58 protein-coding genes (1 of these 58 running past the window's edge) are annotated in these 57,671 nt (G+C 32.2%); 1 reads left to right on the top strand and 57 read right to left on the bottom strand.

What is annotated here, in order from left to right:
- The 17 genes from KTF99_RS11705 to nagA all read right to left on the bottom strand — a co-directional run.
- A protein-coding gene (locus KTF99_RS11705; protein ID WP_003538278.1) for a peptidoglycan D,D-transpeptidase FtsI family protein crosses the window boundary here: on the bottom strand, positions 1-1,387 show its 5' portion. 725 nt of this gene lie to the left of the window's left edge; only the first 1,387 of its 2,112 coding nucleotides appear in the window; its start codon is at positions 1,385-1,387; the stop codon falls past the left edge of the window.
- Between the two features lie 306 nt (positions 1,388-1,693).
- On the bottom strand, positions 1,694-3,094 hold the full coding sequence (locus tag KTF99_RS11700; protein ID WP_008791746.1) for a glycoside hydrolase family 1 protein: 1,401 nt from the start codon (positions 3,092-3,094) through the stop codon (positions 1,694-1,696).
- 89 nt (positions 3,095-3,183) lie between these two features.
- On the bottom strand, positions 3,184-4,992 hold the full coding sequence (gene lepA / locus KTF99_RS11695; protein WP_008791747.1) for a translation elongation factor 4: 1,809 nt from the start codon (positions 4,990-4,992) through the stop codon (positions 3,184-3,186).
- Between the two features lie 60 nt (positions 4,993-5,052).
- On the bottom strand, positions 5,053-5,388 hold the full coding sequence (locus KTF99_RS11690; RefSeq protein WP_003538275.1) for a single-stranded DNA-binding protein: 336 nt from the start codon (positions 5,386-5,388) through the stop codon (positions 5,053-5,055).
- A gap of 562 nt (positions 5,389-5,950) precedes the next feature.
- Positions 5,951-8,032, bottom strand: coding sequence for a sensor domain-containing diguanylate cyclase (locus KTF99_RS11685; RefSeq protein WP_003538274.1), 2,082 nt, complete (start codon positions 8,030-8,032; stop codon positions 5,951-5,953).
- 20 nt (positions 8,033-8,052) lie between these two features.
- On the bottom strand, positions 8,053-10,317 hold the full coding sequence (locus KTF99_RS11680) for a bifunctional diguanylate cyclase/phosphodiesterase (protein WP_009009123.1): 2,265 nt from the start codon (positions 10,315-10,317) through the stop codon (positions 8,053-8,055).
- A 289-nt stretch (positions 10,318-10,606) separates the two neighbouring features.
- Positions 10,607-10,942 carry a holo-ACP synthase gene (acpS, locus tag KTF99_RS11675; RefSeq protein ID WP_003538269.1) on the bottom strand — a complete coding sequence of 112 codons (336 nt, stop codon included), beginning with the start codon at positions 10,940-10,942 and terminating at the stop codon, positions 10,607-10,609.
- A 2-nt stretch (positions 10,943-10,944) separates the two neighbouring features.
- Positions 10,945-11,613, bottom strand: coding sequence for a hypothetical protein (locus KTF99_RS11670; protein ID WP_217215572.1), 669 nt, complete (start codon positions 11,611-11,613; stop codon positions 10,945-10,947).
- A 17-nt stretch (positions 11,614-11,630) separates the two neighbouring features.
- Positions 11,631-12,230 (bottom strand): YtpR family tRNA-binding protein, encoded by a 600-nt coding sequence (gene ytpR / locus KTF99_RS11665; protein WP_003538266.1) that lies wholly within the window; start codon positions 12,228-12,230, stop codon positions 11,631-11,633.
- A gap of 11 nt (positions 12,231-12,241) precedes the next feature.
- Entirely contained in the window at positions 12,242-12,562 is a 321-nt protein-coding gene (locus KTF99_RS11660; RefSeq protein ID WP_009009120.1) for a thioredoxin family protein, read from the bottom strand.
- Positions 12,555-13,208, bottom strand: a complete 654-nt coding sequence (gene trmB, locus KTF99_RS11655) for a tRNA (guanosine(46)-N7)-methyltransferase TrmB (protein WP_003538263.1) — start codon at positions 13,206-13,208, stop codon at positions 12,555-12,557. The genes KTF99_RS11660 and trmB overlap by 8 nt, the downstream gene beginning before the upstream one ends.
- 32 nt (positions 13,209-13,240) lie before the next feature.
- Positions 13,241-13,954, bottom strand: coding sequence for a pseudouridine synthase (locus KTF99_RS11650; RefSeq protein WP_034558591.1), 714 nt, complete (start codon positions 13,952-13,954; stop codon positions 13,241-13,243).
- Complete coding sequence (locus KTF99_RS11645) at positions 13,944-14,435, bottom strand: hypothetical protein (protein ID WP_003538258.1); 492 nt, start codon at positions 14,433-14,435, stop codon at positions 13,944-13,946. Before KTF99_RS11645 ends, KTF99_RS11650 begins: the two co-directional genes overlap by 11 nt.
- A gap of 143 nt (positions 14,436-14,578) precedes the next feature.
- A complete protein-coding gene (locus tag KTF99_RS11640; protein ID WP_003538256.1) occupies positions 14,579-14,728 on the bottom strand; it encodes a DUF1540 domain-containing protein in 150 nt (49 codons plus the stop codon).
- 68 nt (positions 14,729-14,796) lie between these two features.
- Positions 14,797-14,970, bottom strand: a complete 174-nt coding sequence (locus tag KTF99_RS11635) for a sporulation protein Cse60 (protein ID WP_003538253.1) — start codon at positions 14,968-14,970, stop codon at positions 14,797-14,799.
- A gap of 38 nt (positions 14,971-15,008) precedes the next feature.
- Positions 15,009-15,887, bottom strand: coding sequence for an aldose 1-epimerase family protein (locus KTF99_RS11630; RefSeq protein ID WP_003538252.1), 879 nt, complete (start codon positions 15,885-15,887; stop codon positions 15,009-15,011).
- Position 15,888: 1 nt separating this feature from the next.
- Positions 15,889-17,028, bottom strand: a complete 1,140-nt coding sequence (gene nagA / locus KTF99_RS11625; RefSeq protein WP_003538250.1) for an N-acetylglucosamine-6-phosphate deacetylase — start codon at positions 17,026-17,028, stop codon at positions 15,889-15,891.
- A gap of 271 nt (positions 17,029-17,299) precedes the next feature.
- Here nagA and KTF99_RS17655 point away from each other — a divergent pair, with 271 nt between their 5' ends.
- Complete coding sequence (locus KTF99_RS17655) at positions 17,300-17,446, top strand: IS3 family transposase (RefSeq protein ID WP_081723939.1); 147 nt, start codon at positions 17,300-17,302, stop codon at positions 17,444-17,446.
- 60 nt (positions 17,447-17,506) lie between these two features.
- On the opposite strand, the gene rbfA is transcribed toward KTF99_RS17655, so the two are convergent.
- The 40 genes from rbfA to KTF99_RS11420 all read right to left on the bottom strand — a co-directional run.
- Positions 17,507-17,854: a 30S ribosome-binding factor RbfA gene (gene rbfA, locus KTF99_RS11615; RefSeq protein WP_029479994.1), complete on the bottom strand. Its 348-nt coding sequence runs from the start codon at positions 17,852-17,854 to the stop codon at positions 17,507-17,509.
- Positions 17,855-17,863: 9 nt separating this feature from the next.
- The gene (infB, locus tag KTF99_RS11610) at positions 17,864-19,717 is read right to left on the bottom strand and encodes a translation initiation factor IF-2 (protein WP_008791750.1); all 1,854 of its coding nucleotides are present in this window, start codon (positions 19,715-19,717) and stop codon (positions 17,864-17,866) included.
- Between the two features lie 4 nt (positions 19,718-19,721).
- Positions 19,722-20,018: a L7Ae/L30e/S12e/Gadd45 family ribosomal protein gene (locus tag KTF99_RS11605; RefSeq protein WP_008791751.1), complete on the bottom strand. Its 297-nt coding sequence runs from the start codon at positions 20,016-20,018 to the stop codon at positions 19,722-19,724.
- Positions 20,011-20,268 (bottom strand): RNase P modulator RnpM, encoded by a 258-nt coding sequence (gene rnpM, locus KTF99_RS11600; protein ID WP_008791752.1) that lies wholly within the window; start codon positions 20,266-20,268, stop codon positions 20,011-20,013. Before rnpM ends, KTF99_RS11605 begins: the two co-directional genes overlap by 8 nt.
- Before the next feature lie 12 nt (positions 20,269-20,280).
- Positions 20,281-21,627 carry a transcription termination factor NusA gene (gene nusA / locus KTF99_RS11595; protein WP_029479992.1) on the bottom strand — a complete coding sequence of 449 codons (1,347 nt, stop codon included), beginning with the start codon at positions 21,625-21,627 and terminating at the stop codon, positions 20,281-20,283.
- Between the two features lie 12 nt (positions 21,628-21,639).
- Complete coding sequence (gene rimP, locus KTF99_RS11590) at positions 21,640-22,107, bottom strand: ribosome maturation factor RimP (RefSeq protein ID WP_003538242.1); 468 nt, start codon at positions 22,105-22,107, stop codon at positions 21,640-21,642.
- Positions 22,108-22,205: 98 nt separating this feature from the next.
- Entirely contained in the window at positions 22,206-26,528 is a 4,323-nt protein-coding gene (locus KTF99_RS11585; RefSeq protein WP_008791753.1) for a PolC-type DNA polymerase III, read from the bottom strand.
- A gap of 75 nt (positions 26,529-26,603) precedes the next feature.
- Positions 26,604-27,683 carry a M50 family metallopeptidase gene (locus KTF99_RS11580; RefSeq protein WP_008791754.1) on the bottom strand — a complete coding sequence of 360 codons (1,080 nt, stop codon included), beginning with the start codon at positions 27,681-27,683 and terminating at the stop codon, positions 26,604-26,606.
- Positions 27,683-28,834 (bottom strand): 1-deoxy-D-xylulose-5-phosphate reductoisomerase, encoded by a 1,152-nt coding sequence (locus KTF99_RS11575; RefSeq protein WP_003538239.1) that lies wholly within the window; start codon positions 28,832-28,834, stop codon positions 27,683-27,685. The genes KTF99_RS11580 and KTF99_RS11575 overlap by 1 nt, the downstream gene beginning before the upstream one ends.
- A 1-nt stretch (position 28,835) precedes the next feature.
- On the bottom strand, positions 28,836-29,618 hold the full coding sequence (locus tag KTF99_RS11570; RefSeq protein WP_003538238.1) for a phosphatidate cytidylyltransferase: 783 nt from the start codon (positions 29,616-29,618) through the stop codon (positions 28,836-28,838).
- On the bottom strand, positions 29,618-30,373 hold the full coding sequence (locus KTF99_RS11565) for an isoprenyl transferase (protein ID WP_029479989.1): 756 nt from the start codon (positions 30,371-30,373) through the stop codon (positions 29,618-29,620). Before KTF99_RS11565 ends, KTF99_RS11570 begins: the two co-directional genes overlap by 1 nt.
- Before the next feature lie 376 nt (positions 30,374-30,749).
- Complete coding sequence (locus tag KTF99_RS11560; RefSeq protein ID WP_229101831.1) at positions 30,750-30,998, bottom strand: SAP domain-containing protein; 249 nt, start codon at positions 30,996-30,998, stop codon at positions 30,750-30,752.
- 120 nt (positions 30,999-31,118) lie between these two features.
- Positions 31,119-31,664, bottom strand: coding sequence for a ribosome recycling factor (gene frr / locus KTF99_RS11555; RefSeq protein ID WP_008791757.1), 546 nt, complete (start codon positions 31,662-31,664; stop codon positions 31,119-31,121).
- 1 nt (position 31,665) lies between these two features.
- Complete coding sequence (gene pyrH, locus KTF99_RS11550; RefSeq protein ID WP_003538233.1) at positions 31,666-32,382, bottom strand: UMP kinase; 717 nt, start codon at positions 32,380-32,382, stop codon at positions 31,666-31,668.
- 191 nt (positions 32,383-32,573) lie between these two features.
- Positions 32,574-33,464 (bottom strand): translation elongation factor Ts, encoded by an 891-nt coding sequence (tsf, locus tag KTF99_RS11545; protein ID WP_003538232.1) that lies wholly within the window; start codon positions 33,462-33,464, stop codon positions 32,574-32,576.
- A gap of 69 nt (positions 33,465-33,533) precedes the next feature.
- The gene (gene rpsB / locus KTF99_RS11540) at positions 33,534-34,397 is read right to left on the bottom strand and encodes a 30S ribosomal protein S2 (RefSeq protein WP_009300653.1); all 864 of its coding nucleotides are present in this window, start codon (positions 34,395-34,397) and stop codon (positions 33,534-33,536) included.
- 160 nt (positions 34,398-34,557) lie between these two features.
- Positions 34,558-35,466, bottom strand: a complete 909-nt coding sequence (gene xerC, locus KTF99_RS11535; protein ID WP_008791759.1) for a tyrosine recombinase XerC — start codon at positions 35,464-35,466, stop codon at positions 34,558-34,560.
- Positions 35,447-36,751 carry a methylenetetrahydrofolate--tRNA-(uracil(54)-C(5))-methyltransferase (FADH(2)-oxidizing) TrmFO gene (gene trmFO / locus KTF99_RS11530; protein WP_029479987.1) on the bottom strand — a complete coding sequence of 435 codons (1,305 nt, stop codon included), beginning with the start codon at positions 36,749-36,751 and terminating at the stop codon, positions 35,447-35,449. The genes xerC and trmFO overlap by 20 nt, the downstream gene beginning before the upstream one ends.
- Positions 36,752-36,810: 59 nt before the next feature.
- Positions 36,811-38,883 carry a type I DNA topoisomerase gene (gene topA, locus KTF99_RS11525; RefSeq protein ID WP_008791761.1) on the bottom strand — a complete coding sequence of 691 codons (2,073 nt, stop codon included), beginning with the start codon at positions 38,881-38,883 and terminating at the stop codon, positions 36,811-36,813.
- A 76-nt stretch (positions 38,884-38,959) separates the two neighbouring features.
- Complete coding sequence (gene dprA / locus KTF99_RS11520) at positions 38,960-39,712, bottom strand: DNA-processing protein DprA (RefSeq protein WP_003538226.1); 753 nt, start codon at positions 39,710-39,712, stop codon at positions 38,960-38,962.
- Between the two features lie 69 nt (positions 39,713-39,781).
- Entirely contained in the window at positions 39,782-40,402 is a 621-nt protein-coding gene (locus KTF99_RS11515) for a ribonuclease HII (protein WP_003538225.1), read from the bottom strand.
- Positions 40,389-41,255: a ribosome biogenesis GTPase YlqF gene (gene ylqF, locus KTF99_RS11510; protein WP_003538224.1), complete on the bottom strand. Its 867-nt coding sequence runs from the start codon at positions 41,253-41,255 to the stop codon at positions 40,389-40,391. The genes KTF99_RS11515 and ylqF overlap by 14 nt, the downstream gene beginning before the upstream one ends.
- A 10-nt stretch (positions 41,256-41,265) precedes the next feature.
- The gene (gene lepB / locus KTF99_RS11505) at positions 41,266-41,811 is read right to left on the bottom strand and encodes a signal peptidase I (RefSeq protein WP_003538223.1); all 546 of its coding nucleotides are present in this window, start codon (positions 41,809-41,811) and stop codon (positions 41,266-41,268) included.
- A 67-nt stretch (positions 41,812-41,878) separates the two neighbouring features.
- Positions 41,879-42,229: a 50S ribosomal protein L19 gene (gene rplS, locus KTF99_RS11500; protein ID WP_003538222.1), complete on the bottom strand. Its 351-nt coding sequence runs from the start codon at positions 42,227-42,229 to the stop codon at positions 41,879-41,881.
- A 106-nt stretch (positions 42,230-42,335) separates the two neighbouring features.
- Entirely contained in the window at positions 42,336-43,055 is a 720-nt protein-coding gene (gene trmD / locus KTF99_RS11495) for a tRNA (guanosine(37)-N1)-methyltransferase TrmD (protein ID WP_003538221.1), read from the bottom strand.
- Positions 43,045-43,554, bottom strand: coding sequence for a ribosome maturation factor RimM (gene rimM, locus KTF99_RS11490; protein ID WP_008791762.1), 510 nt, complete (start codon positions 43,552-43,554; stop codon positions 43,045-43,047). Before rimM ends, trmD begins: the two co-directional genes overlap by 11 nt.
- A 39-nt stretch (positions 43,555-43,593) precedes the next feature.
- Complete coding sequence (locus KTF99_RS11485; RefSeq protein WP_003538219.1) at positions 43,594-43,845, bottom strand: KH domain-containing protein; 252 nt, start codon at positions 43,843-43,845, stop codon at positions 43,594-43,596.
- A gap of 2 nt (positions 43,846-43,847) precedes the next feature.
- On the bottom strand, positions 43,848-44,120 hold the full coding sequence (gene rpsP, locus KTF99_RS11480; protein ID WP_003538218.1) for a 30S ribosomal protein S16: 273 nt from the start codon (positions 44,118-44,120) through the stop codon (positions 43,848-43,850).
- An 80-nt stretch (positions 44,121-44,200) separates the two neighbouring features.
- A complete protein-coding gene (locus KTF99_RS11475; protein ID WP_003538217.1) occupies positions 44,201-44,935 on the bottom strand; it encodes a class I SAM-dependent methyltransferase in 735 nt (244 codons plus the stop codon).
- 41 nt (positions 44,936-44,976) lie between these two features.
- On the bottom strand, positions 44,977-46,371 hold the full coding sequence (gene ffh / locus KTF99_RS11470; protein WP_003538215.1) for a signal recognition particle protein: 1,395 nt from the start codon (positions 46,369-46,371) through the stop codon (positions 44,977-44,979).
- 12 nt (positions 46,372-46,383) lie between these two features.
- Positions 46,384-46,713 carry a YlxM family DNA-binding protein gene (gene ylxM / locus KTF99_RS11465; RefSeq protein WP_003538214.1) on the bottom strand — a complete coding sequence of 110 codons (330 nt, stop codon included), beginning with the start codon at positions 46,711-46,713 and terminating at the stop codon, positions 46,384-46,386.
- A 1-nt stretch (position 46,714) separates the two neighbouring features.
- Positions 46,715-47,698, bottom strand: coding sequence for a signal recognition particle-docking protein FtsY (gene ftsY, locus KTF99_RS11460; RefSeq protein ID WP_003538213.1), 984 nt, complete (start codon positions 47,696-47,698; stop codon positions 46,715-46,717).
- Positions 47,699-47,708: 10 nt separating this feature from the next.
- Positions 47,709-50,654 (bottom strand): chromosome segregation protein SMC, encoded by a 2,946-nt coding sequence (locus KTF99_RS11455; protein WP_029479984.1) that lies wholly within the window; start codon positions 50,652-50,654, stop codon positions 47,709-47,711.
- A gap of 16 nt (positions 50,655-50,670) precedes the next feature.
- Positions 50,671-51,243 (bottom strand): xanthine phosphoribosyltransferase, encoded by a 573-nt coding sequence (locus tag KTF99_RS11450; RefSeq protein ID WP_008791764.1) that lies wholly within the window; start codon positions 51,241-51,243, stop codon positions 50,671-50,673.
- Between the two features lie 12 nt (positions 51,244-51,255).
- Complete coding sequence (locus tag KTF99_RS11445; protein ID WP_009300649.1) at positions 51,256-52,647, bottom strand: HAMP domain-containing sensor histidine kinase; 1,392 nt, start codon at positions 52,645-52,647, stop codon at positions 51,256-51,258.
- A complete protein-coding gene (locus KTF99_RS11440; RefSeq protein ID WP_003538209.1) occupies positions 52,644-53,315 on the bottom strand; it encodes a response regulator transcription factor in 672 nt (223 codons plus the stop codon). Before KTF99_RS11440 ends, KTF99_RS11445 begins: the two co-directional genes overlap by 4 nt.
- 152 nt (positions 53,316-53,467) lie before the next feature.
- The gene (locus tag KTF99_RS11435) at positions 53,468-55,132 is read right to left on the bottom strand and encodes a hypothetical protein (RefSeq protein WP_003538208.1); all 1,665 of its coding nucleotides are present in this window, start codon (positions 55,130-55,132) and stop codon (positions 53,468-53,470) included.
- A complete protein-coding gene (locus tag KTF99_RS11430; RefSeq protein ID WP_003538207.1) occupies positions 55,125-56,060 on the bottom strand; it encodes a DHH family phosphoesterase in 936 nt (311 codons plus the stop codon). Before KTF99_RS11430 ends, KTF99_RS11435 begins: the two co-directional genes overlap by 8 nt.
- Before the next feature lie 84 nt (positions 56,061-56,144).
- Positions 56,145-57,341, bottom strand: a complete 1,197-nt coding sequence (locus KTF99_RS11425) for an acetate/propionate family kinase (protein ID WP_003538206.1) — start codon at positions 57,339-57,341, stop codon at positions 56,145-56,147.
- Between the two features lie 180 nt (positions 57,342-57,521).
- A partial coding sequence (locus tag KTF99_RS11420; RefSeq protein ID WP_217215574.1) for an alpha/beta-type small acid-soluble spore protein occupies positions 57,522-57,671 on the bottom strand: 150 nt, incomplete at its 5' end.

The following is a 57,671-nucleotide window of genomic DNA, read 5'->3' as shown; positions in this document are numbered from 1 at the left end:
TTGATGAATAAGCCAGAGCATCAACTTCATTAATAGTTCCAAAAGATTTCCAAGACTTTTTAGCTTTTGTTCCTTTAATTTTGATTGGCTCATCAACAAAATAAGTGTTTGGTCCAATTACTCCTTCTTTGAAACCAGTATAAATTGAACCTCCCTTAATTGTTGAACCGATTTTATTTGCATCTAGGTAATTCCCTGAAGCATAATCACTAACTTCACCAGTTGCTTTATCGATTGTTTTGCCGGCCATTACAATAATTTCACCCGTATATGGATCCATTAGAATAAAAAACATTTTATTAAAATATTTATTACTGCTATTACAAGCTTTTAATTCCTCTTCGATTTTTTGATTAGCTAATTGTTGAAGTTCCCAATCAATTGAAATACGAATATTTGAACCTGCAGTTCCTGCTTTAGTACTTGTTATTATTGGGTTTCCTGAGCTATCATAATTTAAGGTATAGGTACTATCATTCCCTCGTAAAATATCTTCATACTGCTCCTCTAAGCCCGAAGTTCCTACTCTAGAATCATTTTGGTATCCCAATGCTAATAATTCATTTTTTAATTCTACAGGTAACCCTTGTTTTTTAGTCGTCACTTTGCCTAAAACTGAAGCAAACTCTGTTGAATTTGAATATTGACGTGCCCAATCTGTTGTAACTGTCACCCCGGGTAAGATATCTGCATTTTCACCAATAATACTAGCCTCCTCATCAGTTAAACCTTCAGCCAAAATTGACGAACCACTCGTACAATTTTGCATCAAGTATAAAAAGTGAGTATATTTTAATGTTGCTTCATCCATATATTGACTAATTAATTCATCAGTAATTCTCTCTAATTTAAGACTATATAATCTTTTGTCTGCATTTTCTTGAGCTTTGATTTCTTCTTTTTCTTTATCGCTAATCAATCCGTCAGCAACATCTTTAAAAGCTAAAATAAAATAATCCTTTTTTGCTCGATCAGAAATGATTTTTTTATCATTTACATCAATATTGATATTTTTTGCTAAAAAAGCAGCTGATTCTTTTAAAACATCATTATCAATTTTTTTAGGTGCATAATATGTTGCACAAATTACACTTGTATTTTCCACTAATTTTACATATTCACGGTCAACAATTTCTCCTCTAGGAGCATCACTCGTATATGTAGTAGTACCATATTGTTCCAGCTTTACTGCCAATTCATCAGCCTGTTTAAATTGTATAATTCCTAAACGTATTGCCATTACGGAAGTAACAGCAATAACAAAACAAAGTAGTCCGATTAATCGCCGACTAACAATGTTATCTTGTAAATTTTTTTGTTCACGTTCTTGTTCTGACGCCCCATAAAAACGTACCTTAGGTATTTTATTTCGAAAATTAAATGCCATTTCTACGCCTCCTTATCATTTGTTCATTATAAAACAAATTTACTTGTAAGTAAATTAAAAACAAAATTTACCACAAAGTAAAAATAACTGCCATAATTTTATTAAAATATTTTATGACAAAATAGGTTTTAAAAATTAAAATATCATTGATTAAAGACAAAACATGTTACTAATTTCCTAATAATAAAAAATATTAATACAACAATTAGAGATATCATCCTATTCGTTATTAATTATAAACTATAATAATTAGATAGTACATTAAAATATTATTAATAAAAAATAAAGGAAGTGATTACTCACTTCCTACTCGAATTCATTATTCTTCGCTACTTCTCTTATCCAGTTAGCACTCTTCTTTTCAATTCTCTTGTATCCCTGATCTAATGCTACACGAATGAATCCGTAACGATTTTTAAAAGCATTTGCCCATGACCAGTTGTCTATTACTCCCCAGTAATGATATCCTAAACAGTTTGATCCATCTTCTATTGCTTTTGCAATCCATTCCAGATGATCCCTTACAAATTCTATTCGATAATCATCCTGTACCGATCCATTTTCATCCATATATTTTTCTTCTCCTTCTACCCCCATTCCATTTTCTGATATGAAATAAGGCAGATCCGGACATTCATTTTTAATCTTCATCCCAAAATCATAGATTCCTTTCGGATAAATCTCCCAGCCACGGTGTTCGTTCATTCTTCTCTCTGGCCAGATATATGGTTTCGCTATACATGGCAATCCATTTTCATCAAATTTCTGATCTGGTGCCTGAATTCTTGTCGGCTGGTAATAATTAAATCCCAACCAATCTACTTTTCCTCCAGCTAAGATTGCTTCATCTCCAGGGCGACGATTCATTTTGATCTTCCATTCATTTTCTACTGTATCAATTACATCCTTTGGCAGATGTCCGTGTGCTACTACATCTAACCACCAGCGGTTATGCAACCCGTCTGTCATTCTTACTGCTTCCAGATCCTCTGGACTTGGATCTTCTTTTGTATATGGTGGTGCAAAGCAGTTGATCATCCCTATCTTCGCTCCTTCAACCATTTTCCCTCTAGCCTGCAGTTCTCTAAAGTTCATTACTGCTAGACAGTGTGCTAATGTGATATTATATTGGACATCCAATGAACGTTTAATGTTCTTTTCATAGGGAAACCAAACCCCATGCAAATATTGCTGTTCTGGTTCAACGATTGGCTCATTGAATGTAAACCAATATTTAACTTTGCCACCAAATTCCTCCATTGCCTTTTTAACAAAATTTGCATAAGCTTCAACAACTTCACGATTAGCCCAACCACCACGTTTATATAAATATTCAGGCATATCGAAATGATACATGTTCATAAAGATATCGATTCCGTTTTCATTGGCACAATCGATCAGTTTATGATACCATGCAGCTCCTTCTGGATTAATATTTCCATCCTGATCAAGCAGTCTAGTCCACTGCATTGATGTTCTAAAAGATTTAAAGTTCATTGATTTGAACAGTTTTATGTCTTCTTCATAACGGTGATACATATCATTTCCGACATATGAGCCAACATTGTTATGAAAAGCATTGATTTCCTGGTCAGACCACATGTCCCAGTATGATCTTAGGCGACCACCAACGTTATAAGCACCTTCAGTTTGCGGACCAGATAAAGCCGCCCCAAAGAAAAAATTGTCTGGTAATTTGATTGTCATTTTCATTCTCCTTTATTCGTATATATTTATATTGTAATGGCTATCAAGACTATTTACAACAAAAAAATAAGTAGGATAGATAATTTATCCTACTCATCGTCAACAGATAATATCGCCATGAATGCCTCTTGTGGAATTTCAACATTTCCAACTGCCTTCATTCGTTTTTTACCTTCTTTTTGTTTCTCTAGTAATTTCTTTTTACGAGAAATATCGCCGCCATAACATTTTGCCAATACATTTTTACGCATCGCCTTAATTGTAGTACGGGCAATTATTTTCCCTTGTAGTGCTGCTTGAATTGGCACTTCAAACATTTGTTTTGGAATAATTTCTTTTAATTTTTCACAGATAATTTTTCCTCGTCCATATGCAAAATCCTTATGCACAATTGTTGAAAGTGCATCAACGACTTCTCCGTTCAATAAAATATCCATTTTTTGAAGTTTGCTAGTACGATAGCCAATCAATTCATAATCAAGAGATGCATAGCCTTTAGTACCTGATTTTAATTTGTCAAAAAAATCATATACAATTTCAGATAAAGGAATTTCATAAATTACATTACGTCGAGTATCATCAATATATTCAATATCCTGATATTCTCCACGTTTAGATTGACATAATTCCATGATAACCCCTACGTATTCGTTTGGAGTCATAATAGAAGCTTTAACATAAGGTTCTTCAATATGATCAATTACTTGCGGCTCAGGCATCATCGCTGGATTATCAACGATTACTTCACTACGATCTGTCAAATAGCAATGATAAATAACTGATGGTGCCGTTGCAATTAAATCAAGATCAAATTCTCTTTCTAAACGTTCTTGAATAACATCCATATGCAACAAGCCTAAAAAACCACATCTAAATCCAAATCCTAATGCTTGTGAGGTTTCTGGATCAAACATTAATGATGAATCACTTAATTTCATTTTTTCTAACGCTTCCCGTAAATCTTTATAACGAGCGTTATCAACAGGATATAAACCACAATATACCATCGGATTTAATTGGCGGTATCCGGGTAATTGAATATTAGACTCATTTTCAACTGTAGTTACAGTATCCCCCACATGAATATCCTGGATGGATTTTATTGAAGCGGCAAACCAGCCTACTTCACCTACCACTAACTGTTCTTTTTTTACTTCACGAGGAGTTCTTACACCTAATTCAGTTACTTCATATGTTGCTCCTGTTGCCATAAACTTCACATGATCTCCAACGTTAATAGTTCCTTCTTTAACCCTAACAAATACAATTACTCCGCGATAACTATCATAATAAGAATCAAAAATCAAAGCTTGTGTTGGATTATTCACATCTCCACTAGGAGCAGGAAATTCCTGTACAACTTTTTCAAGAACTTCTTCAACATTTAAACCGCTCTTTGCTGAAATCAACGGTGCATGATCTGCCGGCAAACCAATAACTTCTTCAACTTCACGTATAACTCGTTGCGGGTCAGCACTTGGCAAATCGATTTTATTAATAACTGGCAATATTTCTAAATTATTATCTAGAGCCAAATACACATTTGCCAACGTTTGTGCTTCAACTCCCTGCACTGAATCAACAACTAATATTGCACCTTCACAAGCAGCCAACGATCTCGATACCTCATAAGTAAAGTCGACATGGCCTGGTGTATCAATTAAATGTAACAAATATGTTTGACCATCTTTAGCAGTATAATTCAGTTGAACTGCGTTTAATTTGATGGTAATTCCTCTTTCTCGCTCTAAATCCATACTATCGAGTAACTGTGCCTTCATTTCACGATCTGCGACAGCTCCAGTTATTTGCAAAATTCGATCTGCTAGGGTGCTTTTACCATGATCGATATGTGCGATAATTGAAAAATTTCTAATTTTACTTTGATCAATAGTCATTTTTTCACCCACTTTCGTTAAATCATTATAACAAATAAGCCGGTTAAACTCAAATGATATTTAATCATAGTTTTTGAAATATTTATCTAATAAAGAAACTCGTTCTGCAATTACTTCAATTGAAGTAATTTGTTTTGACTCGGCACATTCTAATGTTCTCGAATGCAGTCTTCCTTTAACTGCAATCATGCATCCTGGTCTTGCACAATCAATAATCATTTCAGCGATACCGCGCCATAAACTTACAACAATGTAATCATTTTCAAATGCACCAAGACTATTTTTAAAACCTTGTTCGATTTGAATAGTTGCATTTGCTACTTTTACACCTCCAATCGTTGTTTTCATTTCCGGGATATCTACTAATCTCCCTACTAATGCTACAGTATTTAACATTATTTACCCCTCCTTTATGACAAAATTATAGGCATAATTATAAAAAGATTACAACACTGTAAAATTAACCATAATTAACGACATTGTCAAAATGGGTCACTGGTGAAACTTTTTCTTTCAGATGTGTAGCAAAAGTTAACAGATATGCTTAAATAGACTATATCAGTCTATAAAAAATTGTCGAAAAAAATATACATATTTTGCAAAAAAAGTCCATCTTATCCCTGTTTCGCCCAAAATAACTACTATATTTATTTTTATATAATATTTTTCAATACCTCCAATAACAAAAAAAACTCTATAAAAATAGAGTTTAATATTCCCAAATTAAGATTCATTTTTTATTATTCCCACCCCATCATAATGAGGACAATATAAAAAAGATATTTTCTTATACTTTCTTAAACACAGAAATAAATATATTTTTGATTATGCTCCATTATAGTACCTTAACTCATCTTGCTTGTACATACTTTATCTTTAGAATTCCAATTTATTTTGCTAGAGTTCAATTAATATTAAATTGGGCTAAATATTTAGTTAACATCTTATCTAAACAAAACTAATTATTGTAATACTTGTATCTATTTTTTCCGCCTTCTTTTGCTTGATACAACGCTTTATCTGCTTTTAAATATAAAGTATTCATATCTCTACCATCAATAGGTGCTAGTGCTATTCCAATAGAAGCTTGGATGTTTATCTGATCCTTTTCACTTTGATAATACAAATCTAATTGTTGAAGAAGTCTGGATATTAAACGATTAAAAAGCTTGATGTCTTGAATATTTTTTACAAAAACCACAAATTCATCTCCTCCAAAACGTGAAATAATAGCATCATCACAAAATGAATTTTTCAAAACATTTGCTACATCAACTAATGCTTGATCACCAGCTAAATGTCCTAAAGAATCGTTAAGATTTTTAAAATTATCTAGATCAATTAATAAAAAAACCGCCTGCTGTCCTTGAGGTACTTCTTGTAAATATTCATTAATATGTGTTTTACAATAATATCGATTATATAGTCCAGTTAACTCATCTGTATTTGCTTTTAGCTTTAATCTTTCTATTTGCTCTTTTTCACTTTGATTTAATAAATATTGTTCTGTGGTATCTGCAACCATCATTAATATGATTTTTGTATCTTCATCATAAATATAATAGTGTATTGTTTTTTGGTGAAATTCTCCACAACTATCCAAAATTCGTATATTACAAAAATAGTCGCCATCTTTTTGCAAAGTTAAAAAAATATAATCGAGATTCATTTTAGTTTGAGCTACTTTGCGATCTTCTATAACCACCTGACTTTCAATAAATGTATCTAAGGCATCTTTATAATCAAATTCATTTTCATTAAAAATTAGTTCCTTCATTCCTTCAGTAACAAATTGTAAATATTTGCCACTATCGCAATCAATATAACAGAGCGATTCAAAATTCTTTTGTACATATTTTGTAATTACCGTTTGAAATACATCGTCTTTATCGATTTTTTTAATTAGAATTAAAATACGGTCTTCTAATGCTTTAGGAACCATTAAATGGATCCGATACCAGCCATAAAGAAAATGCTCTGTTTTTTCACGGATATCGATATGTGCATTCTTTTTTTGAAAAACAAGTTCTTTTAAATGGTTAAATGATAAAAAACTATTAAGATATTCTAATTCAGAAATGTCACTGCATCTCTGCATAAATAAAGATAAAAATTTGTTATAAGACATATCATGAATTGATAAATTTTCACCTTTAATAGCAGATATGTTTTGTGTCATTATATCTATATCAAAAATATAAGCATTTTCCTCGATAATCGTTGAGAGTATTGCATCACTATCAATAAAAAACTCCATATTTCGTTTTTGTTCTTGAATGTCCATAATTCCCATTAAAACTTTAGGACTATAGTTCATTTGTGCTAGTACAAAAACAAGTCGTATCCATGAATACCCATCATTACTATTATGAATACGAACATCAATCGTCACTTTTTGTTTTTTTGCTGAAGATAATTCATTATAAGTTTCACAAATGATAAGATGATCCATAGAATAAATATATTTTTTTATAAATTCAAAAAAATTAATTCCCGAAAATATGGATAAATATTTATCTTTTCGTTGAAAAACAATCTCCATCGTATTCGTAACCGGATCAATTTCACATAATTCATCGTATATATCCATATAATAGCGTGAATATTCTTTAAATAAAAGTTGATCTTGAATTTGATAATCAAATGAGAATGGTTCGAAACGGAAAATTAAATTACTAATATCTTGATGATACCCTTCCAATCGATAACATTGTGTAAAATTAGTATTGAGATACCCGCCACATCGTATATACATCCAGCCATTTTCAGGATGTTTCCAAGGATATTCGACTTCTGCCTTATTCCCACTTATTAAACGTTCAACTGCTTCCTCTACATAAGAAACATAAGCTGGATGTATTCGTTCTACCCAAAATTGATAAACTTCCTCCGGCGAATAAGAATCCGCTACTCCTAACAGTAATTTCATATGAGTATTACCAAACATTTTAGGGTCATTCTTTTTATTATGAGACAATTCAATAACCCAAATTCCAATTTTAGCATTTTCCAGCATATTATCTATTAATAAATTTTCCATTAAAATTCTCCCAATTAAAATTATTTATTAAACTTATTTAGCATCTTGCTTGTAAAATCATTTGAATCAATAGGACGACTATAATAGTATCCCTGTCCATAATCACAACCAATTTCTTTAACCAATAAATCATCTTCACTTGTTTCTACTCCTTCAATAACAGAAAAGATAGAAAGTTTCTTAGATAGTTGAACAATTTCCTCCATTATTAAACGTGCATTTTGATTTCTAGTATCCTTTATCTCAACTAAAAAGCTACGATCCAGTTTTAATTCATCAATATTTAATTTTCCTAAAGTATTTAATGAAGAATATCCTGTTCCAAAGTCATCCATAGATATTTTAAAACCAATATCTCTTAATTCTGTTAATTTTTTATTTAAGTCATCTACATTTTCGATTGCAATTTCTTCCAGAATTTCTAAAGTAATTAATGATGCTGGAATATTATATCTATCTAATATTCCACAAAGATTCTTTACGTATCCAATTTCATAAAGTACTAATTTTGATTGATTAATTGCAATCGGAATAGCTTGATATCCTTCGTCAATCCATTGGCGAAGCAATTGGCAAACCTTTTCAACCATATACATATCTAAATTAACACAAAATCCATTCTGTTCAAAAATTGGGATAAATTGTGAGGGAAAAATTGTAGTCCCATCGTTTCTTATCCAACGTACCAAGGCTTCAGCACTAGCAAGAGAATTAGTTTTTAAATCTATTTTTGGCTGTAAATACAATTTAAACTCACCGTTTTCTATGGCTTCGTACATATGCCTTTCGATATAGTCATTCATTTTTTCTTGCTCATGTAAAGCCGCATCGAAAAACCACAGCGGTATTTTAAAATTATTTTTCGATATTTCTAAGGCAAACATTGCATGTGTCATTGACACTTGTAGTTCCTGCTTGTCTGTAGCTGTTGCAATACCACAACTCATAGTAATTCTATAATTACTATTAGAATCATTCGATGACGTTCTGATTTTTTCTAAAATTTCTTTAAGACGAACTTCAAGAATGTTTTTTTCAGTCTCTAATAAAAACATATAAAAAACATCAGCACTATCACGACAGACAAGTTCACCATCTTTGATATTATCATTTAAAATTCTTCCAATGTAGCACAGTAACCTATCTGCTTGTTCTTTTCCAAAAATCTCATTTATAAATTTAAATTTACGTACATTTAGTGCAGCAATTGCATATTCAGAATGTTCTTCAATATGCTGGTGTGCCAATTCCCCAAAACGATTTAAATTATAAATTCCTGTTAGACGATCTAAATATGCAAAATCCATTAATTGCTGGTTATTCTTTTTCATTGTCCGATAACCATAAATTAAAAGATAACCTACTAGTAACACTATAATGACAAAGAAACAAGCTACTGCATAAGCAACCGAGTAAATCCCACTATTACTATTTTGAACAGAGTTAATACAAAACAAATACCATTCATTAACATCAAGCGGTTCTAAAATTGAATGATACTCTTTTCCTTCATAGGTAAATGTAAAACGGACTATTTCAGAATTTTTCATACTTTTTTTAATTTTTGTTAATTCATCTCCAGACAAATACGGTTCTTTAAATATATCAGTCTTTTTTTCTTTAACAACTGCATGTGAGGAACGAATCAAAAATTTCCCATTCACATCCAATAAATGGATATAAGCACTCCCATTTAAGACCTTTTCGCCATCTATAATTTCTGAAAATATATCAACAACACTACTAGCAATCATAGCTCCAACAATTTGTTTATTTCGATATACTGGAACGCCAAAAGTAAAAACCTCTTCTTCGGAAAAATCACCATAGAATGGTTCTGAAACATTTTCCTTTCCCCGCAAAGCTTTACGAACAACTTCTTGTACTTCAGGCTGTAGCGACGATAAATGAATATCACTAGAAATAATATGATCACCTGTAGATAGTGTTCCCATTTCATCATTGTAAAAAAAAGCAACTGTCAAGAAATCATTTTCAATATATGCCCTTTCCAAAATGGAATCAAAATCAGCAGACTCATCCAAATTAGAATTTCCAATAATGCTTGCGACGGTATTTAACATTTGAAAATTATTATTAATTTGTTTATCTAATCTCTTTTTATAATTATCTGTTTCTTCAATCATTCTTTCATCGGTTGAACGATCAAAAGCTGTTCTTATCACATAGAAAAATCCAGCTCCAATTGATGCTAAAAATATCCCAATAATGACTGCAAAAATAATTATTTTTCTAAGACTTTTCTTAACTTTATCTTCATACATGATTTTCGCTTCCTATCACAAACTTGAAATTTTACGTATGTTATTATACCAAAAAATGAAATTATAACAACTGTTGAAAATAAAAATATACCTCATTTAATATTGCAATATTTTTATTGTATCTTGTATATAATTATTGCCCAATTACAAGTAACTCATAAAAGAATCATATACCAACTATATAATAATTTTATAAAATCTTCAAAACTAATTTTACAAATATCTTATTATTGCTCTAATCTATAATTATCTAATAAATTTACCAATATATACTGAAAAAGAAGGCAATTTAGCCTTCTTCTACAACAACATATGCAATTGCATAATCATTTTCATGAGCGATTGAAATAAAAGTATTAGGATAATTAATTTTTGGCTTGCCGTTTTTATCATTTAATATCTCAATATCATGAAAAGACAGCATGCCATGTTCAATCCCATGAGCCTTAAAAAAAGCTTCTTTGGCAGCAAAACGTCCACCCAAAAATTCTTTTTTTTGTTTTAAAGAATTTTTATTTTTAAAAATTAAAAATTCATTTTTTGTTAATAGTTTTAAAACAAAACATTCATTATCTAAATTCAGCCGATTTAGATCAACAATATCACAACCAATACCACTTATCATTGTTAGTCTTTAAACTTCTTTTCATACAAACTCATTAATTCATCCAATGACATATCATCATCAATTTCATCAATCAAAGAGTTTTGTTTTTCAACATCGTTAGTACCAAAATCTAATTTGAACTCACCAGTTCGCTCCTCAATAATTTTAAGCTGATCCTGTTCTTCTTCCACAATTTTAGCTATATTACGTAAATTATCTTCTACTGTAGACAAATCTTCAATAACTTTTTTTTCTTTAGGTTCATCATTAATAGTTGTCAGTTTTGCTTCTGATTCAACTTGTTCCTTTTCCTCATAATTTCCAAAAAAAGGACTAATTACAGGAACTAATTGATCAACATTTTTACGTTTTTTAGGTTTTGAAGAAGTTGTTGGCTTTACAGCTTTTTTATCATTTTTTCCTTTTGTAATTCCCATCATTGGTGAAATAACTTCACTCATTTGGTAAATTTGACGAGGTTTTTCTTCTACCTTAGGCTTTGCCTCAACAACCTTAGTTTTTTCTTTAGTCTTTGGGGTAGGCGTTACAGTCACTTCTGGCTCCTCTTTAAATTCTTCATCATATATTAATGGCGTGCTAAATTTTTCCTTACGTCGCTGTTCAACGACAGGATCCACTTCAAAAATATCTTCATCTTCTTCATGCTTTTTAAATAAGCCTCTAAACATCACTGTTTCCCCCTTTTCTAGAAAAATGAATCTCCAATACTATATTTATCTTTATCTAAAACTAATATACCTCTAATTTGGGGAGCATTAGGCAGTCCTAACTCTCTTGCTGAACAAATCATCCCGTTAGAATCAATTTTACGTAGTTTTGAAGGTTTAATAACCAATCCACTAGGCATAACTGCGCCAATAGTAGCTACTACCACTCTTTGCCCAACTTCAACATTAGGGGCACCACATACAATTTGTGTAGTAGTATTCTTTAAATCAACCTGACAAATATGTAAGTGGTCAGAATCTGGATGTTCTTCCATTGCAGTTACTTCACCAACAATAAAACGAGGTTCTTTGTCTAAGACAACCGGATCAAGTCCGTGAGTTGTTAAAAGTTCATTAAATTTTTCAATTTGATTATCTGAAAAATTAACTAGTCCAGTATTTAATTCTCCCAAATAATTACTAGCATTCAACAAATTAAAACCAAGTATCCTATTTTTACTATCTTTCAATACGACTAAATCATCATATTTATCATAATCAAAGGTCCTACCTTCTCCACATCGTGCTAATAAAATATCACCAACATGTTTTAAATTATAAAATCCATGAAATATCATTCCTACACCTCTTATTTTAACGTATCAATAAACGCCTGTATTTCTTCTTTAGTCTTACGTAACTTACTTACAAAGCGTCCACTTTCTTCTTTATCGTTATAAGCTACAAAAGAAGGAATACCTAAAATATCCTGATCCTTACACAAATCAATCATATTGTCACGATTAATCATATAAAACTTGTATTCAGGATTGGCATCAACAATATCGCCAATGAACGGTTTTACAAACATACAGTCAGGACACCAGTCTGCTGTAAACATTATAATCGTTTTACCTACACGAATATTGTCAAATTCTTCGATTGTTTTAATTTCTACTAATTTATCCATTTTTACGATACCTTGCTACCAATTTATAAATTGGCCCTTTCTCACAAAATTTCCGCTCATACTCAGTCATAATATTGATTTCACTTTCAGGACTGTTATGCAAATCTAAACTAATGTACTCTATATCCATTGGATATTGGTTTAAAGAAATAATCGAATATTCGAACAGTCCACGATTATCACTTTTAAATTCAATATTTCCTTCATCTATTAAAATATCCTTGTATACATCTAAAAATTTACTTGATGTAAGTCGTCTTTTAGCATGCTTACTTTTAGGCCAAGGATCACTAAAATTCAAGAATATTTTATCAACTTCATCTTTTTCAAATACTTGATGCAATTCAATTGCATCGTAATGCATTAAACGCAAATTATTTACTTTTTCTTCACGAGCATTTATCTTATTTATTGCTGCTGCTAAAACACTTGGGTATTTTTCAATACCAACAAAATTTATTTCTGGAAATTGACGAGCATTTTCATAAATAAAATCACCTTTACCCATCCCGATTTCAATATATATTGGATGATTATTTCCAAAAATATCTTTCCATTTATTTTTACAATTTTCCGGCTCCAATATTACAAAAGATTTATTTTCTTTCATAATATCATATGCTTTTGGATTATTTCTTAAACGCATTATTACTCCCCTTTACATATAAAAATATTCTATCATAAATCCTCCATCAAGTCGACTAATTCCTCATTAGATAATTCTCGAAAATCACCCAATGCTAAACTCCTATCCAGTTCAAGATTGCGGATCGATAAGCGTTTTAAATATATTACCTCTTTACCACAAACCTCAACCATCTTTTTTACTTGATGAAACTTTCCTTCAAATATTTCAATTCTAACATCACAACTATCATTGTTTTTATTAATAATTTCTAGGTTGGCAGGTTTACAGTGATAGCCAGTATTTAAAATAATCCCATCTTTAAATGCCTGAATATCTTGTTCATCCATAACTCCCGCAATATTTGCAAAATATATTTTTGAATGATTTCGACTAGGGGCTAATAATTTATGACTAAAATCACCATCATTAGTAATTAACAATAGTCCTTCTGTATCTAAATCCAAGCGGCCGACAGGAAATAAATCATAATTTTCATAGCCCTCAATCAGTTCTAATACTGTAGGATGAAGATTGTCTTTAGTTGCACTAATATATCCCGCTGGCTTATTCAGCATTATATAGACATATGGCCGGTATTCAATCAACTCATCATCAAATACTATTTCATCAATTTCATGATCAACTTTAAAATCATCTTTCTTTATAATCATTCCATTTACTTTTACAAAACCTTTTCGAATCAGTGATTTTACTTCTTTTCTAGTACCAATCCCATAGTTTGCAAGCAATTTATCAAGTCGCATTACCATATAGTTTAATATACCTTTCTTCTTTGTTATTAGATTGTTTATCTGTTGAAAAAGTCAAATAAACCAATACACTAAATTCACTTTTACTAGTAATACCAGATAGATTTACACCCTTATAAATTCCATTGGCTTTATCTACTACTTCAGGAACTAATGAAAAAATATCTTCCTCAAGAATTCCTAAGGTTGGTAGACTTTCATTATCATCACCAGCAACTTTTGCTATTGCTTGTAAATGATACATATTTATTGTCGGTGTGTCAATAATAACATCATACCGATATTTTTTATCTTCAACTTTATTGACTACTAAACGTATATTAAATTCATTTGTAGCATTCAAAAATTCATTATGATTATCTATTTTATTTTCATATTCTTTATATTGTCGATAAAATTTATTATCGTTATTGTCTTTATTTTTGCACCCTATTAAAACTAGGCAACAAATTAGAATCAAAGCTATTTTTTTCATTTTTATCACCTTTTTTATTATATCACGTTTTTATATGTATACAAAAAATAAAACATATAAATGTCTTTTTGTAAAGCTCATACTTATAACAAAAGACATCACAAAAGTTACTTCTTACCTTTTGTGATGTCATATTAAACTTTCTATTTACATTTAAAAGTTTCACAAGCTGTTTCTTGAATATCTTTCGCTTCGTGACATTTACAATTACAAACTGTAATTTCTTTTGCCTCACAATTACAATCATGATTGTAAACACAAGTATCAACGTGACAACATACACCTTTAGCCATGGAATCACCTCCATAAATAGTTTTAACTAAAATACTAAAAGTATGCGAAAAGAAAAGGATAAATATGATTATTTATCCTCGTACTCAATCAAACAGCTAAAACTATATTCTAATTCACTTGAAAAAGTCATTGCCACTTGATAATGCAGCGATAAAATTTTAGGATTTTTCTTTTCCAAAAAATCATTAATTTCATCTTCTAAATCTAACTCGTGTGTTTTTTCAATAATTTTTACTTTCATAAGATAATTATAAAATTTATCTTATTCCTTTTTTGTCATTATTGGTTGATTTCAACTTTAAAAGTACATTCAAAAATCTCACTAGGATTTAGACTTACTACACCCTCTTTATCCTTAAATTCCCCAGTGAAACCAACATAATCACTATGACCTACCCAAGGTTCAATGGCAATTAGTCCACCCACATGTTTAGCTGCCCAAATACCTAAGTGATTAAAACCTTCCATATGGAATACTAAAGATTTATTGTGATTTAATGACTTCAATGATAATGTTTTTGATTTCACGTCCTTTAAAACAATTGCATCATTATCAAATAATTGCTGACGAACAAAAAATCTCTTTTCGTTATCTAAAAACGGTAATGTTATATCTGACATTCCTTTATGTTCAACATCAATAATTTTTTGATTAACAGTCTCATTCTCACTAAATTCTAAATAGTAATCATTACTTGATTCATTTTCCATAAAAGGACAAGCAAATGCAGGATGACCACCAATTTGGAAATAAATAGTCTGACTATCGGTATTAGTAACTTTACAATTACAGCTAAGTACATTCTTATCCAATTTATAAGTTACATCTAACTTAAATAAATATGGATATTGTTTAGCTATTTCCTCATTTGAAATAAGTGTAAAAACTACTTCTTGATCATTAATTTGATTAGCCTCATATTCACTATGACGTGAAAAACCATGTTGAGTCATAGTATAAGTTTTACCATCAATTCGACACTCATTATTTTGTAGCGCACCTACAATAGGAAATAGGATTGGAGCACTATTCGCCCATTGAATTGGATCACGACGCCACATATAATTAATTTGATCATCCTGCCCAACAATTTTAATAATTTCTGCACCTTTATTAGCTAGAGTAACCTCTAAAACTTCATTCTTTAATGTAATCATACTATCCTCCAATTTTTACATTTCCATCAATCATTACAAAATCAACATTAATTTCTTCATCAAACATAATAATGTCCGCTGTTTTGTTAACTGCAATTTCCCCTAAATCAATTAAATTCAAATTTTTAGCAGGATTATAACTAGCTAAATTAACAGCTTCATTAATTGATAAACCTAAATGTTGATATGCATTCTTTACTGCATTATTCATTGCTAAAATACTACCAGCTAAAGTCCCATCTTCTAAACGAGCTGAATTATCTTTAACAAATACAGCTTGATTACCTAATTTATATTGACCATCTTCTAAACCAGAAGCTTCAATAGAATCAGTGATTAAAATCACTTTATCTAAACCTTTAGCCCTTAAAAGCACTTTTGCAGCTGGATAGCTGACATGAATTCCATCTAAAATCAATTCCGCATAAACTTCATCATGTTCCATGATAGCTCCTACTACTCCTGGATTTCGATGTGTTAATGGTGTCATTGCATTATAAGTATGAGTACCTGAAGTTGCTCCAGCTTTAATTCCAACAACTGCTTCGTCATAAGTTGCATTAGTGTGCCCAATACTTACAACCACACCTTCTTTGACTAAATACTCGATTAACTTATCAGAATCCTTTAATTCTGGTGCTAAACTTAATTTTTTTACAATTTTACCATATTCACCAACTAAACTGCTATAATTTTCAGCTGTAGGTTTGATCATAAACTCTTCAGGTTGAGCTCCTTTATATTTTGTATTAAAAAATGGACCTTCCATGTGTACTCCTAGGATTTTACTTCCTCCAACTTTATCCATGTTATCTCCAACATTTTTAATAGCCGCATAAGTATCTTCTTTAGACATCGTCATCGTTGTAGGTAAAATTCCTGTTACACCTGTTTTTACGGCAGTACTTGTAATTGTATCAAGATCTTCAAAAGTGTTATACATTGTATCACTGCCACCACGCCCATGAGTATGAACATCAATAAATCCTGGTGACACATATCTACCTTTTGCATCAATTACTGTTTCATCATCAGGTTGACGATTAGAAATCTCAGTAATCTTTGTATTTTCTACATATACATTTGCATCTACTACTTGATTTTTTAAAATAACTTTCCCGTTTGTTATACAGTATTTCATTTCTTTTAGTCCTCCTATATCTATATAGTATTATAGCACAATTCTATCTAGATGAAACAAATAAGACTCAAATAAAAAGAAGGTGATTTATTGTAGTCCCATTATTTAGGTATTTCAAATGGTGGAGTTCATTTTATTATGGTTAAACTCACAAGATAACAAAAAAATATTGTGTATAAAAAATTTTTGAAAAGAATAAATTCCACAGTCAATATTAAAAAAGAAATTGTTTAGATAATTCACCAATGAAGAATTCCGTTGGAAAAATGAAATTTTTTATGGTTATGAATATACTTTTAGATCGTTATATAATTTAAAGATTGCAATAGAAGAATGTATAAAACAATACTATACTCAAAAAATAACAACAAAATTAAAAGGATCAACTCCTGTACAATACAGGATCAATCCTTATTAATAGCATAACTAAATTAGTGTCCAAGAAATTGACTTCACTTCAATTTGACCTTCTTTTGAATTATTTATCATGATGATTTAAATCATCAATAATTTTTTCGATTTTATTACCATACTCTAAAGAGGTATCGTTAACAAAAATCAGTTCTGGTACTTTACGAATTGTAAGACGTTTAGCTAATAAAGAACGAATAAATCCTTTAGAACGATTTAATGCTTCCATTCCTTTGCGCGTATCAAAGTCTTTTCCTAAGAAAGTCACATATACTTTAGCAATTGATAGATCAGTAGTCATATCAACTGCAGTAATAGTACAAAAACCTATCTTAGGATCACGTACTTCAACTTGAATGATTTGTGATAACTCGCGTTGAATAATACCATTCATCTTATCCTTTTTAAGAATCATTTAATTCACCTACTTAACTTCGACTTCTTCCATGATATATCCTTCGACAATATCGCCTTCTTTAATATCATTGAAGTTTTCAATACTTAAACCACATTCAAATCCCGCTGCAACTTCTTTAGCATCATCCTGGAAACGTTTTAATGAACCTAATTTTCCTTCATATACAACAACACTATCACGAAGTAAACGGATTCCACAATTACGGCGAATAAAACCATCTGTTACATAACATCCAGCAATATTTCCAACTTTAGAAACTTTAATTACCTGACGAATTTCTGCTTGACCTGTAACAACCTCTTTAATTTCTGGAGCAAGCATACCTTTCATTGCGGTTTCAATCTCTTCAACCATTTTATAGATGATATTGTGTAAACGAATCTCAATTCCTTCTTCTTCAGCCTTTTGACGTACTTTTGCATTTGGACGAACATTAAAACCATAAATAATTGCTTGTGAAGCAGATGCTAATAGAACATCAGATTCTGAAATTCCTCCAGCTGTAGAACGAATAACATTTACTCTTACACCATCAACATCAATTTTTTCTAATGAAGCTTTAACTGCTTCAGCAGTACCTTGGACATCAGCTTTAACAATAATGTTTAAGTCAATCATTTCGCCCTCTTTGATTTGAGAGTATAAATCATCTAATGATAAGGCAGCTCCTGAACTACGCTCTTTATCTTGTTTCGCTTTTAATCGTGTTTCACCAACACTACGAGCTTGTTTTTCGTTTTCAAAAGCCATAAACTTATCACCAGCGACTGGAACGTCATTTAAACCCGTAATTTCAACTGGAGTAGCGGGAAGTGCTTCTTTAATAATTTTTCCACGATCATCAAGCATTTGACGAACACGTCCAAATGATGTTCCAACTACAATTGGATCTCCCGCTCTTAAAGTACCATTTTCAACAAGTAACGTTGCAACTGGTCCACGCCCCTTATCTAGTTTACCTTCAACTACACTGCCATATGCATAACGATTAGGATTTGCTTTTAAATCTGCTAATTCTGCAACAACAGTTAAAGTTTCTAGCAATTCTTCAATTCCAATTCTTTTTTTAGCAGAAATTTCACAGTATACTGTATCTCCACCCCAATCTTCAGGAAGCAGACCATGCTCAGCCATTTCTCCTTTGATTCTTTCAGGATCGGCACCTTCTTTATCAATTTTATTAATCGCAACGACAATTGGTACACCTGCTGCTTTTGCATGATCAATTGCCTCTTTTGTTTGTGGCATAACACCATCATCAGCTGCTACTACAATAATAACAATATCAGTTACTTGAGCTCCACGAGCACGCATAGCAGTAAATGCTTCATGGCCCGGTGTATCTAAGAAAGTAACTTTTTTTCCATTAACTTCAACTTGATAAGCACCGATATGTTGTGTAATCCCACCAAATTCACCTTCTACAACCGCAGACTTTCTGATTGTATCTAACAATGTAGTTTTACCATGATCAACATGTCCCATAATTGTAACTACTGGACAACGAGGCTGTAAATCCTTCTCATCATCCTGAATATCAATTTCCTCAAAATTCACTTCACTAACTTCAACATGTTTTTCGACTTCAAAACCATATTCAAGACAAATTAATTCTACTTGCTCATCATTTAAAGATGAATTAATAGTTACCATCGTTCCTAATAGAAACAATACTTTAATAACATTGGCAGGCGTTTGTCCAATTTTATCAGCTAATTGACCAACAGTAATACCTTCTTCATAAACAATGACACCATCTTTAGCAACTATTTCTTCTTTTTTGGTCGGAAAATTAGACTTTAATTGTTTCTTTCTTGGCGCACCTTTTTTATTTTTTGTTTGTTTATTTTGTTTTGCCATATGTTCACCCTCCTATCTTTTCTTTTAATATTTTAGCAAATCCAGTATCCTGGATACCAAGTGCTACTCGATTTTTTTTACCGATTGCACTGGATAGTTCATCAATAGTACAAGCTATAACATACTCAACTTTATAACTTGTACATTTATCGGTGATCTTTTTTTTAGTATTGTCACTAGCGTCGCTAGCAATAATAACAAATTCTACTTCGTTACTTCTAATCTTTGTGATTAAAGTTTCACCAGTAACGATTTTTCGAGCTCGCGCAGCCAAGCCAAGTGTATTTAAATAATTATTCATCCGCAAATTTTTCCAGTTCTACGAAAATTTCTTCAGGAATTTCAACCTGCAAAGCCCGAGCTAAAACTTTTTTCTTTTTTGCTAACACGAACGCTTCATGACTACGTTTCAGATAAGCTCCTCGTCCATTCATCTTACCAGTTGGATCGACAGCTACTTGACCTTCTTTATTACGTACGATTCTGATTAATTGTTGTTTTGGCAACTGTTCACCCGTTGCCAAACATTTTCTTAAAGGGATTTTTCGCAATTTAATCACTCCTTAATCTTTATCATAGTATTCATCATATTCATCGTAATCGATTTCTTCATCATATTTACTATATTCATCATCTAAATCTTCAAAATCTTCGTATTCAATAACCTTTTTCGATTGAGTAGGTTCTTCTTCAACCTCAACAACTTCTTCTTCGATTTCTGGTTCTTCTGCAACTTCAACAGCTTCTTCCACAACAGCTTCCTCAACTGCTTCATCTAACATTTCTTGAGCAAACTCTTCTTCAAAACTAGCATCAACAGGTGATGATTCTTCTGTATTATTAACTGTTTGAAGATCAATTAAACCAAGTTCAACAGCCTCACTAACAGATTTAATATCAATCTTCCAACCTGTTAAACGTACTGCTAAACGAGCGTTTTGACCACGCTTACCGATAGCTAAAGATAATTGATCATCTGGTACAACTACTAAAGCACTGTGATTTTCTTCATTAATAGATACCCACTTAACATCAGATGGACTCAAGGCATTAGAAATAAAGACAACCGGATCACTATTCCATAAAATAATATCAATCATCTCACCATTTAACTCATCAACTACATTTTTAACTCGACTTCCCTTTGGTCCAACACAAGAGCCAATTGGATCAATATTTTCATTACTAGTATAAACAGCAACCTTACTTCTTTCACCTGGTTCCCGTGAAACTGCTTTGATTTCAACTGTTCCATCGTATACTTCAGGTACTTCTAATTCAAATAATCTCTTAACAAAACTTGGCTCTGTCCGGCTAACAACAATATGAGTTCCTTTAGTTCCACGATCAACATCGCTAACATACACTTTTAAATGTTGACCCTCATTTAATTTTTCACCAGGAATTTGTTGATTAGAAGCTAAGAAAGCTCCTGTTTTACCAATATTTACAATTGCAAATTTATCCTCAACACGATCAACGATACCTGTGATGATATCATCTTTTTTATCTGCAAATTCGTTATAAAGTGTTTCTTTTTCAGTTTCGCGAATCTTTTGTCTAAATAATTGTTTTGTTTGAATAGCTGCCAAACGTCCAATATGTTCGATATCGGCTTCGGTTTCAACAACATCTCCAATTTGATAATTAGGATTGATTGCTTGAGCTTCTTCTAGAGATAATTCAATATCTTCATCATCTAGATCATCAACAACTGTTCGAAGTTCAAATAATCTAAACTTTCCAGTTTTTTCATTAATTTCAACACGGACATTAGCATCAGGGTTTAAATAATTTTTCTTATATGCTTTACCAATAGATTCTTTAAGCATTTCTAAAAAGACATCTTTTTCAATCCCTTTTTCTTCAATTAATAAATTTAGTGCATCCATGAATTTTTTACTTGCCACTTTTTTATCCTCCTAAAATTTCACAGCTAGTCTTATAAATTTAATATTGCTATAGTCAATTTTAATTCTTTTCTTAATATTCTTAACTAAATATTCAAATTCAATCGTTTCATCTTCAATTGTTTTAATAAATCCTTCCACTTCATCCATTCCAGCAGTTGGATTAATGAATTTAGCGTAGACATACTTACCTACTGAAGCTTTAACTTGCTCAAAAGTCTTTAGGGGCTTTTCTACACCTGGTGAAGAAACTTCTAAATAATATTCTCCTTTGATCGGATCTTCTTCATCCATCTTTAAACTAATTGCTTCACTAACTGCTACACATGTGTCCATGTCTAGGGAACCTTCATTTTTTTCAACAAAAATGCGAAGATACCATTCGCCATTTTCCTGAAGGTATTCAATATCATCAAGATATACATCATTATTTTCTAAAATTGGTTTTATCAGTGTTTTAATCGTATCTAAAAGTTCCATTCTTTCACCTCTATTCAATAATAAAGAGTGGGTCACCCCACTCGCTTCTCTATGAAACTAAATAAATAATACCACATTTTTTTAATTATTGCAACTACTTAGAAAAGTGAAAGTTGATTACGCTCCTGCATTCCATTAAAAACCCCCATTTTAGATAGTGTTTTAATATGTGAATTGTTCAACTTTGTTCGTTTAATAACATCTTCTTTAGATAAAAACGGACCATCTGCTCGAGCATCTACAACTGTTTTAGCTACTGATTCACCTAATGCATCAATTGCACTAAACGGTGGAATCAACCCTTTTTCATCGTTTGGATCTAATATAAACTTGCTAGCTTGTGAATACTCTAAACTAACTGGATTAAAATGGAATCCCCGCTCAATCATTTCTAGTGCGATTTCAAAAATATCCCATAATCCTTCATCTTTGTTTGAAGAACTCCGTTCAGCTCTTAACTGCGTTATTTCAGCTCGTCTTGCCATGATAGCATCTTTACCTTGTACAAGTGTTTCAATATCATAAAAATCACATCTTGTTGTAAAATAAACAGCATAATATTCTCGTGGATAATATAATTTCCACCAAGCTACTCGAATTGCAGATAATACATAGGCAGCAGCATGAGCCTTAGGGAACATGTATTTAATTTTTTTACAAGAATCAATATACCACTGCGGTACATTGTATTCTTTCATTAGTTCTTCATATTTTTTTTCTGGGAAAACTACCGGTGACTTACCTTTACGGACACATTCCATGATATCGAAAGCATCCTTGTTTGGCAAACCTTTTTCAATCAAATAAACCATAATATCATCACGACATCCAATTACTTCAGAAAGTGTACAAGTCCCAGATTTAATTAACGTTTCAGCATTTCCTAAATATACATCAGTTCCATGTGATAGCCCCGAGATAATAACTAAATCATTAAATGTTTTAGGTTGGGTTTGATCTAACATTCCACGTACAAATGAGGTACCAAATTCAGGAAGCCCTAAAGCTCCATTTTTGCAACCAATAAAATCAAGATTACATCCTAATGCCTCACTGCTAGTAAACAAACTCATAACTTTTTTATCGTTAGTTGGAATATCCTTAGGATCAACACCTGTCAGATCTTGCAAAAATCGTGTTACAGTCGGATCGACATGGCCTAAAATATCAAATTTCAAAACATTATCATGAATAGCATGGAAATCGAAGTGAGTTGTTTTCCACGCAGCATTTAGATCATCTGCCGGAAATTGATACGGTGTAAAATCAAATACATCCATATCCCCTGGAATAACGATGATCCCACCAGGATGCTGTCCTGTTGTTCTTTTAACACCACCACAGCCGGCTGCGATTCGCTCTAATTCAGCAGAACGAATTGTTTGATCAGTCCCCATTAATTCAGCATATCCTTTTGCATATCCATAAGCTGTTTTTTCTGCTACTGTCGAAATCGTTCCTGCTCTAAAAACATGATCTTCACCAAATATTTCTTTAGTAAAAGCATGTGCATTAGCTTGATATTCACCTGAGAAATTTAAATCAATGTCCGGTACTTTATCAGCGTTAAATCCAAGGAAGGTCTCAAATGGAATATTATGTCCTTCACCCTTCATTATTTTACCGCATTTAGGGCACACTTTATCTTCCAAATCATAGCCATCAGCCACAATTCCTTCTTCTAAAAATTCGCTATGCGAACAATGGAGGCATACATAGTGGGGCGGTAACGGATTTACCTCTGTTATTCCTGACATTGTTGCAACAAATGAAGAACCAACAGATCCCCGAGAACCTACTAGATAGCCATCATCATTTGATTTTTTTACTAATAGATGAGAAATATAGTAAATGACCCCAAAGCCATGCTTGATGATATTACTAAGTTCTTTTTCAAGGCGCTTTTCAACAATTTGCGGTAACGGATTACCATATGTCTTATGCGCAGTATCGTAACAAATCTTCTTTAGATTTTCGTCTGCACCATCTATCTTAGGCGTGAACAATTTATCATGCACTGGTTTGATTTCCTCAACCATATCAGCAATTTTATTTGTATTTGTAACAACATATTCAAATACTTCGTCTTGTGGTAAATAAGGATAACCTTCTAACATTTCATTAGTTGTTCTCAAATATTGGCAGGGATTTTTAGCCTTAGGATTGCGTCGATCACACAGCGGATGAGCACGGTGACCAATTCCAATCGTCGGATTAGAGATAAAAACATCTCTAAAAATTTTATCACGAACTTCTAAAAAGTGAACATCACCAGTTGCTACAATTAATTTATCTAGTTTTTTTGCACAATCAATAATCCGATGTAAAGATTTGATTAACTCATCAGTATCTTGCAATTTTCCACGATCAACTAAGTGATAGTAGTCCTCAAGTGGTTGAATTTCAATATAGTCATAAAATTCCATGGCCCGTTCTAATTTTTCATCAGATAAGTTCAGAGCCGCCTCAAAAACATCACCGTTATAGCAACTGCTGCCATATAATAAGCCTTCTCGATAATGTTCTAAACGTTCTTTAGGAATTCTTGATCCATTATGAAAATATTTAGTATTTGCTTCACTAACCAATTTAAACATATTTTTTAAACCAGCTTTATTTAACGCCAATGCGGTCATATGATAAGGATAAACAATTTTATAAACATCATCCCCTGTTAATTCACACAAGTCTAAAAGATTATATTTACCGCTTTGCATAATTTGATGTAACATCATGTTAAAAACATCACCTAATACTTCAGCATCATAATCAGCACGGTGAGCCACTTCATCATCATAATTTACTCGATAACTGCGGCACACATTCCCCAATCGATACGATTTCATCGGTTTCAAAATTGCTCGTGCTAAAGCCAATGAATCGATAATTGGGTTCGTAATTTCAGGCATATTATTTCGCCGTAAATTCTCATTTAAAAATCCAATATCAAAATTAGCATTATGAGCGACTAAAATACAATCATCAAAAAATTCTATAATTCTAGGCAATAATGCATCAATCGTCGGTTCATTACGTACCATATCATTAGTAATGCTAGTTAAATTAGTGATTCTTGAGGAAATGCTCTTCCCTGGATTCACAAACATTTGCAGTCGATCAATTACTTCTCCATTTTTAATTTTGACAGCTCCAAATTCTGTAATCCCATCGTGAATAACTGATAGACCTGTTGTTTCCAAGTCAAAAGAAACATAGGTTGCATGTTCAATTGAGGTATCTATTTCGTTATAAACAATATTCAAAATCGGTTCGATCATATTGAATTCAACACCATAGATCATTTTAATTCCTGCTTTTCCAGCTGCCATTTGAGCTTCAGGAAAAGATTGGACATTACCATGATCAGTTACAGCAATTGCTTTATGTCCCCAGCTTGCTACAGCGTTAATATATTGGGTAATTGTTCCAACCCCATCCATCGCTGACATTTTTGAATGTGTATGTAATTCCACTCTTTTTGCTTCACTAGTATCTTTACGTGGTGCTGGGCTCTTAATCACTTCAACCTCGCGAGCCATCATAACTGTTTCGCGTGCAAAGCTATCAAAACGGGCTTCACCTCGAACTTTTACCCAAACTCCGCCTTTACCGATAACTTTTAATTCTTCTAACGAGTTATTAGAATTGTTTTCAAAACGTTTAACAATAATTGAATCAGTATAATCTGTAACCCATAAACTTTGAATATGTTTTCCCGCTCTTGTTTTAATCATTTCTGTTTTAAAAACAAAGCCTTTTATTACAATATTATTATCCATTGTCTGATTAGTAATCTCTTCAATTTTCATATCGATTGCTGCATTTTTTTGACGATAATTATTCTTATAATTATTTTGTTCTGACGCCGGTTTATCTGGCTTTTGGATTAAAGAAAGGTCAATTTCAACTGGTTCATAAGCTTCCATCTCTTCTTTAATATCTTTAAATACATCGTTTTCTTCATCAATATAAAAATCAAAATTTTTATCGATACCTACATCATTGAACATATCTTCAATTTGTGCTCTTAACTGACGTAATTGTTCTAACTGAATTTCATTACATGTTTCTACTCTAATAACTTTATCTTCGATTTTAAAACTTTCAACTGTTAAAGTAGCACAAACAGGATAATCTTTTTTTAATTTTTCTAAAAGGTATCCGGTATATAATAATAATTCATTTTGATTAAAAAATTCAGTTTCATAACTAATTTTATATTTAGTAGGATAAGGAAAATTATCGCGGTTATTTATTAATAATTGATACTCCTCAAATGGCAAAATCTGATTAAACACTAAGTGAAAAGTATAACTATTATCTCTCGCTACAACAACTTTACTGATTTTTCCTTCTTTTAAAATATTAGCTTGGCTTTCAATCTTTAAATTTTTTAATAATATTAATAATTTATTTTCCATCAAATCATCCTTCATTATTCTTATCAATATAACACTCAAACATTATAGCATAAAAAAAGGGAAAATTAATTCCCTTTATCCAAATATTCTAGAAATATCATTAAAGGTTACAAAGATCATTAGACCAAAAACAAGGGCTAATCCAGCAATTTGTAAACCATATTTAACCTTTAACGGTAATTCACGCCCGATTACTCTTTCAACCACAGCAAAGATAACTTGACAACCGTCTAAACCAGGAATAGGCAATAAATTGAACATTCCAATATTAGTCGATAATAAAGCTAGCAATGTTAATAATTGACTAATTGATCCTGTTTCAGTAATTTGAGCCGTTACGTTGTAAATTCCCGCTGGTCCTGACAATTGTCCAATTGTATTAGCGGAGTCTGTAAATAGCTTACCTAATGTTGTAAAAATCAACAGCGCCATCTCTACAAATTTAGTTACTCCATAATTAATAGCTTCAAAAAAGCTTAAATTTCTTGTTGCTGGAGTCAAACCCATTGTGTATGAATTAGAATCACTATTATATTTTGCATTAACTTCTTTAGTAATTGTTTTACCATCACGGACCAATTCAACTTGTAACATTATTGTAGCATTTTTTGATTTAAGATTATCATTATTCAACACTTCACGAATGTCTGCAAAAGATGCAATAATATTTTCATGACCATCATAAGTAATTTTAGAAATAGTATCTCCCGCCTCAAGGCCTGCAATCATTGCGGGACTGTCCGAAGTAACTTTCCCGATTTCAGGTGTATTAGTTTGAACATCTATTACACAATAAACACCAATTAAAATTACTAATGATAGAACAAAATTCATAAAGACTCCGGCTAAAAAAACAACACACTTTTTCCAGCAGCTAATGCCCTTTAAAGTACGCTCAATTGGAACATCTTTAAATTCCTCAATATCATTATCAGCCTCTCCAGCCATTGATACAAAACCACCAATTGGTAAAGCTCTGATTTCATATTCTGTCTCACCTTTTTTGCGCGAAAATATCTTTGGTCCCATCCCAATTGAAAATTCACTACAATAAACCCCAAACGATTTAGCCGTAATAAAATGTCCTAACTCATGGATCAGCACAACGATTCCAAGAATCAAAATAAAAACGACAATATTAATTAATGTCTGCATTAATCTTCTCCTATCTCTTTTAAAACAAAGTTTCGAGCCCAAGCATCGATTTCAATCAACTGTTCAAGTGTTGGATTTTTGACTAACTGATGTTTATTCAATGCTTTCTCAACTAAATTTTCAATTTCAAGAAACTCAATTTTACCATTTCTAAATAGCTCATTTGCTTGTTCATTTGCACCATTTAACACACACGGCATACTTCCACCACTTTTGCCGGCTTGATAAGCTAAAGCTAATGCTCTAAAACGTTCAAAATCTGGCTTTTTAAATGTTAATGATGCAATCTTTGCTAAATCAAGACTTTCACCACCAATTAAATAATCACGTTCTGGATAAGTTAAAGCATATTGAATTGGTAACCGCATATCTGGATTGCCTAATTGTCCGATAATTGAAGTATCCACAAATTCAACCATCGAATGAATGATGCTTTCAGGATGAATTAAAACTTCAATTTGATCATAATCCACGTCAAATAACCATTTTGCTTCCATTACTTCCAACCCTTTGTTAAATAAAGTTGCAGAATCAATTGTAATTTTAGCTCCCATTGACCAATTCGGGTGATTTAATGCTTCTTTAACAGTTACACCTGCTAATTCATCACGTTGCTTATCACGAAAGCTGCCACCACTAGCAGTTAAAATAATCTTCTTAATTTTATTGTGTTCTTCGCCATTTAATGATTGAAAAATAGCAGAGTGTTCACTATCAACCGGTAGAAGTTTGACGCCATATTCTTTTACCAGTTCAGTAATTATATGCCCCGCTACGACTAAAGTTTCCTTATTCGCCAAAGCTATATCTTTTTTTGCTTTAATTGCTTCAATTGTTGGGACTAAACCAGCAAATCCGACAATTGCATTTAATACAATCTCAATCTCTGGTAAAGTTGCAATTTCTATCAATCCACTTTCACCATAAACAACTTTAAGATCAGGATATTTTTCTTGAAGATATAAAGCATCTTCTTTTTTTACCATACAGATATACTCAACATCAATCATTGCTAAAATTTCCTCAACCTTAGCCACATTATACCCTGCTGCCATTGCTGTAATCTTAAACTGTTCAGGATGATTCATTACAACATCAACTGTCTGCATTCCAATTGATCCAGTAACTCCTAATACTGTAATTTTTTTCATTTTATAACCTCACCATTACTAAAAAGAAACTAAAAACTATTGCATTAAATAAAATACTATCAATACGATCTAATATGCCACCATGTCCAGGTAATAAATTAGAGTAATCTTTTACTCCAAAATGACGTTTCACAGCACTAAAAACTAGATCACCAATTTGACTAGTGAAAGTTAAAACGAAAAATGCTGCAATTAAAATCACATTATTTTCTAACAAACCTAAATAACTAGCATACCCAACTGATAGTAAAGTCCCAAGCAGCACCCCACCGATTGATCCTTCTATTGTTTTCTTTGGAGATAATCGAGGAATCAACTTGTGTTTACCAAAAAAAACTCCTGCAAAATATGCGCCTGTATCACTACCGTAAGTAGCTAACGCAAGCAATAAAATATATTGAAAACCATATACATCACGAAGTGACATTAAAGCGTGTAAACCAGCACATATTAGTACCCCCATCGTAAAAATATAACTAGTGCGTTCAATTGTCAAGGTATCATCAAAAATTGTTGCTCCAAATAAGACAATCAAATAGATTAAGATTCCATAAGAAGCTAAAAATAAATCATCCTGGTCAAATAAAAAACCATAGATAAAAAATCCACAGACGATTGGATATAAATACATTTTTATTTTTGGACGAGTGCATATATGTAACATCTCATACACTGCCAATGCTAGAATCACTCCAATCAAGCCTTTAAAATAATATCCCCCAAATATAACACAAGGAACAGCAACCAGCATCAAACAGATTGCCGTAATAATTCTTTCTTTCATTATTTTAATCCTCCAAAACGGCGATCACGATTTTGGTACATCCAAATCGCTTTATCAAGTTCATTTTCATTAAAATCGGGCCATAAAACATCTGTAAAAATAAATTCTGCATATGCTAATTGCCATAACAGGAAATTCGACAAACGTTGTTCCCCGCTAGTTCTAATCATTAAATCAACTTCCGGTAGATCCTTAGTCATCAACTCATCATTAAAGACAGTTTCATTAATTTCATTTACACCTAATTCACCAGCTTTTACTTTCATTGCTAGTTTTTTTGTTGCTTCTAAAATTTCATCACGTCCACCATAAATAAAAGCAAAACATAATTTTAGACCAGTATTATTTTTAGTCTTATCAATTGCAGAGTTAATAATATCTTGAGTTTCTTTAGGAGCCATTTCTAAATGTCCGATTGTACAGATTTTTACATTATTTTCTATCAGTTCTTTCATATACAATTCAAAGAAATCTTTTGGTAATTTAAAAATATACTGTACCTCTTGCTCTGGTCGTGCAAAATTTTCGGTTGAAAAAGCATATACAGTCATAGCTTTGACTCCTAACTTATTACAATGCAAAGCAACATCTCGAATTGTTTTAGTCCCCTCATGATGTCCATAAGTGCGTGGCATCTTCCTTTTTTTTGCCCAACGACCATTTCCATCCATAATAAAAGCTATATGTTGAGGAATATTATCTTTATCAAGAACATGATAATTAAATTCTTCATTCTTCTTTTTCTTAAAAAGCATTTGTCGTCCTCCTGTTTAACTATTCGAGATTATACCATAAATTCATTACAAAAAAAAGCCTAAGCAACATTGCTAGACTTAATCATCCTAGTACATATAAATTATTTATTTAATTTACTACATTAAAATAAGAAAATATACACCTTCATAACGATTATGGTCTTTACAGCTTTTTTATAATTCCAGCACCTGATTGCCTGTTCTAATGTCTTTCCTTTGTTATTTTTAAAGAAATCAGAATATATGTATTATATTCAAATTTTTTATCAATTACAGTTTTTGTTGACTCTTTTGCTTCTAAAATCTCATAATATGCTTTAATTGCATCAGATATATTTTACCAGTGTTCGTCTTCAACCATTTTTGAAATGGGACGTTAAAAGAAAAAAGTTTTGTCTATTTTTTCTTTAAAGAAAACACGATGTTTTTGTGAACAAACAAAATTTTCTTCAATTTTACTATCTTCTGTTATAATTCCTATTTGACATTTACTTTTATTCGAACTCATCAAATCCGAAATATTACCAGTATCTAAAAAATAACCAATTCTCTCTGTAATTTCCACTTTACCACCACTCATAGGTAATCCATTAACTCGACAAAATGCCACAGGCTCTTCTTTCAAATAATAGTAGCTACGAAATATTTCGCTATCTAAATTTCAATCCGAACATGGTCTTTTATGCATATATTTTCTTCTTTCTAAATAAATTAGATAAAATGGGCGTTTAAAACGCCCATCTAATTATACAGTCATGATATCTTTTTCTTTTACTTTTGCAATTTCATCAATTTCTTTAACAAATTTATCTGTTAATTTTTGAACTCTTTCTTGACCAGCTTTGATTTCGTCTTCACTACCATCAGTTTTCTTAATTTCATCATTACTGTCACGGCGAATATTGCGAATTGACACCTTAGCATTCTCCGCAAATTTCCAAACATTTTTAGCAAATTCTTTACGACGTTCTTCAGTTAAAGCGGGAACCATAATACGAATAATCTCACCATCGTTTTGTGGAGTAAGACCTAAATCCGCTTCATAAATGCCATGTTCAATATCTTTAATACTTGATTTGTCATAAGGTTTAATAACTAATTGACGGCCTTCTACTACCGAAATACCAGCAATTTGATTCACTGGAGTTGGTGAACCATAATAGTTAACCATTACTCGATCAAGCATATTAGGATTTGCACGACCAGTTCTAACAGATGATAAATCACGTTGGAAAGATTCAATCGTCTTTGTCATTCTTTCATTTGTATCATCTAAAATCATATTTATCATTTTATTTTCCTCCTGAGATTGTTGTTCCGATATCATCGCCATTACATGCTTTAGCAATGTTTCCGTCTACAGACATATTAAATACACATAAATCAATATTATTGTCTTTACATAAAGTGATAGCTGTTTGATCCATGATTTTTAAATCTTTTTGTAATACATCAAAATACGAAATAGTATCGAAGCGAATTGCATTAGGATCAACTTTTGGATCAGCTGAATAAACTCCGTCTACCCCGTTTTTAGCCATTAGGATAACATCTGCGTTAATTTCTGCAGCTCTCAAAGCAGCTGTTGTATCTGTTGTAAAAAAAGGACTTCCTGTTCCAGCTCCAAATATTACTACTCGCCCCTTTTCTAAGTGACGAATTGCTCGTCTTCTAATATATGGTTCAGCAACTTGACGCATTTCAATCGCTGAAAGAACACGAGTTGGAACGCCAATGGCCTCCAATGCATTTTGAACAGCTAAACCATTCATTACAGTAGCCAGCATTCCCATATAGTCAGCACTTGAACGATCCATTCCCATATCAGCACCAGTTTTACCACGCCATAGGTTCCCGCCGCCACAAACAATTGCAATCTCAACTCCTAAATCTTTGGCATCTTTAATTTGACGAGCGATATCTGCTACTGTATGAGCGTTGATACCAGTTTTATCATCTCCAGCCAATGCTTCACCACTTAATTTCAATAATACCCGATTATACTTCATATTAATCTCCTTATTTATATTTTATAAAAAAAGATTTATGCTTAAATTCGCACATCATTATCAGCTAATAATGATTACTTTTTCCTCTAAAAAATTTATCATATTTTCGTCGTTTAGTCAAGGTACATTCCTAGTCGAATGACGCTTATCCAAAGAAAAAACACTATCTAATGATAGTGTTTTAAAAGTTATTATTTTGCGTTCATTTGAGCAGCAACTTCTTCAGCAAAGTTTTCTTCTTTCTTTTCGATACCTTCACCAACTTGGAATCTAACCATATTGATTACTTTACCTTCACCTAAGAATTTAGCTACAGTTTCATCCGGATTTTTAATGAATTCTTGATCAACTAAGCACATTTCTTTTAAGTTTTTATTTAATCTACCTTCAACCATTTTTTCAATAATATTTTCTGGTTTAGGTTTAGCAGCTGCTGCGTTTTCTTCCATTGCTTGAGCTTTTAATACAGATAATTCATGATCTAAAACTTCAGCAGGAATTGCAGTTCTATCAATATATTTAGGATCAGAAGCAGCAACATGCATAGCCACGTCACGAGCCTTATCTTCAGTAGAATTAGCAACTTTAACAATTGCAGTCATTTTTCCACCCATATGAGAATAAGCACCAAATACTTCGTCAGCAGTTTTAGTTAAAACTTCGAATCTTCTGAAACTTAATTTTTCTCCAATTTTACCGCTAGCTTCAGCGATAACAGTTTCTAATTTTTTACCATCTACTTCAGTGTTTAATGCAGCTTCTAAATCAACAGGTTTATTAGCAGCAACAACTTCAGCGATATTTTTAACTAACCCTTGGAATTCAGCGTTCTTAGCAACGAAGTCAGTTTCTGAGTTAACTTCAACAATTGCAGCAGTATCCCCATCTAATACGAAAGCAGTTAAACCTTCAGCAGCGATACGATCAGCTTTTTTAGCAGCTTTTGCGATTCCTTTTTCTCTTAACCAGTCAAATGATTTTTCGATGTCACCATCACAAGCTTCCAAAGCTTTTTTACAATCCATCATTCCAGCACCAGTTTTTTCACGTAATTCTTTTACTAAACTTGCAGTAATTGCCATTTTAATTTTCTCCTTTATTTGTTTTTTTATTAAAAAGGGAAAAGCTTTGCTTTCCCTTATTTTACAGAATTATTTTCCTTCAGTTCCAGCTGTGTTATCTTTATTTGGTCTAGGAGCATTATTTCTTCTAGGATTAGGTCTTCCACCTTTATTTCTAGGTGCTCTTCTTTGATTATTTTCAACTGAAGTGATTGCATCGTTCATAGATACTTCTTTATCATCTTCATCTTTAACATATGCTACAGTTAATGGTTCATTTTTAGCTTCACAAATTGCATCAGCCATTGCAGCAACAATTAATTTTACTGCTCTAATTGCATCATCATTAGCTGGGATTACATAATCAACTTCATCAGGATCACAGTTAGTATCAACGATACCGAATACAGGGATACCTAAGATTTTAGCTTCTGCTACAGCATTATGTTCAGCTTTAGGATCTACTACGAATAAAGCATTTGGTAATCTTCTCATTTCTTTGATACCACCTAAGTTCTTTTCTAACTTAGCAGCTTCTTTTTTAAGTAAGATTACTTCTTTTTTAGGCAATAAATCAAAAGTACCATCAGCTTCCATTTTTTCTAATTCAATTAATCTTCTAATTCTTTTTTGAATTGTTTTGAAGTTTGTTAAAGTTCCTCCTAACCAACGAGAGTTAACATAGAAACTTTCTGAACGAATAGCTTCTTCTTTAACAGCTTCTTGAGCTTGTTTTTTAGTACCAACAAATAATACTTTTCCACCTTTAGCAGCGATTTCATTCATTGCTTTATAAGCATCATCGATTTTTTTAGATGATTTTTGCAAATCAATAATATAAATCCCGTTTCTTGATGTGAAAATGTATGGAGCCATTTTTGGATTCCATCTTTTTGTTTGATGTCCAAAATGAACACCTACTTCTAATAATTTTTTCATTGAAATTACTGACATTGTAACTTCCTCCTTTTGTTTTTTCCTCCATTATTTCGAACATTTATCACCTTACGGCACTAGATAAATGAATTCATAATGTGTGTATTTTTCATACCTGAAACATTTTATCATAGATTTTTCAATCATACAAGCATATTTTTCATCATTTTAACTTGAATTATTCAATATTTCGTGGATGTGCTTTTAAATATACCTCTTTTAAATGATCTCTTGAAATATGTGTATAAATTTGAGTGGTTGATAAGTTTTCATGACCTAACAACTCCTGAACAGTTCTAATATCTGCTCCTGCATTTAATAAATGTGTAGCAAAGGAATGTCGAATTGTATGAGGATGAATTTTTTTGGTTGAATCATAAAGTCGCATTATTCGATCTACTATGTTTTCTACTCCTCGGTTAGTTAGAGGATTACCGAATTTATTAACAAAGACGAAATTATGCCCCTCATTTTTTATCATTAAATTTTCACGAGCTTCTTGTATGTATTTAATCAACCATTCTCCAGCATAATCATGAAATGGAACATAACGATCTTTATTCCCTTTTCCATGAATAAATAATACCATTTGATTAAAATCTATATTTGAAAGTTGTAAATTTACAACCTCTGAACACCGCAAGCCTGATGCATACATTAATTCCATCATCGCTTTATTACGAATTCCCAGATCATCTTTTGTTTCAATACTATCTAATAGTCCTAGGATTTCTTCAGGAAAAAGAAAATCCGGATTACGCTTTGCAACTTTTTGGGATTCAATCAGCAAAAAAGGATTATCATTTATTAACTCTTCTTTTAATAAATAGTTAAAAAAACTTCTTAACGCACTGAGTTTATGATTAATTGTTGTTTTAGAAAGATTTTTTTCATATAGCTTAGTAAGATATCCACGTAGCATTGCATAACTCACATCATTATAATCATCAATAGATTCTTCAATAAGAAATTGTTTGAAATGATCGATCTGACGCTTATACGATTCTATTGTTTTATCAGCATAGTGACGCTGATATTGTAAATAATCAAGATATTGTCGGAAATAGTTATCCAAGGTTGTTTTCATCAACAAATCCCTTCATTGTTTCCAACGCTCTTGATGCATAAGCAGCTTTACGTTCTTTTTTCTTGATTCGTATTGGAAAATCTGGCAAAATTCCAAAATTAGCTTTCATTGGTTGAAAATCTTCTTTCGAGGCATTAGTTATATAATTAGCCAACGCTCCCATAACAGTATTCTCCGGAAAAATCAAAGGCTCTTTATCTTCTAATAACCGGACCATGTTTATTCCGGCAGCCATACCACTTTGAGCAGATTCTACATATCCTTCTACTCCAGTAATTTGACCTGCCATAAATATATTAGAATAATTTTTTAACTGGTATGTCTTTAATAGATGTTTTGGTGAACAAATAAAACTATTTCGATGCATTACTCCATATCGAACAAAACTTGCATTTTCAAGTCCTGGAATCATTTGAATAATTCTTTTTTGTTCAGGCCAAGTTAGATGTGTTTGAAAACCAACAATGTTATATAAACTTGCTTGGACATTGTCTTGTCTTAACTGCACAACAGCATAAGGGCGCGTCCCATCCGGCGCAGTAAGTCCAACTGGTTTCATCGGTCCAAATAACAACGTTTGTTTTCCACGGCGAGCCATTTCTTCAAAAGGCATACAGCCTTCAAAAAATTTTTCTTCAAAATCTTTAGGTTTAACAACTTCCGCATTGACTAGGGCATCATAAAAAGCATTGAATTGTGCTTCATTCATAGGACAATTAATATATTCATTATCCCCTTTATTGTAGCGAGATTTATAATACGCAATTGCAAAATTAATGCTTTCTTTTGCAATGATTGGTGCTGCTGCATCAAAAAAATAAAAATAATCTTCCCCTAACTTTTCTTTAATTGCTGTTGCAAGAGCATCACTTGTCAAAGGACCAGATGCGATAATTGTGTAACCTGCAGGAAATTCTTTTGCCTCTTCATGAATTACTTCAATCAAGGGATGACTCTGAATGTACTCCGTTATCGCTTGAGAAAAATTATTACGGTCAACTGCAAGTGCTCCTCCCGCTGGGACTTGATGTTTTCTAGCATATTTAATAATGAGACTATCCATCATTTCCATCTCTGCCTTTAAAACACCGACCGCATTTCCAGTCCCATCAGCACGAAGTGAATTAGAGCAAACCAGTTCTGCAAAATTACCGCTATGATGAGCTGGGGTCATCTTTTTAGGACGCATTTCATACAGTCGAACTTTATATCCTCTTTTTACTAATTGATGACAGGCTTCCACACCAGCCAGACCTGCTCCAATTACATTTACAATTTTTTCCATTTTATCACCTTTTCTAATTTTATCATTTCTATTTTGAAAACAAAAGTAGAACTTTCGTTCTACTTTATGATTGTCTTACATTTCGGGTAATTTGAACAAGCTTTGAACTCACCCCAACGTCCTTGTTTGATTACAATCGGAGAACCGCAGTTTGGACACTCTTCATCCGTCATAACAGGTTCTTTTTTCTTGCTGTTTTTAATATACTTACACTCAGGATAATTTGAACATGCTTCAAAACGTCCAAAACGACCATTTTTAAAAATCATCTTACTTCCACACTTAGGACATTCTTCACCCGTATATTCAATCTCTACAGGGTCTTTCTTTACATATTTGCATTCTGGATAATTTTCGCAGGCAACAAAAGTTCCATAACGTCCTTTACGTTCAACTAGATCATGTCCACATTCAGGACATTTTTCTCCAGTTTTCTTCGGTGCAATCACTTCCATTTTATCATATGCATTATCAAGCAACGGTTGAAATAAATCTAAGAACTTTTGTAAAGCGTGAGCATATTCATCTTGCCCTTCAGCAATATCATCAAGCTCATGTTCCATTTTCGCTGTATATTCAACATTGATAATATCATTAAAATATTCTGTTAATCGATCACTTGTCAAGATTCCAGATTCTGTCGGTTTGAAAGCTTTATCAACCAATTCAACATATTGACGAGTTTGAATTGTATCAATAATCATTGCATAAGTACTAGGACGACCAATTCCCAGTTCCTCCATCTCTTTAATTAATTTTGCTTCACTATAACGAGCTGGTGGTTTAGTAAAATGTTGAGTTTTTTCAATGTTTTTACTTAATAACATTTCTTTTTCTTTAAGCTCCGGCAAAATTTCATTACTTTGTTTTTCATAATCGCCGTAAACTCTTAGGTACCCATCAAATTTGATTACTGAACCACTAGTCTTAAACTCATAACCATTATTCATCAATGATACTGAAGTTGCATCAAATTTTGCTGGAGCCATCAATGAAGCCATTGCTCGAGCGTAAATTAATGAATACAATTTTAACTCTTCTGGCTTTAAATATTCTTTTACACTTTCCGGCGTTCTTAATGCACTCGTAGGACGAATCCCTTCGTGAGCGTCTTGAACATTTTCTTTTTTCTTTCCTACTTTTACTTTTCCAATATACTCTTTACCATATTTTTCACCAATATAATCTTGAGCTGCACTGACAAAGGTATCTGATAAACGAGTTGAGTCAGTACGCATATAAGTAATTAATCCGACTGTCTCATTTTCTAAAGTAATCCCTTCATAAAGCTTTTGAGCAATTGACATTGTTCTTCTCGCTTTAAAACCTAATTTAGAAGATGCTTCTTGTTGTAAAGTCGAAGTAATAAAAGGTGGTTTTGATTCACGCCGTTTAGTCGTTTTTTTGACACTAGCGATTTCAAATTCTTTATTTAAAGCTTCATAAATTGCAGTAGCTTCTTCACCATTTTTTATCTCAATCTTCTTATTATTATATTTAGCTAGTTCACCACTAAATTCAATTTTGTCTTTCTCAAATTCTGCTTTTATTTTCCAATATTCTTCGGGAACAAAAGCTTCAATCTCACGTTCTCTTTCAACAATCAATCTTAACGCAACAGACTGAACACGACCTGCACTTTTAGATTTGATCTTTTTTTGTAGCAGTTTTGAAAGTTTGAATCCAATAATCCGATCTAAAACCCTTCTTGTTTCTTGAGACTTAACTAAATTTTGGTCAATTTTACGAGGATGACTTAGTGCATCAACTACTGCATCCTTTGTAACCTCATTGAAAACAACACGATTTTCTTTATCCATATCGACATTTAATACTTGAGCTAAATGCCATGAAATTGCTTCTCCTTCGCGGTCAGGGTCAGTTGCTAGATAAACATCATCTGATTCTTTTACAAGTTGTTTTAATTCCTTAACAACATCTTTTTTGTCTTTATTTATAACATATTTAGGTTCGAATTGATTTTCAATATCAACACCTAACCCTTCTTTTCCTGAAGTTGCCAAATCCCGAACATGTCCTTTTGACGAAGTGACTACATAATCACTCCCTAAATATTTTTCAATTGTTTTGGATTTTGATGGCGACTCGACAATAACTAATTTTTTGCTCATTTCATTTCCTCCACGCGATTAACACAATTATTAGTGTTTTTTAAAGTTTTGTCAACTAAATTTTTTAAAACTGTTTTTATCCATTAAGAATGTCGCTCACATTTATAACTAATTTAGCACCCTGTTGAATTAAATAATTGCAACCCAAAGCATCGTTGATACGGCTAGGAACACAATATATATCTTTTCCCTGTTCTAGACCGTGCCCGACTGTGATCATCGTACCACTTTGCTGATTTGCTTCAGTTACTAATATAGATTCACTCAATCCTGAAATTATGCGATTTCTTCTTGGAAAATTTATTTTTTGTGGTATAAATTTTCCCGGATACTCACTGATAACTAAATGATGATCTTTTAAAACCTGATACAGCTGTTGATTTCTGTGTGGATAGCAATAATCAATACCACTTCCTAAAACAGCTATTGTTTGACCATTAGCTGTAATTGTACTTTGATGTGCAATCGTATCGATTCCCATTGCCATACCGCTTATAATTGTGTAACCTGCTTCAACCAACTGTGCTGCTAGTGCTGCTGTGCATTCTACGCCATATGTACTAGGATGTCGCTTCCCAATTACACTAATACATTTATTTTTAACCAAAGCTAAGTTACCATAATAAAATAAAACGAATGGCGGACAGGCAATCTCTTTCAAAGCAGTTGGATAATCTGGCGAGATCAAAGTAGTGTAATTGGCTGTAATATCTTTAAACAATTCTTTTTTCAATTTTTCATCTATCTTTTCTTTACACTCTAAAGCTTTTAAAATCGAATCAAAATCACCTGCATATTTTAATGAAAAATATAATAAGATTTCTTCCATATTTTTATCACCTCATTATTATATACTTCATTAAACTTAAAATCACTTTTAAAAATCAAAAAAATGTCATTAAAAATCAAATGACATCTGTTTTGATAATATCTTTTGGACCGGTCCAAAAGATTTACGATGAATTGGACAAACTCCATATTTTCCCAGAGCTTCTTTATGTGCTTTCGTAACATATCCTTTATGCTTTTCAAAACCATATTCAGGATACTCCAAAGCATAAGCTTCCATCAAACGATCACGCGTCACTTTAGCCAATATACTGGCACCAGCAATCGAGATACTTTTAGCATCACCTTTAATGATTGAAAGATGGTCAGGATAATCAATCGGCATTGCATCTGTTAATGCAAACATCTTCTCTTTTTTTAGTAGTTCTAAACATTTTTCCATCCCCTGTTTACTTGCTTGGTACACATTCAAACGATCGACATCTGCAACACTAATAATTTCAATATCATAATATAATGCATTTTCAATAATCAAATCGTACAATACTTCTCGTTTTTTAGCACTTAACTGCTTTGAATCATTAATTCTTTCATCATAAAACCCTTTAGGAAAAACCACTCCAGCAACAACCAATTCTCCAGCCATCGGACCACGACCAGCTTCATCTAAACCAATGATATAGTCATATCCAGCTTGATAATACTTTTCTTCATACTCATAGCGTTCCATTTGGCAACTCCCAAGTTATTTTCCCCATATTACCATCAAAAATATCATTAAAAAACACTTCCATAACCCGATCATAGTCAGTATAGCCACGCACTGGTTTGATTTTACGATTTTTTGCAATATCATCATATGCTTTTTCTACCCAATCGGTATTTAAGTCGATTATAATATTGTAGCGATTACAAACAATGTTTGCATAATGGGTTTCTAAATAATTAACAGCATAAATAAACAATTCATCAAGTGGTAAGATATCTTGCTTGATTGACCCGATCAAAGCAATGTTTCGAGCAACATTCAAATCATCAAATTTCGGCCATAACACTCCCGGCGTATCGAATAATTCAAAATCTTTGTCTACTCTTATAATCTGTTGAGCTTTAGTAACCCCAGGTCGATTCCCAGTTACTGTCGCTTTTCTTTTTGCTAAACGATTTATAAAAGTTGACTTCCCAACATTAGGAATTCCTAAAACCATTGCTCGCATTGCCCGTGGTTTTAATCCCCGCTTAGCTTCACGTTCCATTTTTTCTTTCAATATTTCTTTGCATACATCAATGACCAACTGATATTCATTAAAATTCTTTAAATTCACACAAATTGCATAAATACCTTTTCCCTTAAAATACTCAATCCACTTACTTGTTGCCTTAGAATCCGCTAAATCTTTTTTCGTCATTACGATCAACCTTGGCTTATTATTACAAATTTCGTTAAACATTGGATTTTTTGAAGATAATGGAGCCCTAGCATCAACAAGCTCTATCACTATATCAATCAATTTCATTTTTTCACTAATTTCCCGACGAGCTTTAGCCATATGTCCAGGAAACCATTGAATCTGTTTTACCATTTTAAACCTCCTACTTAATTAAATTCATATTTTTTAACGGGAAAATAACTAAACCTTTTTTGCCTATAATGTCACTATATTTAAATGTACCTAAAGTTCTAGAATCAGCAGATTGTAACCGATTATCACCTAATACAAAGATCTCATCGTCATTTAATGTGATTTCAAAATCATTAGTAAATAGTTCCGTTTGATATTTTATTTTAGCTTTTGCGATATAATCTTTATTCAAGTACTTTTCATCATAGTATGTTCCATTAATATATAGTTTATCATCTCTATAAACAAGAGTATCACCAGGTAACCCAATTACCCGTTTAACAATATCCTTATCCAATTTTTCACATTTCAATACAACTATATCAAAACGTTTTATATCACTTCGCTCAAGTGATAACGCATTTACTATTGCAATATCTTCATCATGAAGAGTTGGATACATACTTTGACCATCAACCCTCACCGGAATAATTATTTTAGTAAAGGTTACAGTTGTAACTGCAACGATTGCCAATAGTTGTAGTGAAAACTTGATAACTTCTTTTTTCTTTGACATAAAAAAGTCCTCCTACATTATGTCTATTATACAAAAAATTAGAAAAAAAAGAAATGGCGAGCCATTTCTATTTTCTAATTTCTTTAATTCTAGCAGCTTTACCAGATAATCCACGTAAGTATCCAAGTTTAGCACGACGTACTTTACCAACTTTAACAACTTCAATATGATCAATAATTGGAGTGTGGACAGGGAAAGTTCTTTCAACTCCAACTTGGTAAGAGATTTTTCTTACTGTAAAAGATTCAGAAATTCCACTACCTTTTCTGGCGATACAAACTCCTTCAAATAACTGAATACGGAATTTTTCACCTTCTTTAATTTTTACGAAAACTTTTAATGTATCCCCTGCTTTGAACTCAGGAATATCATTTCTCATTTGTTTTTTAGTGATTTGTTCTACTAATTGTAAATTCATTACTATTTCTCCTTATCAAAATTTTGTCTTAAACGTTCATTCGATTAACCAGCGGAACATCTGCAGTCTTGCGACTGTTACATTATAGACTAATCAATCATAAAAATCAATCATTTTCTTTTATTTTTTTCATCATTTCGATACTTTCAGCATCAAATTGATACGATTCCAATAAGTCCGGTCGTTTCAAATAGGTCTTTTTTAATGATTGGAACTTGCGCCATTTGCGAATATTTTCATGATGCCCACTCATTAGTACCTCAGGCACTTCATTACCATCATAGCATTGTGGGCGAGTATACTGAGGATACTCAAGCAGTCCATGGCTAAAAGAATCATCCATATGACTGTCTTCTTTGATTGCTCCATCTAATAAGCGTATCACTGCATCACTAACAACCATACTTCCTAGTTCACCACCAGTTAAAACATAATCACCAATCGATAATTCCATATCAACATAATCACGGATTCGTTCATCAAAACCTTCATAATGACCACAAATGATAATTAAATGTTTTTTAGCTGACAATTCTACAGCACAACCATGATTCAAAGTAATGCCTTGAGGTGACATTAAGATAATAAAACTATCATCAGTTGCAATTGTTTTGAGACATTCAACAATTGGTGCACACATTAAAACCATCCCTTGTCCTCCGCCATAAGGATAATCATCGACATGCTTATGTTTATCAATAGAAAACTCTCTAAAATCATGTAATTCAATAGTAACTAAACCTTTGTCAATCGCTCTTTTGATGATCGACGTATTTAAAAAACCTGTAAACATTTCTGGAAACAATGTTAAAATATCAATCTTCATCAATAAGCCCCTTTATTAGCATAACTACAATAATTTTCTTTTCTACATCAACATCTTTAATAAATGCATCAACATACGGTATTGCAACATTTTTACCATTATGATCAATATTTAAAATATCATGACGAGTATTATCATAAATTGAAGTAACTGGACCAATTTTTGTTCCCTCTGTAGAAACAACCTGCATTCCAATTAAGTCTGTATAAAAATATTCATCAGCATCTAAGAGTTCATCATCTTTATACCCATAAACAAAAGAACCAATATATTTTTCAACCAAATTAATATCTTGATTATCCCTAAATGATACTAAATAATTTCCTTTGTGTATCCGCGATGTAATAATTTTATAGACCAAATCTTGATTTTGATAACTTATAATAATTTCGTTTCCTTTTTTAAATCTTTTATCAGCAAAATCACTATTTGATCTAATTTTTAGTTCTCCCTTTAAGCCATGTGTTCCTACTATTTTTCCAATTTTAAGTTTTTCCATTAGTCCTCCATATAATAAAAGATGTGCTCAGCACATCTTTTATTGTTCATACGATTCAAACTTAATATCTAATTTTTTATTGGCCATGCGACCAGCAACAGACATAAGCTGTCTAATTGAATTAGCCATCATACCTTTACGACCAATCAATCGCGCAATATCCGATTTAGCTGAATAAACATGTAGTACCACTACATCTTCTTCTAACGACGGCATTTCACGTACTTCTAAATGGTCTTTATCTTCAACTAATTCAATCGCGATATCTTTAAGAATCTTTGCGTAATCCATGATTATTTACCTGATTTAGAATCAGCAAATTTTTTAATAATTCCTTCTTTAGATAGTAAGTTTTTAACTGTATCAGATGGTTGTGCTCCATTGTTTAACCATTTTAATACTTCTTCTTCTTTAATTGTAACTTTTGCAGGGTTAGTGCGTGGATCATAAGTTCCTAATAGTTCAATAAAACGTCCATCTCTTGGAGCTCTTGAATCTGCTGCTACAATTCTATAGAAAGGAGCTTTCTTAGCACCCATTCTTAATAATCTTAATTTTACTGCCATATACATATCCTCCTAATTAATTTACTCACTAAATTTATCATACTCTAGATAAGGTGTCAAGCTTTTTTACTTGACAGTGTTTATTTTTTTCTAGCAGAAACAATCAGCATCATCGGGCGGCGTAACTCATCCTTAAACTCAGGATGTGCAATAAGGGCATTTGAACTTACCGTTGGTTCTTTAACTTGAATTATTTCAAATCCGCCATTTAACAGTTCATTTAAATAAGTCGTCAATGTGCGATGATATTTAATTACTTTTTCTCCTAAAAACACCGCCTCACGTTTTCCTTCAAGATAATAATTATCTACAGGAAAATGCTCAATTTCACCAGCTTCATTATAATACCAGTCTTGATCTCCTTTAGCAGTAAATACAGGATGTTCAACATTAAACACCAAATATCCACCTGTTTTTAACCATTTATTTACTTTTTTTACAAAATCTTGGTAGGAAGGTAAATAGTGAATCATTAAAGAGCAAATAACAATATCAAATACAGCTTCTCCAAAATTACTTTCTTCAAACGAAATGCATTCATATTTAATCCGCGGATCATTGTTTTTGATTCTTGCTGTTTCAATCATTTTGCTAGAAATATCGCTTGCGATAACTTTTTTTGCACCGTGTTCAATCGCATATATAGAGTGCCAGCCATATCCACAACCTAAATCCAATACTGTTTTATTTGTAAAATCAGGTAAAACTCGTTGTAATACATGCCATTCTCCTGCACCCTCTAATCCATTTTTACTCCGCGACATCTGACTATATTTTTCAAAAAAGGCTGGATCATCATATTTATTTTGAGTCATTCATATTCTCCTTTAGTAATAAAAAGCCTGAATTTATCAGGCTATTTTTTCTTCTTTTTATGACGGATTTTTTTACGATTAGGATTACCGATATTAGGGTTCTTTGCACGTCCCCCTGGCATTGGCATACCTGTATTAGGATCAACATTACCTAACATCTTCATCATTTTTTTAGATTCTTCAAATTGTTTTAGCAAGCGGTTAACTGCTGCAACATCTTTACCACAACCTTTAGCAATTCTCTCTTTTCTAGATAAAGTAATAATACTTGGATCTCGACGTTCCTCTTTGGTCATTGAAAAAATAATTGATTCAGTCATTTTTAATTTCTTTTCAGAGTCCTCATCATTCATTTTTGGTAACTTAGGCATTCCTGGAATCATTTTCATAATTCCTGATAGTGGCCCCAATTTCCTTAACTGCTGCATTTGAGAAAGCATGTCATCAAGACCAAATTGTCCCGATTGCATCTTTTTATAGGCTTTCATTGTATCTTTTTCATCATATACATCTTGTACTTTTTCAACTAGAGATACAACATCGCCCATTCCCAAAATACGATCAGCCATACGATCAGGATAGAATAAATCGATAGCATCTAATTTTTCACCAGTACCAATGAATTTAATTGGTACATTTGTAATATGACGAATTGATAGAGCTCCCCCACCACGAGAGTCACCATCTAATTTAGTTAAAACAGCCCCAGTAATGCTCAACTGTTCATTAAATGAACTGGCAACATTAACAATATCTTGTCCAGTTAAAGCATCAACAACTAGTAAAATTTCACTTGGATGAGCGATCTTTTTAATATTAGCCAGCTCGTTCATTAATGGTTCGTCAATATGTAAACGCCCCGCAGTATCGATAATAATTACGTCATTATTATGGTCACGAGCAAATGTCATCGCTTCTTCTACGATTGATTCAGCAGATTGTGATGTCCCTTTTTCGTAGACAGGAACATTCAATTGTTCACCTAATGTTTTTAACTGATCCACAGCAGCTGGGCGATAAATATCTGCAGCAACCAACAATGGTTTTTTACCATATTTCTTGGTAATTAATTTTGCGATTTTTCCAGAAGTTGTAGTTTTCCCAGAACCCTGAAGTCCAACCATCATAATAACAGTTGGCTTCTTATCAAAATCAACTTCCGCAACACTTGTTCCCAGTAACGAAACTAGTTCGTCATGGACGATTTTTACAACAACCTGTCCCGGTTTTAATGAACCTAAAACATCTTGTCCCAACGCTTTTTCTTTTGTTGCAGCAATAAACTCTTTTACAACTTGAAAGTTTACATCTGCCTCTAATAATGCTAAGCGAATTTCGCTAAGCATTTCTTCCATATTTTTTTCAGTCAAACGCCCTTGTCCAGAAACTTTCTTTAAAGTCCCTTGCAGACGTTCTGATAATGAATCAAATGCCATAAATACCCCTTTCTAAATCTTCCTTAATAATTCTAAATATTCTTCTAGACTTTTATGATCACTAGATATATCATCTTCAATTCTTTGGATCAAGTCAAGCCTTTCTTGATGTTTTTTTAACAACTGCAGTTTTTCTTCATAATTTTCTAAACTATGAACTGCTTTTTTTAAATTATCAAATACAGCATTACGACTAACATCCAAAATTTGTGCAATTTCCGATAAAGAGTAATCTTCTTGATAGTAATATTCTAAATATGTTTGCTGTTTTTCTGTCAACAAATCACTATAACAATCCATTAGTAGATTAACTCGTTGTTTTTTCTCTAAACTTGATTCCATACTATTCCTCAACTAGGTTTTTGCATAACCCATATATATACTGGTCTAAATCAAATTCTTGTAAATCATCAACACTTTCTCCTAGACCAATGAATTTTACAGGTATATTCAATTGATCTTTGATAGAAAGAACAATCCCCCCCTTAGCAGTTCCATCCATTTTGGTTAGAACTAACCCTGAGACATCAGTGATCTTAGAAAATTCCACAGCTTGTGAAACACCATTTTGACCAGTTGTTGCATCAATAACTAACAGTGTTTCATGCGGTGCATCAGGTACTTCGCGTTTAATAATACGATTCATTTTTTCTAATTCATTCATTAAGTTGACCTTATTTTGAAGACGACCAGCAGTATCACAAATTAAAACATCAACATTTTTTTCTTTTGCCTGTTTTAAAGCATCAAATACCACTGCTGAAGGATCACCGCCCTCTTTACCTTTAACAATATCGACACCAACACGCTGTGCCCAAACTGCTAACTGATCAATCGCTCCGGCTCTAAAAGTATCTCCAGCTGCAACCATTACTTTCTTACCTTCATCATTAACGATACGATTAGCTAATTTCCCAATTGTTGTAGTCTTACCAGCCCCGTTTACTCCAACCATTAAAATTACTGTTAATCCTTCCTCAGCATAGTTAATCTTAGTTGTCATGACACTATCATTTGCATAAATAACGAACATTTTATCAACGATGATCTCATTAATCTCTTTTGGGTCAGTAATATTTTGCAAACGTACCTCGTTTTTAATTTCTTCAACTATCTTCATTACCATCGAAACTCCAACATCGGACATAATCAAAATATTTTCCAATTCTTCAAAATACTCATCATTGATTTCTCTAAAGCGAGCTGCAAGTTCATTGATTCGATCTGAAAAAGTACTATTAGACCGATCTAATCCAGCTACATATTTTTCGTTTTGTTTAGCAGATTTACCAACGAATTTTTCTTTTATTTGACTAAAAAATCCCATACGATTCCTCCTAACTTTGATCTGTTAAATCTATTGCTTCTTCTAATTTGACACTAACTAACTTTGTAACTCCCTTTTGTTGCATTGTTGCTCCATAAAGAAGGTCACATTCTTCCATTGTTCCTTCACGATGGGTAACCACAATAAATTGCGTCGTTCCCGAAAATTCTCTTAAATATTTAGCAAAACGTTCAACATTTGCAATATCTAATGCAGCTTCAACCTCATCTAAGATACACATCGGAATTGGCCGTACCCGTAAAATTGCAAATAAACATGAAATAGCGATCAAGGCCTTTTCCCCACCTGAAAATAATGTAATATTCTGGACTGCTTTACCTGGGGGCTGAACATCAATATCGATTCCAGTTTCAAGAATATTTGTAGGATCAGTATACTTTATTCTAGCCTTTCCTCCACCAAATAAACTCCTAAAGACATGATTGAACTCTTCGTTGATTTTCTCAAACGTTTCTGAAAAACGCTCAACCATAATTTCATCCATCTCTTTAATCGCTTCAAGGATACTATCTTGGGCTTGAATCAAATCTATACGCTGAGTATTCATGTTCTCATAACGCTCACTGATTATTTGATATTCTTCAATTGCATCAACATTAACGTTTCCTAAACGATTAATATTTGTTCTTAATTCGTATACTTCTAATTTAGCTTGTTCAATATCAATTTCATCAAGGTAATGCTCGACAGCATACTCATAAGTCATCCGATATTCATCATTTAATCTAGCTAAATGATTATTTAACATTGCTTCTAATTTTGTTGCATTAATAGCACTAGTATTAACCTCACTTTGAACCTCTTTTAAATCATTACGATATTCACGCAATTCAACATCTAAAGCTTCATTTTGATTAACATAGGCCATTCTAAGTTCACGTTTTGATTTAATTTCTTCAGTTAAATTATCACGATATTTAATCGCTTCATTTAACTGATTAACTAATTTACTTTCTGTTTTTCCACTAGCAAATTCTTCTAATTCAACACTTTGATCAGCTAATGATTCATACTCGGATTTTGCCTTGATCAACTCTTCTTTCTTGCTTTGAACAACAACTTCCAATTTAGCATATGCCATCTGCTTTTGTAATAGAGCATGTGAAACTTCTTTGATTTCATTATCCAATCCATTATGTTCATTACGCTTAAGCCCAAGTTCTTTTTCTTGTTGTTCAAGAGTAACAGCAACCTGCTCAAGTTCACGTTTTTGAACTATTGAAGATTTTTGACGATTAAAACTTCCACCCGTCAAAGAACCGCCAACATTAACAACATCACCTTCAAGAGAAACGACTTTGTACCGAGAAAAAGTTGCTTTGCTGATTTCATTAGCACTATCAATATCTTTAGCTACAATAATATTCCCTAGTTGATTTAAAACAACGGCAGCAATCTCATCTTCATATGTTACAAAATCACTAGCCAAACCTAAATATCCTTCCATGGTTTGACAAACAACTAAATGTTCTTCACGCACATGTCGTGGTTTCATAGCACTGATTGGTAAAAAAGTAGCTCGTCCCGCTTTATTATCACGTAAAAATTTAATTGCATCTCGTGCAGTTAAATCATCTGTTGTAACAATAAACTCTATTGCTCCTGCTAAAGCTGAAGACAACGCTAATTCATATCCTTCATCAGCTGTAATTAAATCACCTAAAACACCAATAATATTTTTATTACTTTTAGCAAGACTTAAAACTGTTTTAATGCCATGATGATAATTTGATTTATTTTCAATCGCATCTATTAAAATCTCTTTTCGTGATTTATTTTTATTAATATTGTTTGATAATTGATCAATTTCATTTTTTAATAAAAGTAATTTTTTATTACGCTCCTCTTGTTGTCCAATTATCGTGGTTAACTCTTTTTGAGTGTTATCTAATCGTTCCACACGATCATTATATTCATTAACAACATCACTTAAAATCGCCTTCATATTAGCGATATTTTCTTTTAAATTTTCTTTACTTAAGGTCTCAAGTGCATGTTTTCGCTTTTGATCAACTTCGACTTTGGCAGTCTCTAGTTTCGAGACATTTGATACTGCCTCTAATAGTTTACTTTGTAAAGCATTTATTTCTTGGTCGAGAGTAAACATTTTCTTTTTTATTTCATCGTTACTGCTCTCTTTAAGCAAAATATCAGCCTCTAAAGAAGCTTGACGCTCATTTAAGTCCTTGATTACCTTACTCAATTCATCTAGTGATTTTTTTGCTTCAGTTATCTCATTTATTAAAACATTAACTTCTATAGCTGTTAATTTTTCTTTCAACGCTAAATACTTCTCTGCTTTGTCTTTTTGACGTTTAAGAGGACCAACCTGTTTTTCTAGTTCTACTACGATATCACCAATTCGTTCAAGATTTTCGTTAGTACGTTCTAATTTACGAATCGATTCTAATTTTCTTTTTTTATATTTAGAAACTCCTGCTGCATCTTCAAAAATACCACGACGTTCTTCTGGTTTATTGTCCGCAAAAGAAGAAATATTGCCTTGGGAAATAATTGATAACGAATCCTTTCCTAGACCTGTATCCATAATCAAATCAATAATATCTTTTAAACGACAAGATTGTTTATTGATTAAATACTCCGCTTCATTATTCATACGATAAAGTCGCCGTGTAATCTCGACTTCATTATAATCATATTTCATAAAACGATCACTGTTATCGAAAACTAAGGTAACTTCAGCTAAATTTTGTGCCCGACGATCTTCGCTTCCAGCAAAAATAACATCTGACATATTTGCACCACGCAACGATTTAACTGACTGTTCTCCTAAAACCCAACGTACAGCATCAGAGATATTTGATTTCCCGCAACCATTTGGACCTACGATTCCTGTGATTCCAGGTTGAAATTCTACATTGACTTTATCAGCAAATGATTTAAAACCATGTAATTCAATTCTTTTTAAATACATTACTTTCTTCCTCTCATTATTTCAGGATCACCGCACCATCCCTAAATGCTTCTACTACTGCTAACGATTCCACACGATAGCCTTTTTCTTCAATTAATTGGCGACCTGTTTGAAAACCTTTTTCAACAACAATTCCAACACCAGCAATATTTGCACCTGCTTGTTTAACAATATCAACTAAACCTAATACAGCTTGACCATTAGCTAAAAAATCGTCGATAATTAAGATATTATCATCTTTATCTAAATATTTTTTACTGACAATCGCATCATAATCAATTCCTTTAGTAAATGAATGTACTTTAGAACTATAATAATGTGTACTTGTTGTTTTTGCAGTCCCTTTCTTTGCAAAGACAACAGGTGCATCATCAAATTCAAAAGCTGTTGCTAAAGCAATCCCAATTCCCGAAGCTTCAATTGTTAAGATTTTAGTAATTTTTGTGTCTTTAAAACGAGCTTTGAATTCTTGAGCTATTTGTCGATACAAAGTAGGATCAATTTGATGATTCAAAAAACTATCCACTTTTAATATATCCGGCATAATTACAATCCCGTCTTTTAATATTCTCTCTTTAAGTAATTCCATAAATTCCTCCGATTATTTATTAAACGATAGTTTTTCTTTAATATCAAAAACTTTTCGTTCGCTTGGTAATTTTACTACAAAAGTAGAGCCAACATCAACCTGGGAAATAACATCTATATTTCCATGATGTAAATCTACAATTGTTTTTACAATTGATAACCCTAGTCCATTTCCTTCTACAGAACGGGCTTTTTCTTCACGATAAAAACGTTCAAATATATGTGAAACAACTTCTTTAGACATTCCGTATCCAGTATCTTCAATTGATACTTCAACTTCACGAGAAGCCTTTTTAACAGCTACTGTAATAAGACCACCTTCACCAGTATATTTGATTGCATTTGAAATAAGATTGATCCAAACTTGTTCCAATCGTTGTTCATCGCCATAAACCATAATATCTTTGCGCGGTTTTTCAAATTGAATTTCTATATCCTTTAAAATTGCTTGGTTTTCTTGAGTAGAAATAACCCGAGATAATTGCTCAACAATTGAATATGTTGTAAATTCTAACTCAACCTCTTCTCGTTCCAACAACGTCAGCTGCAGCATATTCTTAGAAAGAGTCGATAACCTTTTTGAATGAAATAAGATTATATCAGCATACTTTTGACGCTGCTCTTTAGGAAGATCTTCCTCTTTTAAAATATTGGCAAAGCCTTGAATTGCAGTCAATGGAGTTTGAAATTCGTGCGAAATATCAGAAATGAACTTTTGTCTTGTTTCTTCTTGTTTCGCTAACTGCTGTGCCATTTGATTAAATCCCTGATTCAATCGAGAAATTTCATCATCACCCACATAATTAACACGAACACTATAATTTCCTTTTGATAATTCTTTAGTGGCGTTAGTTAATCTCGTTATTGGTTTAACAATAATATCAGCAATCGCTAAAAAAACTAGATTTCCTGATAAAAAGACACAACCCAAAATCAAAACAGCAGAATTAGCAAAAATTCCTTTTTCATAACTAGTATCCTTTTGAATAAATATATATACATCAGAACCATTGATTTTTGCCTTGCTGCCATAGGTTTGCACACTTTTGCGCTCATCGAAACGCCCGTTTTTGTTTTCATCATGATAATATTGAATCATTGTCTCGCGACTAGGAAAATATCCTTTGTTTTCACCATATGTATAATAGTCCAATTCTGGTGAATACAACGTTATATAAACCTCTGAGCTAATTGCGTATTTATTCATAATATCGTTAATATTAGCATCATCAAGGCTATTTAAAATACCTACAACATATTCACTTGTTGCACTCAACTCACTCTTAGCCATATCTTCAATTTGATCATAATTATTACGTAAAGCTACATATCCAGCAACCGAAAAACTAAATGCGATAGTTATTAAAAAACCGCAAATCAGCTTGCCATAAATAGATTTCATCATTCGACTTCAACCTTGTATCCAAGTCCTCTCACCGTTACAACTTTAAATCCTGGTAAGTGTCCTAGATTTTCTCTAATTCGCTTAATGTGAACATCTACAGTACGATCAAAGCCATCATAGTCCATTCCCCAAATTTTTTCAATCAACTGTTCACGACTAAAAATCTGATCTGGATGCTTTGCTAACTCAAAAACTAATTCAAATTGTTTTAACGGTAAATGAATGATTTCGCTCTGATAACGTATCTCATATTTATCGCCATCAAACTCAACTTCATTTAATTTGATTATATTTGATGTATTAACACTATATCTTTTTAAAACTGCTCGCACTCGTGCCATTAATTCAGTTGGATCAAATGGCTTAACTACATAGTCATCAGCACCAACAGAAAAACCGCGAAGTTTATCTTTACTTTCACCTTTCGCTGTTAACATAATTACTGGAACATCTTTAAATTCCTTTAGATTTTCTACTAATTCAAAACCATCCATAACTGGCATCATGACATCAATAATTCCTAAATCAATATATTCATTTTCGAATATTTCTAAAGCCTCTTCACCATTGCTAGCTTCCAGAACTTCAAATCCTTCTTTATTCAAATAAAAATTAATTAATTCCCTAATATCTTTTTCATCATCAACTACTAGTACTTTTGCTTTCATCTTTACACCTCAATTCACTGTAAGATTATAACACATTTTATTAACTAAATATATAGTTACAAAAGCAAAATAGCTTGAGTTTAAAGAGATGATAATAAATATAAAAAAGCCATAACCTATATATAAGTTATAGCTTCTTGTTCTATTAAAGACTAACCAAATTTAATTGAAGTAATTACCTCGCTATTGTCTTTACTATTAACATATTCAATGGTTACAACATCACCAACTTTTGCTAATGGGAATTGATTAGATAAACTGATATCTCCGATGAAAATCGTATCACTACCTTCAAGTTTAAAATAATAAGTACTGTTACCATCAACGACAGCTTCATTAATTGCAGTAATCGCTCCAGTCAACTCATTAGTCTTATATTCACTTGAGTCAGTTTTTTTACCATTAGCTTCTAATAAAGCATAATATGCTTGTTCAGCTTGAGCAACACTGTCACCGGTAGCCACGATTTGATAATTTTCAACACTAACAAAAGCATACTTTTTAACAAGTTTAGCATCATCTTTTAAAGATAAGAAATATGTTGGCTGCCCTCCCGCATTGATCAAAATCGGAAAAGTTGCCGTATATTTCAAGTTTTGAACTTGACCTTCCGCCGAAGACATTGCAGAATATTCTTCAGCTCCAGAAATATTATAATACTTTCCATCTTTAGTCCGCAAATTAATCATAGCAAACCCAACGTTAGAAGCATCATTAGATACCGATGTTAAACCAGTATATAAATAGACATCATCATTGATTGCTACATAATTGTAACCAGAGGTTGGCTGTAATACTCCTTTTTGCGAAAATAAAGTATTAAAATACCCATTTGTATATTTACCATAATTTTCTAATTGACTTAAAACCAGTTCTGCTGGATAAGCACGGTCAACCCATTCTGGTACTTTATCAATATCATAATATTCATGATCACCATTTATTGCATTAACTAATACAGCTCCAGTTATATCTTTTCCACCAAATAAACCGATTTTATAATTATATACTGGTGCAATCCAATAAGGATTCCCCTTTTCATCAATTTCAAAAGCCAATGTATCAAACATTAAAGTTGGATAATTAGCGCGCAAATGACGTTCAATTTTACGTCCAAAATGTTCTGATTTAGAATATTTCATTCCTTCTTTTAATTTAACTACTTCAGATTCTTGCGTCACCATATTTACTCGGATATATGCGGGCAGTCCATCACTACGGTTAGTAAACCATTTGATCAAGTCACTATATTCTAATGGTGTCACACGATATGGCGTATCTTGATAATTTATTTGTTCATACGACTCATCAACTTCAAATTGGGATACATAATCAACCATCTGTCCCATTTTACGATCACCTAATTTAATCGCACTATCTCGATCCACCACTGGAATCGATTGATAGGAAATAGTTTTATTGTCAGCATAGAAGTCTGCTTTCTTATCTAACTTTAATTGTTTTTGATAACTTCCTGCATTAAAGATAGGCGAACTAACAAATGTTCCAATGGCCACATATGCAATTAATATTCCAATCACAATGAGACTATATTTGGTGATCTTACTAAATCTTTGACTTAACATAAAATATAGTCCATTAAATATTAATAATAATATACAAAAATAAATTATAAATTGTGGTGAACGAAGATTCAATGGGATCAAAAAAGCATATTCACCAATCAATCCAATTATTAAAGTTATTGTAAACGCCTTTAAAAAAGCACCTTTTTTTACTTGTTTTACATCTTGAGAACCTTGTCTAAATGAAAAACCCTCAATAAAATTTGCAAATATGTCAGTAAATTTATTCATTGATTATCTCCTTTAAATCTTGAAGCAGTTGACCAAGCTGTTCTAATGAAGCTAACTTTGCGCCACTTGCCAGCATATGACCACCACCATTATATTTTTCAGCCACCTTATTGACTGCGTAATCACGTGAACGTAAACTAACACGCCAATTATGATCAGCGACATTTTCAGTTAGAGCCATCCAAATTTTATATTCTTCTACACCAGATAATAAATTAACAAAATCCGAACCTCTTTCACGACTAATTTCTAACATTTTTAAATCTGCATCACTTAAAACATAATAAGCAACACCACCATCAAACTGATGATTATTTAAAATAAATTTATTAATTTGTAAATCCTTAGCCTTCTTCATATAAATTCGATTATAGATTTCAACAATATCAATTCCTTCTTGAACCAAAGCTCCAGCTACTGCAAAAGTCCGTTCATCAGTATTTCGATACATAAACCGCGCTGTATCTCCAACAATTCCCAAATACAAAGCTTCTGCACCACTTTTAGTAATTTTCATAGCCGTATCTTTAAAAATTGTTCCAACTAATTGGCTAGCTGAACTAGCACTACTATCTTCGTAATTTAAAGTGCCATAACTATCTACGACCAAATGATGATCAATTTTAATAATTTCTTTACAAAGTTGATATCTTTGATCATCAATTCTTTCAATATTAGCAGTATCAAGAACAATTCCTAAAATATCTTTAGTATAATCAACTTCTTGATGTTCAAAAACTACTGTATATTTTTTCACTAATTCCGAACTGAAATCACCACATAAAAAAACCTTTTTATCTGGATAAGTAGCTTTAATCATATCGTACATTCCCAATTGGCTGCCAAAAGCATCAAAATCTGGATTTACATGACGGTAAATAGCAATATAATCATATTCTTCAATTTTAGCAATTATTTTTTCTTCCATTATAAAACTCCTCTATTTAATAAGATGACTATACCATATTTACCCAAATTTATAAATAGAAAAGCTCTGATTATTGATCAGAGCTTATAAACCTAAAATTCTTACAGTATCACGAGCAATCATTACTTCCTCGTTAGTAGGGATTACATAAACATCAACTTTAGAATATTGATGGGAAATTAGACGATTTTCTTTACTACGACGTTCATTTTCTTCTTCATTTAAGAAAACGCCTAACGCACGTGAAACATTATCAATGATCAAACGACGAAGATAAGAAGCATTTTCTCCAACTCCAGCAGTAAAGGCAATAGCATCAACACCACCCATTTCAACAAAATAACTTCCAATATATTTTGAAACGATTCGTGCATATAACAAACCTGTAAGAAGTGCACGTTCATCACCGTTCTTAAATAATGCATTTTCAATATCACGGGAATCTGAAGAAATTCCAGAAATTCCTAACATTCCTGATTTCTTATTATAGATATCTAAAATTTCATCAGGTGTTTTATTTAATTTTTTACATAAATACGGCATAATAGATGGATCAACATCACCACAGCGTGTTCCCATCATTACTCCTGCCAGTGGTGTAAATCCCATTGAAGTATCAATACATATACCATCCTGAACTGCTGAAATGCTTGCACCATTTCCTAAATGACAAACAATTACTCGCGAATGTTTGGGATTTCCTAACATATCAATGGCAACTTGAGATACATATTTATGACTTGTTCCATGGGCACCATATTTGCGAACTTTTAAATCTGTGTAGTATTCATATGGTAAAGGATATAAATATCTTTCCCGGTCAAGAGTTTGATGAAATGCAGTATCAAATACAAAAACATGTTCAACCTCTGGTAAAGCTGCTTTAAATGCATTATATCCAACAATATGTGCTGGATTGTGAAGTGGCGCTAATTCAGCTAATTCTTCTACGCGAGCAACAACTTCCTCGTCGACTTTAACCGCGTCGTTATAATATTCGCCACCGTGGACAACTCGATGTCCACAAGCTTCGATTTCACCTAAACTTTCAACAACATGGTGATCAACTAAAGCATCTAATAATAATTGTACTGCAACACTATGGTCTTTAATTGGACACTCTTTAATAAATTTTTCACCATTATATTTCATTTCGAAGTTACCTTGGTCTAGTCCAATTCTTTCGACTAACCCTGATGTAATTACTTCTTCACTAGGCATATTGATCAACTGGAATTTTAAAGATGAACTACCAGCATTGATTGCCATTACTTTAACCATTATAATTCCTCCTATTTCTTCATGTCATATATTAATTGTACCTAAATTCAACACTAAACTCAATATATTTTGAAAGCACTTTCACCATTTATTAAAGTATTTATTGGAATTATCGAATAAATTTGTTTTATATTTAAGAATATTTTAAAACCCTAGATTGAACTAGGGTCTTAAAAATAATTATTTAGATTGATTGTAGTTATTAGATGAACTCATTTGTGATTGACCCATTTCGACTAATCTTTTTGTGATTTCGCCACCTACTGAACCATTCGCACGAGCAGTTGTATCAGGACCTAAATTAACGCCAAATTCGTTAGCAATCTCATA

Origin of the sequence: Erysipelatoclostridium sp. MSK.7.34 (assembly GCF_019041935.1) — a bacterium.
In the GTDB taxonomy this organism is placed as follows: domain Bacteria; phylum Bacillota_I; class Bacilli_A; order Erysipelotrichales; family Coprobacillaceae; genus Thomasclavelia; species Thomasclavelia ramosa.
Note: the sequence above shows the minus strand (reverse complement) of the source record. Positions and strands in the feature narration are given on the sequence as shown.

Coding starts and splice junctions, on each gene's coding strand:
- KTF99_RS11700 (WP_008791746.1), bottom strand. CDS start 3,094: ATGACAATCAAATTACCAGACAATTTTTTCTTTGGGGCGGCTTTATCT.
- lepA (WP_008791747.1), bottom strand. CDS start 4,992: ATGACTATTGATCAAAGTAAAATTAGAAATTTTTCAATTATCGCACAT.
- KTF99_RS11690 (WP_003538275.1), bottom strand. CDS start 5,388: ATGTTAAATACTGTAGCATTAGTAGGGAGATTAGTAGATATCCCGGAA.
- KTF99_RS11685 (WP_003538274.1), bottom strand. CDS start 8,032: ATGGAAAATTTATTAATAGATAATATGCTGGAAAATGCTAAAATTGGA.
- KTF99_RS11680 (WP_009009123.1), bottom strand. CDS start 10,317: ATGTATGAAGATAAAGTTAAGAAAAGTCTTAGAAAAATAATTATTTTT.
- acpS (WP_003538269.1), bottom strand. CDS start 10,942: ATGATAAGTGGTATTGGTTGTGATATTGTTGATCTAAATCGGCTGAAT.
- KTF99_RS11670 (WP_217215572.1), bottom strand. CDS start 11,613: ATGTTTAGAGGCTTATTTAAAAAGCATGAAGAAGATGAAGATATTTTT.
- ytpR (WP_003538266.1), bottom strand. CDS start 12,230: ATGATATTTCATGGATTTTATAATTTAAAACATGTTGGTGATATTTTA.
- KTF99_RS11660 (WP_009009120.1), bottom strand. CDS start 12,562: ATGGATAAATTAGTAGAAATTAAAACAATCGAAGAATTTGACAATATT.
- trmB (WP_003538263.1), bottom strand. CDS start 13,208: ATGCGTTTAAGAAATAATCCAAAAGCATATGATATTATGAAAGAAAAT.
- KTF99_RS11650 (WP_034558591.1), bottom strand. CDS start 13,954: ATGCGACTTGATAAATTGCTTGCAAACTATGGGATTGGTACTAGAAAA.
- KTF99_RS11645 (WP_003538258.1), bottom strand. CDS start 14,435: ATGAAAAAAATAGCTTTGATTCTAATTTGTTGCCTAGTTTTAATAGGG.
- KTF99_RS11640 (WP_003538256.1), bottom strand. CDS start 14,728: ATGGCTAAAGGTGTATGTTGTCACGTTGATACTTGTGTTTACAATCAT.
- KTF99_RS11635 (WP_003538253.1), bottom strand. CDS start 14,970: ATGAAAGTAAAAATTATTGAAAAAACACACGAGTTAGATTTAGAAGAT.
- KTF99_RS11630 (WP_003538252.1), bottom strand. CDS start 15,887: ATGATTACATTAAAGAATGAAGTTTTAGAGGTTACTCTAGCTAATAAA.
- nagA (WP_003538250.1), bottom strand. CDS start 17,028: ATGAAATACTGTATAACAAACGGGAAAGTTATTTTAAAAAATCAAGTA.
- rbfA (WP_029479994.1), bottom strand. CDS start 17,854: ATGATTCTTAAAAAGGATAAGATGAATGGTATTATTCAACGCGAGTTA.
- infB (WP_008791750.1), bottom strand. CDS start 19,717: ATGGCAAAACAAAATAAACAAACAAAAAATAAAAAAGGTGCGCCAAGA.
- KTF99_RS11605 (WP_008791751.1), bottom strand. CDS start 20,018: ATGAATAATTATTTAAATACACTTGGCTTGGCTGCGCGAGCTCGAAAA.
- rimP (WP_003538242.1), bottom strand. CDS start 22,107: ATGGAACTTTTAGATACGATTAAAACACTGATAAAACCAATTTTAGAA.
- KTF99_RS11585 (WP_008791753.1), bottom strand. CDS start 26,528: ATGGAAAATAAATTATTAATATTATTAAAAAATTTAAAGATTGAAAGC.
- KTF99_RS11580 (WP_008791754.1), bottom strand. CDS start 27,683: ATGCAGACATTAATTAATATTGTCGTTTTTATTTTGATTCTTGGAATC.
- KTF99_RS11575 (WP_003538239.1), bottom strand. CDS start 28,834: ATGAAAAAAATTACAGTATTAGGAGTTACTGGATCAATTGGAATGCAG.
- KTF99_RS11570 (WP_003538238.1), bottom strand. CDS start 29,618: ATGAAAGAAAGAATTATTACGGCAATCTGTTTGATGCTGGTTGCTGTT.
- KTF99_RS11565 (WP_029479989.1), bottom strand. CDS start 30,373: ATGCTTTTTAAGAAAAAGAAGAATGAAGAATTTAATTATCATGTTCTT.
- frr (WP_008791757.1), bottom strand. CDS start 31,664: ATGATAAATATGATTTTAGATGATACAAATGAAAGAATGACAAAGACG.
- pyrH (WP_003538233.1), bottom strand. CDS start 32,382: ATGAAGTATAATCGGGTATTATTGAAATTAAGTGGTGAAGCATTGGCT.
- tsf (WP_003538232.1), bottom strand. CDS start 33,464: ATGGCAATTACTGCAAGTTTAGTAAAAGAATTACGTGAAAAAACTGGT.
- rpsB (WP_009300653.1), bottom strand. CDS start 34,397: ATGTCAGTAATTTCAATGAAAAAATTATTAGAAGTAGGTGTTCATTTT.
- xerC (WP_008791759.1), bottom strand. CDS start 35,466: ATGAAAACAACCTTGGATAACTATTTCCGACAATATCTTGATTATTTA.
- trmFO (WP_029479987.1), bottom strand. CDS start 36,751: ATGGAAAAAATTGTAAATGTAATTGGAGCAGGTCTGGCTGGTGTGGAA.
- topA (WP_008791761.1), bottom strand. CDS start 38,883: ATGAGCAAAAAATTAGTTATTGTCGAGTCGCCATCAAAATCCAAAACA.
- dprA (WP_003538226.1), bottom strand. CDS start 39,712: ATGGAAGAAATCTTATTATATTTTTCATTAAAATATGCAGGTGATTTT.
- KTF99_RS11515 (WP_003538225.1), bottom strand. CDS start 40,402: ATGGAACGCTATGAGTATGAAGAAAAGTATTATCAAGCTGGATATGAC.
- ylqF (WP_003538224.1), bottom strand. CDS start 41,255: ATGGTAAAACAGATTCAATGGTTTCCTGGACATATGGCTAAAGCTCGT.
- lepB (WP_003538223.1), bottom strand. CDS start 41,811: ATGTCAAAGAAAAAAGAAGTTATCAAGTTTTCACTACAACTATTGGCA.
- rplS (WP_003538222.1), bottom strand. CDS start 42,229: ATGAATTTACAATTAGTAGAACAAATCACTAAAAAACAAATGAGAAAT.
- trmD (WP_003538221.1), bottom strand. CDS start 43,055: ATGAAGATTGATATTTTAACATTGTTTCCAGAAATGTTTACAGGTTTT.
- rimM (WP_008791762.1), bottom strand. CDS start 43,554: ATGGAAAAACTTAAAATTGGAAAAATAGTAGGAACACATGGCTTAAAG.
- KTF99_RS11485 (WP_003538219.1), bottom strand. CDS start 43,845: ATGGATTACGCAAAGATTCTTAAAGATATCGCGATTGAATTAGTTGAA.
- rpsP (WP_003538218.1), bottom strand. CDS start 44,120: ATGGCAGTAAAATTAAGATTATTAAGAATGGGTGCTAAGAAAGCTCCT.
- KTF99_RS11475 (WP_003538217.1), bottom strand. CDS start 44,935: ATGACTCAAAATAAATATGATGATCCAGCCTTTTTTGAAAAATATAGT.
- ffh (WP_003538215.1), bottom strand. CDS start 46,371: ATGGCATTTGATTCATTATCAGAACGTCTGCAAGGGACTTTAAAGAAA.
- ylxM (WP_003538214.1), bottom strand. CDS start 46,713: ATGGAATCAAGTTTAGAGAAAAAACAACGAGTTAATCTACTAATGGAT.
- ftsY (WP_003538213.1), bottom strand. CDS start 47,698: ATGGGATTTTTTAGTCAAATAAAAGAAAAATTCGTTGGTAAATCTGCT.
- KTF99_RS11455 (WP_029479984.1), bottom strand. CDS start 50,654: ATGTATTTAAAAAGAATTGAATTACATGGTTTTAAATCATTTGCTGAT.
- KTF99_RS11450 (WP_008791764.1), bottom strand. CDS start 51,243: ATGGAATTACTTAAAGAGAGAATATTAAAAGACGGGATTGTAATTATG.
- KTF99_RS11445 (WP_009300649.1), bottom strand. CDS start 52,647: ATGATGAAATCTATTTATGGCAAGCTGATTTGCGGTTTTTTAATAACT.
- KTF99_RS11440 (WP_003538209.1), bottom strand. CDS start 53,315: ATGAAAGCAAAAGTACTAGTAGTTGATGATGAAAAAGATATTAGGGAA.
- KTF99_RS11435 (WP_003538208.1), bottom strand. CDS start 55,132: ATGAATAAATTTACTGACATATTTGCAAATTTTATTGAGGGTTTTTCA.
- KTF99_RS11430 (WP_003538207.1), bottom strand. CDS start 56,060: ATGGAAGAAAAAATAATTGCTAAAATTGAAGAATATGATTATATTGCT.
- KTF99_RS11425 (WP_003538206.1), bottom strand. CDS start 57,341: ATGGTTAAAGTAATGGCAATCAATGCTGGTAGTTCATCTTTAAAATTC.